The 56,293-nt window shown below is 70.4% G+C and carries 50 protein-coding genes (2 of these 50 only partly in view); 29 read left to right on the top strand and 21 right to left on the bottom strand.

The genetic code is table 11. The features are described from left to right. The 3 genes from GXW71_RS03615 to GXW71_RS03605 form a co-directional block, all read right to left on the bottom strand. Positions 1–670, bottom strand: the 5' end (the start) of a protein-coding gene (locus tag GXW71_RS03615; RefSeq protein ID WP_211851024.1) for an amidohydrolase family protein. It extends 773 nt beyond the left edge of the window; only the first 670 of its 1,443 coding nucleotides appear in the window; its start codon is at positions 668–670; the stop codon falls past the left edge of the window. A gap of 80 nt (positions 671–750) precedes the next feature. After that, positions 751–4,530, bottom strand: coding sequence for a translocation/assembly module TamB domain-containing protein (locus tag GXW71_RS03610; RefSeq protein WP_211851023.1), 3,780 nt, complete (start codon positions 4,528–4,530; stop codon positions 751–753). A gap of 1 nt (position 4,531) precedes the next feature. Then, positions 4,532–6,334 carry an autotransporter assembly complex protein TamA gene (locus GXW71_RS03605; RefSeq protein ID WP_211851022.1) on the bottom strand — a complete coding sequence of 601 codons (1,803 nt, stop codon included), beginning with the start codon at positions 6,332–6,334 and terminating at the stop codon, positions 4,532–4,534. A gap of 110 nt (positions 6,335–6,444) precedes the next feature. Here GXW71_RS03605 and GXW71_RS03600 point away from each other — a divergent pair, with 110 nt between their 5' ends. The 5 genes from GXW71_RS03600 to GXW71_RS03580 all read left to right on the top strand — a co-directional run bounded on the left by GXW71_RS03600 (position 6,445) and on the right by GXW71_RS03580 (position 11,764). Continuing rightward, a complete protein-coding gene (locus GXW71_RS03600; protein ID WP_211851021.1) occupies positions 6,445–7,602 on the top strand; it encodes an amidohydrolase in 1,158 nt (385 codons plus the stop codon). A gap of 47 nt (positions 7,603–7,649) precedes the next feature. After that, complete coding sequence (locus tag GXW71_RS03595; RefSeq protein WP_367617239.1) at positions 7,650–8,984, top strand: FAD-dependent oxidoreductase; 1,335 nt, start codon at positions 7,650–7,652, stop codon at positions 8,982–8,984. A 65-nt stretch (positions 8,985–9,049) separates the two neighbouring features. Next, positions 9,050–9,943, top strand: a complete 894-nt coding sequence (locus tag GXW71_RS03590; protein WP_211851019.1) for a hypothetical protein — start codon at positions 9,050–9,052, stop codon at positions 9,941–9,943. A gap of 442 nt (positions 9,944–10,385) precedes the next feature. Then, complete coding sequence (locus GXW71_RS03585; RefSeq protein WP_211851018.1) at positions 10,386–11,399, top strand: Vgb family protein; 1,014 nt, start codon at positions 10,386–10,388, stop codon at positions 11,397–11,399. Then, entirely contained in the window at positions 11,396–11,764 is a 369-nt protein-coding gene (locus GXW71_RS03580; RefSeq protein WP_211851017.1) for a c-type cytochrome, read from the top strand. The genes GXW71_RS03585 and GXW71_RS03580 overlap by 4 nt, the downstream gene beginning before the upstream one ends. Before the next feature lie 60 nt (positions 11,765–11,824). Here the strand turns inward: GXW71_RS03580 and GXW71_RS03575 are convergent, their stop codons facing one another. Together GXW71_RS03575 and GXW71_RS03570 are read right to left on the bottom strand one after the other, a co-directional pair. Next, a complete protein-coding gene (locus GXW71_RS03575; protein WP_211851016.1) occupies positions 11,825–12,376 on the bottom strand; it encodes a thermonuclease family protein in 552 nt (183 codons plus the stop codon). Positions 12,377–12,468: 92 nt separating this feature from the next. Continuing rightward, positions 12,469–13,422 (bottom strand): alpha/beta hydrolase, encoded by a 954-nt coding sequence (locus GXW71_RS03570; RefSeq protein WP_211851015.1) that lies wholly within the window; start codon positions 13,420–13,422, stop codon positions 12,469–12,471. 97 nt (positions 13,423–13,519) lie between these two features. Here GXW71_RS03570 and GXW71_RS03565 point away from each other — a divergent pair, with 97 nt between their 5' ends. Beyond that, complete coding sequence (locus GXW71_RS03565) at positions 13,520–16,165, top strand: bifunctional acetate--CoA ligase family protein/GNAT family N-acetyltransferase (protein ID WP_211851014.1); 2,646 nt, start codon at positions 13,520–13,522, stop codon at positions 16,163–16,165. A gap of 3 nt (positions 16,166–16,168) precedes the next feature. Here GXW71_RS03565 and GXW71_RS03560 read toward each other — a convergent pair whose 3' ends face one another. From GXW71_RS03560 to otnI, 4 genes are all read right to left on the bottom strand, one after another. Beyond that, positions 16,169–17,044 carry a helix-turn-helix domain-containing protein gene (locus GXW71_RS03560; RefSeq protein ID WP_211851013.1) on the bottom strand — a complete coding sequence of 292 codons (876 nt, stop codon included), beginning with the start codon at positions 17,042–17,044 and terminating at the stop codon, positions 16,169–16,171. A 145-nt stretch (positions 17,045–17,189) separates the two neighbouring features. Then, entirely contained in the window at positions 17,190–18,077 is an 888-nt protein-coding gene (locus GXW71_RS03555; protein ID WP_246526241.1) for a 2-hydroxy-3-oxopropionate reductase, read from the bottom strand. A gap of 29 nt (positions 18,078–18,106) precedes the next feature. Beyond that, complete coding sequence (locus GXW71_RS03550) at positions 18,107–18,760, bottom strand: isochorismatase family protein (protein WP_211851012.1); 654 nt, start codon at positions 18,758–18,760, stop codon at positions 18,107–18,109. A gap of 8 nt (positions 18,761–18,768) precedes the next feature. After that, a complete protein-coding gene (gene otnI, locus GXW71_RS03545) occupies positions 18,769–19,548 on the bottom strand; it encodes a 2-oxo-tetronate isomerase (RefSeq protein ID WP_211851011.1) in 780 nt (259 codons plus the stop codon). Positions 19,549–19,620: 72 nt separating this feature from the next. Here otnI and GXW71_RS03540 point away from each other — a divergent pair, with 72 nt between their 5' ends. The 7 genes from GXW71_RS03540 to GXW71_RS03510 all read left to right on the top strand — a co-directional run bounded on the left by GXW71_RS03540 (position 19,621) and on the right by GXW71_RS03510 (position 26,433). Next, on the top strand, positions 19,621–19,758 hold the full coding sequence (locus GXW71_RS03540) for a hypothetical protein (protein WP_211851010.1): 138 nt from the start codon (positions 19,621–19,623) through the stop codon (positions 19,756–19,758). After that, positions 19,758–20,861 carry an AI-2E family transporter gene (locus GXW71_RS03535; RefSeq protein WP_211851009.1) on the top strand — a complete coding sequence of 368 codons (1,104 nt, stop codon included), beginning with the start codon at positions 19,758–19,760 and terminating at the stop codon, positions 20,859–20,861. Before GXW71_RS03540 ends, GXW71_RS03535 begins: the two co-directional genes overlap by 1 nt. Positions 20,862–20,937: 76 nt before the next feature. Beyond that, positions 20,938–22,521 carry an ABC transporter substrate-binding protein gene (locus GXW71_RS03530; protein ID WP_211851008.1) on the top strand — a complete coding sequence of 528 codons (1,584 nt, stop codon included), beginning with the start codon at positions 20,938–20,940 and terminating at the stop codon, positions 22,519–22,521. Between the two features lie 16 nt (positions 22,522–22,537). Continuing rightward, on the top strand, positions 22,538–23,521 hold the full coding sequence (locus GXW71_RS03525; protein ID WP_211851007.1) for an ABC transporter permease: 984 nt from the start codon (positions 22,538–22,540) through the stop codon (positions 23,519–23,521). Positions 23,522–23,524: 3 nt separating this feature from the next. After that, complete coding sequence (locus GXW71_RS03520; protein WP_211851006.1) at positions 23,525–24,439, top strand: ABC transporter permease; 915 nt, start codon at positions 23,525–23,527, stop codon at positions 24,437–24,439. A 25-nt stretch (positions 24,440–24,464) separates the two neighbouring features. Continuing rightward, the gene (locus tag GXW71_RS03515) at positions 24,465–25,445 is read left to right on the top strand and encodes an ABC transporter ATP-binding protein (protein ID WP_211851005.1); all 981 of its coding nucleotides are present in this window, start codon (positions 24,465–24,467) and stop codon (positions 25,443–25,445) included. Then, positions 25,438–26,433 (top strand): ABC transporter ATP-binding protein, encoded by a 996-nt coding sequence (locus GXW71_RS03510; protein ID WP_211851004.1) that lies wholly within the window; start codon positions 25,438–25,440, stop codon positions 26,431–26,433. Before GXW71_RS03515 ends, GXW71_RS03510 begins: the two co-directional genes overlap by 8 nt. 219 nt (positions 26,434–26,652) lie before the next feature. Here GXW71_RS03510 and ggt read toward each other — a convergent pair whose 3' ends face one another. After that, entirely contained in the window at positions 26,653–28,341 is a 1,689-nt protein-coding gene (gene ggt / locus GXW71_RS03505; protein ID WP_211851003.1) for a gamma-glutamyltransferase, read from the bottom strand. Between ggt and GXW71_RS03500 the strand changes: the two genes are divergently transcribed. Together GXW71_RS03500 and GXW71_RS03495 are read left to right on the top strand one after the other, a co-directional pair. After that, positions 28,340–28,768 (top strand): YraN family protein, encoded by a 429-nt coding sequence (locus GXW71_RS03500; RefSeq protein ID WP_246526240.1) that lies wholly within the window; start codon positions 28,340–28,342, stop codon positions 28,766–28,768. The two genes, ggt and GXW71_RS03500, sit on opposite strands and share 2 nt — an antisense overlap. Beyond that, complete coding sequence (locus GXW71_RS03495) at positions 28,769–29,002, top strand: DUF1289 domain-containing protein (RefSeq protein WP_211851002.1); 234 nt, start codon at positions 28,769–28,771, stop codon at positions 29,000–29,002. It begins immediately after the preceding gene. 62 nt (positions 29,003–29,064) lie between these two features. On the opposite strand, the gene GXW71_RS03490 is transcribed toward GXW71_RS03495, so the two are convergent. After that, positions 29,065–30,579, bottom strand: coding sequence for a YifB family Mg chelatase-like AAA ATPase (locus tag GXW71_RS03490; protein ID WP_211851001.1), 1,515 nt, complete (start codon positions 30,577–30,579; stop codon positions 29,065–29,067). Between the two features lie 198 nt (positions 30,580–30,777). Between GXW71_RS03490 and GXW71_RS03485 the strand changes: the two genes are divergently transcribed. After that, a complete protein-coding gene (locus GXW71_RS03485; protein WP_211851000.1) occupies positions 30,778–30,981 on the top strand; it encodes a dodecin family protein in 204 nt (67 codons plus the stop codon). 61 nt (positions 30,982–31,042) lie between these two features. Here the strand turns inward: GXW71_RS03485 and GXW71_RS03480 are convergent, their stop codons facing one another. From GXW71_RS03480 to GXW71_RS03470, 3 genes are all read right to left on the bottom strand, one after another. Further along, positions 31,043–33,430, bottom strand: coding sequence for a bifunctional diguanylate cyclase/phosphodiesterase (locus GXW71_RS03480; RefSeq protein WP_211850999.1), 2,388 nt, complete (start codon positions 33,428–33,430; stop codon positions 31,043–31,045). Positions 33,431–33,580: 150 nt separating this feature from the next. After that, on the bottom strand, positions 33,581–34,588 hold the full coding sequence (locus GXW71_RS03475) for a dipeptidase (protein ID WP_211850998.1): 1,008 nt from the start codon (positions 34,586–34,588) through the stop codon (positions 33,581–33,583). Further along, positions 34,585–35,625 (bottom strand): histone deacetylase family protein, encoded by a 1,041-nt coding sequence (locus GXW71_RS03470; RefSeq protein ID WP_211850997.1) that lies wholly within the window; start codon positions 35,623–35,625, stop codon positions 34,585–34,587. The genes GXW71_RS03475 and GXW71_RS03470 overlap by 4 nt, the downstream gene beginning before the upstream one ends. Before the next feature lie 151 nt (positions 35,626–35,776). Here GXW71_RS03470 and GXW71_RS03465 point away from each other — a divergent pair, with 151 nt between their 5' ends. Genes GXW71_RS03465 through GXW71_RS03450 form a run of 4 tightly spaced genes read left to right on the top strand, consistent with a single transcriptional unit; the run spans position 35,777 to position 41,083 of the window. Further along, entirely contained in the window at positions 35,777–37,081 is a 1,305-nt protein-coding gene (locus GXW71_RS03465; RefSeq protein ID WP_246526239.1) for an ArgE/DapE family deacylase, read from the top strand. Then, positions 37,078–38,325, top strand: coding sequence for a Zn-dependent hydrolase (locus GXW71_RS03460; RefSeq protein ID WP_211850996.1), 1,248 nt, complete (start codon positions 37,078–37,080; stop codon positions 38,323–38,325). Before GXW71_RS03465 ends, GXW71_RS03460 begins: the two co-directional genes overlap by 4 nt. Further along, positions 38,322–39,566 (top strand): Zn-dependent hydrolase, encoded by a 1,245-nt coding sequence (locus tag GXW71_RS03455; protein ID WP_211850995.1) that lies wholly within the window; start codon positions 38,322–38,324, stop codon positions 39,564–39,566. Before GXW71_RS03460 ends, GXW71_RS03455 begins: the two co-directional genes overlap by 4 nt. Then, positions 39,563–41,083 (top strand): M81 family metallopeptidase, encoded by a 1,521-nt coding sequence (locus GXW71_RS03450; RefSeq protein WP_211850994.1) that lies wholly within the window; start codon positions 39,563–39,565, stop codon positions 41,081–41,083. The genes GXW71_RS03455 and GXW71_RS03450 overlap by 4 nt, the downstream gene beginning before the upstream one ends. Before the next feature lie 9 nt (positions 41,084–41,092). Here the strand turns inward: GXW71_RS03450 and GXW71_RS03445 are convergent, their stop codons facing one another. Next, the gene (locus GXW71_RS03445) at positions 41,093–41,815 is read right to left on the bottom strand and encodes a DUF1028 domain-containing protein (protein WP_211850993.1); all 723 of its coding nucleotides are present in this window, start codon (positions 41,813–41,815) and stop codon (positions 41,093–41,095) included. 73 nt (positions 41,816–41,888) lie between these two features. Between GXW71_RS03445 and GXW71_RS03440 the strand changes: the two genes are divergently transcribed. Beyond that, the gene (locus GXW71_RS03440; RefSeq protein ID WP_246526238.1) at positions 41,889–42,878 is read left to right on the top strand and encodes a Bug family tripartite tricarboxylate transporter substrate binding protein; all 990 of its coding nucleotides are present in this window, start codon (positions 41,889–41,891) and stop codon (positions 42,876–42,878) included. A 195-nt stretch (positions 42,879–43,073) separates the two neighbouring features. Here the strand turns inward: GXW71_RS03440 and GXW71_RS03435 are convergent, their stop codons facing one another. Genes GXW71_RS03435 through GXW71_RS03425 form a run of 3 tightly spaced genes read right to left on the bottom strand, consistent with a single transcriptional unit; the run spans position 43,074 to position 45,653 of the window. Further along, complete coding sequence (locus GXW71_RS03435) at positions 43,074–43,793, bottom strand: haloacid dehalogenase type II (RefSeq protein ID WP_211850992.1); 720 nt, start codon at positions 43,791–43,793, stop codon at positions 43,074–43,076. Positions 43,794–43,798: 5 nt separating this feature from the next. Continuing rightward, on the bottom strand, positions 43,799–44,671 hold the full coding sequence (locus GXW71_RS03430) for an isocitrate lyase/PEP mutase family protein (RefSeq protein WP_211850991.1): 873 nt from the start codon (positions 44,669–44,671) through the stop codon (positions 43,799–43,801). A 19-nt stretch (positions 44,672–44,690) separates the two neighbouring features. Further along, on the bottom strand, positions 44,691–45,653 hold the full coding sequence (locus tag GXW71_RS03425) for a Bug family tripartite tricarboxylate transporter substrate binding protein (RefSeq protein WP_211850990.1): 963 nt from the start codon (positions 45,651–45,653) through the stop codon (positions 44,691–44,693). 275 nt (positions 45,654–45,928) lie between these two features. On the opposite strand from GXW71_RS03425, the gene GXW71_RS03420 reads away from it, so the two are divergent. Further along, complete coding sequence (locus GXW71_RS03420) at positions 45,929–46,309, top strand: nuclear transport factor 2 family protein (RefSeq protein ID WP_211850989.1); 381 nt, start codon at positions 45,929–45,931, stop codon at positions 46,307–46,309. Positions 46,310–46,373: 64 nt separating this feature from the next. Here the strand turns inward: GXW71_RS03420 and galE are convergent, their stop codons facing one another. Then, positions 46,374–47,363 (bottom strand): UDP-glucose 4-epimerase GalE, encoded by a 990-nt coding sequence (gene galE / locus GXW71_RS03415; protein ID WP_211850988.1) that lies wholly within the window; start codon positions 47,361–47,363, stop codon positions 46,374–46,376. 206 nt (positions 47,364–47,569) lie between these two features. On the opposite strand from galE, the gene GXW71_RS03410 reads away from it, so the two are divergent. After that, complete coding sequence (locus GXW71_RS03410; RefSeq protein WP_211850987.1) at positions 47,570–49,168, top strand: ABC transporter substrate-binding protein; 1,599 nt, start codon at positions 47,570–47,572, stop codon at positions 49,166–49,168. 55 nt (positions 49,169–49,223) lie between these two features. Continuing rightward, the gene (gene mepA, locus GXW71_RS03405) at positions 49,224–50,033 is read left to right on the top strand and encodes a penicillin-insensitive murein endopeptidase (RefSeq protein WP_367617241.1); all 810 of its coding nucleotides are present in this window, start codon (positions 49,224–49,226) and stop codon (positions 50,031–50,033) included. A 21-nt stretch (positions 50,034–50,054) separates the two neighbouring features. Here mepA and GXW71_RS03400 read toward each other — a convergent pair whose 3' ends face one another. After that, complete coding sequence (locus tag GXW71_RS03400; RefSeq protein ID WP_211850985.1) at positions 50,055–50,723, bottom strand: DNA-3-methyladenine glycosylase family protein; 669 nt, start codon at positions 50,721–50,723, stop codon at positions 50,055–50,057. 201 nt (positions 50,724–50,924) lie between these two features. Between GXW71_RS03400 and GXW71_RS03395 the strand changes: the two genes are divergently transcribed. The 5 genes from GXW71_RS03395 (at position 50,925) to GXW71_RS03375 (ending at position 55,701) form a co-directional block, all read left to right on the top strand. Then, positions 50,925–51,653 (top strand): response regulator, encoded by a 729-nt coding sequence (locus GXW71_RS03395; RefSeq protein WP_211850984.1) that lies wholly within the window; start codon positions 50,925–50,927, stop codon positions 51,651–51,653. Then, entirely contained in the window at positions 51,650–53,101 is a 1,452-nt protein-coding gene (locus GXW71_RS03390; protein ID WP_211850983.1) for an ATP-binding protein, read from the top strand. Before GXW71_RS03395 ends, GXW71_RS03390 begins: the two co-directional genes overlap by 4 nt. Positions 53,102–53,263: 162 nt before the next feature. After that, positions 53,264–53,821, top strand: coding sequence for a LemA family protein (locus GXW71_RS03385; protein WP_211850982.1), 558 nt, complete (start codon positions 53,264–53,266; stop codon positions 53,819–53,821). Between the two features lie 25 nt (positions 53,822–53,846). After that, entirely contained in the window at positions 53,847–55,043 is a 1,197-nt protein-coding gene (locus GXW71_RS03380; RefSeq protein ID WP_211850981.1) for a M48 family metallopeptidase, read from the top strand. A 109-nt stretch (positions 55,044–55,152) separates the two neighbouring features. Continuing rightward, complete coding sequence (locus tag GXW71_RS03375; protein ID WP_211850980.1) at positions 55,153–55,701, top strand: DUF5675 family protein; 549 nt, start codon at positions 55,153–55,155, stop codon at positions 55,699–55,701. Between the two features lie 56 nt (positions 55,702–55,757). Here GXW71_RS03375 and GXW71_RS03370 read toward each other — a convergent pair whose 3' ends face one another. After that, a protein-coding gene (locus GXW71_RS03370) for a DUF882 domain-containing protein (RefSeq protein WP_211850979.1) crosses the window boundary here: on the bottom strand, positions 55,758–56,293 show its 3' portion. It continues 142 nt past the right edge of the window; the window shows 536 of its 678 coding nt (coding positions 143–678); its start codon lies off the right edge, out of view — the gene reads right to left on this strand; it ends in the stop codon at positions 55,758–55,760.

Below are 56,293 nucleotides of genomic sequence, written 5' to 3'. Positions count from 1 at the left end.
CCAGCGCGATGGAATCGCGCAGCAGATCCTCCTCCACCGTATCGATCTGCGCGGGAAAGACGATGCCCGAGAGCCGGCCGGAAAGATCGCGCTCCGCCTCGTCCATGATCGCCTGCGCCGCCTGGAAGCCGCGCCTGCCGGCCGCCGGATCCCAGTGCCATTCGACGGTCTGCGGCGCGCTCATGCCCCAGCGCGCGGAGGCATAGCCCGGCCCGACCCAGACCCGCAGCCCGCTCTCCCGCATCACATCCATCCAGCCCTCGAAGGGGGCGGAGAGATCGACCACGCTGGTGACGCCGGCCGACATCAGCTCGGCATAGGCGAGGCGCATCGCCGCGTCGCGCCCTGCCGCATCCAACCGCATGGACTGGCTGCGTTCGAAGAGGCCGGTCATCTGCTGCTCGGGGACGCCGTGATCCTCGCGCACCCCACGGAAGCCGGGCTCCGTCGTCGGATGGGTATGGACGTTCACGAGGCCCGGCATCAGCAGCATGCCGGCACCGTCGATCACCGCTGCGTCGCCCCGCGCCATCGGGTCATGCGGCCCGATCGCCACGATCGCGCCGTCCCGGATCAGCATGTCGACGCCGCGCGCATAGGCATGTCGCTGCGCCGCAGCATCCCACAGCACCACCCAGTCGGCATTCCGGATCAGCGTTGCGCCCGCCATCGCAGCCTCCCCCCGTCGCTCGAGGAGATGATGCTGCGCTCAGGAGCCTGTCCGGGAAAGGCTCCTATCGGGCGCCTACCTTAATACTCGAACTCGTAGCCGAGCCCGATCCGGTCGCCGGCCTGGGTGTTGCCGCCGGTGGCGCCCTCCAGCCGCAGGCGCGGCAGCAGGTCGATCTGGACGCCGATCCGCGGGGTTCCGCCTTCGGTGCCCTGGGTCACGCCGAGATAGACGCCATCGGCCACATAGCGCCCAGCCTCGAGCGTCGGCGCGCCGCTGCCGCCACTCTGCTGCTGCTGGCTCCGCTCGGCCTCGCCGACGCCCAGCCGATCCAACGCGAGGGTACGGCGGATGCGCTCGAAGAAGCCGCCGGCGGTCGGCGTGTTCACACCCGCCGCGCCGGCGACCACCTGCGCGAGCTGCGCGAGCTGGAAAGGCGAGAGCTCCCGTGCCGTGCGGTCGAACAGGATACGCGCCAGCACCTCGTCCTGCGGCAGTTCCGGGTTCGAGGAGAAGGCGATGCGCGGCGCTTCCGGCCGGCCCGTCACCGTGATCTGCGCCTGCACCTCGCGCGCCCGCACGGCAGCCAGGAAATCGAGCGAGGGCACCAGCGTGCCGGAATCGAAGGTGACGTTGCCGCGGGTGAAGTTGAAGCGTCGATCGAAGAAGGTGAGCTCGCCGCGCCGCACACTCAGCGCGCCTTCGACCTGCGGCGCCGCGGCGGTGCCCCGCACCCGGAGATCGCCGCCGAACTCCGCATCGATGCCCTGGCCGCGGATGAAGACGCCACGCGGCGCCGCGATGTCGATCGCCAGCGCGATCTCCAGCCCGCCCTGGTCGGCGCCGGGTGGTGGTGCCGGGCGCTGCCGCGGGGCGCCGCGGCCACGCTCGCGCACATTCGGGATGGTACGTACGCTGGCCGGCATGCGCTCCGGGATCCGGATCTCGGCGCGGGATATGGCGACGCGGCCGGCGGCGCGGAGCGCCTCGGTCGCGCGGCCCTCCACCGTCACATCGGCATCCATCTGCACCGAATAGGCGTCGGATTGCACCGGCCGCGCGCCGCGGGCGGTGACGGTGACCTGGGTCGGCATGCCCGGTGCGCCCGCATCGACGTTGCCCGCGACGGTGATCTCGCCATTGCCCGGCGTGCGCGCCCGGAAACTCTCCAGCACCACCCGGTTGCCCTCGGCCCGGATCAAGGCCGTCATGCCGGTGAAGGTGGCGCCGAACTCCGTGTTGCGGAACTGGCCCTCGCTCAGCCGCACCGTGCCGCTGGCGCGCGGCGCGGCGACCGTGCCTTCGGCGCGAAGGTCGATCGCCAGCCGGCCGCGCGCCTGATTGGCGCTGCCGGCGAGAAAGGGGGCGGAGATCGCTGCCACGTCACCCTGCCCGGTGACCGTCGCCTGGATCGGCGCATTGCCGCCGAAGCCCTGCGGCGCGCGCGCATCGAGGTTCAGGCGGATCGCATTGCCCGCCCGCGCCTCCGCCGTCGCGCGCAGGCTCGCGAGCCGCGGCAACTCGGCCTCAATATGGATATCGAGCGGGGGCACGCTGCGGAAGGCGGCGTCGGTGTTGCGCAGCCCGCGCGCATCCAGCACGACCCGTGCATCCGGCGTCGCGGCGGCGCCGGTCAACCGCGCCACCGCCTCGATCCGCCCATCGACCGGCAGGCCCATGCCCTGGGCGAGGGCAGCCAGTGGCAGCCCGGTCAGCCGCGCCTCGACCGCGGTCTGGGCTGGTCCATGACGGCCGCTCACCTCCAGCCGGCCGCCACGTCCGGGCGCCAGGGCGAGGCTCTCGATGACCACCACGCCATCCGGTGCGAGCAGGATCCGCGCCGGAGCGGCAAGGGCGATGGTCTCGCCGGCGCCGCGCGCGCGAAGCTCCGGCAGGGTGATCCGCCGCCCATCTGGCCCATTCGTGATCCGCGCCTGGCCTGTGGCGCCGTTCTCGCCGCTGCGAATATCGAGCGCGATCTGCGCATCCTCCGGCGTGCCGCGCGCCGTGACCCGCCCTGCGACGGGCGTCGCGCCAAAGCGGAAGCCCGGGATATCCAGTGTCGCGTCGAAGCCCTGCAGCGCGTCGGTGCGGGTCAGCCGCGCAGCAAGCCGGGCACTACCCGAGAGCGGCTGTCCCGCGAGCGGCGTGAAGGGCGCGGCATCCGGCACATCGAGGCGCGCCTCACCTTCGAAGATCGTGGTGGCGGGATCGAAGACGCCGCTCGCCGTCAGCCGTGCGGGACCGAAGCCGGCCTCGGCGCGGGCCAGGCGCATGGCGTTGCCTTCGGGATTGCCTTCGACGTCGAGCGTCACCGGCAGCCCGGCATAGCGCGCGGCGAGCCGCGCCCGCCCGCGCGGGGCGGAGAGCGGGGTCGCGACCTGGGCCGTCAGCTCCAGCCCCTCCACCGCCTGCGCGCCGAAGGCGAGCCGCGCCGCGCGTGCGGTCAATGCGATGGCAGGGTCCGCCATCGCGCCGGTCACCCGCAAGCCTGCCTCCAGCCCGCCCTGGCTGCCGGGCAGGATGCGCGCGACGTCCGGCGCCACCGTGTCGACGCGGAGATCCAGCGGGTCGACCACCCGGCCGGAGGCGGTGATGCGGATCGCGGCGCCTTCCAGGACCAGGCTCTCGACCCGCTCCACGCCCTGGGTCGCCAGCGTCAAGCGCGGCGCCGCCCCGAGCGCCGCGGCCAATTGCTCGGGCGCAATCCGCAGCGCCTCCGGCGTGACCTCCAGCCGCAGGGAAGGTCCGGCGGCCGGGCCCTCCACCGCGAATTGCGCGCGGATCGCATCCCAGCCGAAGCCCTCCGGCACCAGAGCGCCGAAGCGCCCGCTCTCACGGAGTGCCAGCGTGCCATTCGCGGTGACGACGCCCGCCGCGCTCATCCCCCCGCGCGCCTCCACCTCGGCCGCTGGCGCCGAGACCGTGGCACGACGCAAGGTCATCGCGCCGTCGGCGGCACGCTCCGCATCCAGCGCGAACTGTACCGGCGTCGCCAATGGCGCGGTATCCGGGGGCAGCAGCGGCGCCGCGCTGGCATGGCCCTGCAGCACCAGCGCCGCCGCACCATCCGTGCCCGCCCGCACGGTGCCGTTCGCCTCGAAGGCGATCTCCGTGCCGATGCGCGCCTCCAGCGACAGCGCCGCGCCGCTCGCCGGACCATCGAGGTTCACCCGCGCCGAGAAGGCGTCGCCCTGCCGCCCGAGCAGCGTCGCCACCACGCCCCCCGGCGGCTCCTGCGCGTCGAGGTTCAGCACAAGCCGCTCCGCGCGTGGGTCGAGGTCGGCACGCAGCGTGAGCCGCCCGGGCGCATCCTGGCGCTCAATGTCGAGGCGCGCGACCGCACGGTCATTGCTGATCGTGGCGGCACCCGTGATCGCGGCGCGGAGCGCAACGCCTGCCAGCGTCTCGCCGAGCTCCAGCGCGCCGACCTCCAGCGTATCCAGCCGGATCGAGACCGGCAGTTGCGGCAGGCCACCGCTGCCACCGCTCTCCACCGGCTGCTCCGGCGCCGGCTCGCCGGCCGGCGCCCGCGCCACCGCGATGCGGGCGGCCGCGATGCGGGTGACATGCAGCTCCCGCCGCAGCAGCGCCATGAAATCGACCGCGATCTCGGCCTGCTCCAGCTCCAGCCACACGCCTTCGCCATCGGCCATCGACAGCTTCGCGACCGAGAGGCGGCCGGGCAGGGGGCCTTGCAGCCCTTCGATCACCAGGCCCGGCACATTCTCCTGTGCCAGGCGCTCGATCGTCGCGCGCCCGCCGGCGGTATTGGCCCAGAACAGCCCACCCACCACGCCAAGCACAGCGAGGACCAGCACCACCAGGAGCGTCCCGAAGATCCAGCGCAGTGCCCGCATCTCAGAAGGCCTGCCCGATGCCGACATAGAGCGCGTAGCCGCCTTCGCCACGGATGCGGGAGAGCGGCATCGCCACATCGATGCGGATCGGCCCGATCGCCGTGGCATAGCGGATGCCGAGGCCGACACCGGTCCGCACGTCGGAGAAGCTCGGCGTCGCGCTGTCGCCGACGCTGCCCGCATCCACGAAGGCCACCATGCCGAGATTGCCGCTGATCCGCTGCCGGAGCTCGATGCTGCCCTCGACCAGGCTGGCGCCGCCGAGCGGCCGGTTGCGGGAATCGCGTGGCCCGATCGCCTGATAGGTATAGCCGCGTACGGAGCCGCCGCCGCCGGCATAGAAGCGCTTGTCGAGCGTGATGTCGTCGCGGGCGGCGCCGAAGGCGGACCCCACCGCTGCCCGCAAGGCCAGCACGGTGCCGCCATTGCCGCTCAGGTCGAAATAGGTGCTGCCATTGGCGAGCACCCGGGTGAAGCTGCTGCCTTCGCCGAGCGCCAGATAGGGCGTCGCGGTCACCGAGGCCCGCCAGCCGCTGCGCGGGTCGAGCAGGCTGGTCGTGTAGTCCCAGCGGGCGCCGACGGTGAAGCCGAGCAGGGTGAAGGGCGTCATGTCGCCGTCGCGTCCGATCTCGCCGGTCTCGAAGGACGGCCCGGCCTGGCCGACCAAATGCGGGCCGAGCCGACGCTCGAACAACGTCGACGCGATGATCGCGTTGCGATCATAGGCATCCAGTCGCTCGCGGACGGCCGCGAGGGTCGTCACGCTCTGGATGTCGCGCTGCAGCACCTCGGGCGTGCGGAGCGTTGCGGAGAGGCGATAGGTCGCGTCGTCGACGCCGCCGGCCTCGCCGAGCCGGGCGATCTCCCCCTCGATCCGCAGCCTCTCGGCGGCTCCGAAGATGTTGCGATGCTCCCAATAGAGCTTCACGGTCGGGCCGTAATTGGTTTCATAGGCCAGGCTGGCGCCGAACAGGCGGAGCGGCCGTTCCACCACCTCGAAGGTTATCGGCAGCCGCCCTTCGGCATCGAGCGCCGTCGCCTCCCGCGCTCGCACCGTGGAGAAGGGGCCGAGGGCCGAGATCGCGCTGCGCGCGCTCTCGACCCGGGCCGGGCCGTAGGTCTCGCCCGCGAGGCGGCGTCCCGCGACGCGCTCCAGCAGGCCGGTATCGACCGTCTCGGCCCCGGTCACGGCAGGTGCTGCGAAATGGGCGAGAGGCCCGGATTCCAGGACGAAGGTGACGTCCATGGTCCGTCGGTCATGGTCCACCATCACGTCGCGCGAGACCACCCGGGCCAGCGGATAGCCGGCATCGCGTAGCCGGCCCCGCAAGCTCTCCCCGGCATCTAGCACCGGCGCTGCGCGGGCCGGATCGCCCGCCGCCAGTCCGAAGGGCGTCGCCGTGGCGATATCGGCGCCGCCTCCCTGAACCTGGATCCGGCCGAGCGTGTAGCGCGGCCCCGGTGTCAGGGTGATCATCACCGGGACTTCGCCGCTGCTCTGCTCGACCCGCTCCGGCAGGGTTGGCGAGTCCGGGGTCTCGCCCAGCAGGGTGATGCGCGCGGTGCCGGCCCAGTAGCCTTCCGACCGCAGCGCCATGATCATCCGTTCCGCATCCGCCTCGGCGCGCGCGACCAGGCCGAAGGCGCCGGTGGGCGAGCTCTCCCGCAGGCGCTCGAGCTGGGAGACGGCGCGCGCGGCTGTGTCGAGCGCCTCGTCGCCGCTCGGCGCGAACTCCACGCGATAGGGAATATCGCGCGGCGCTTCCTGCCCCCGTCCGGTGCCGGTGAGAAGGGCAAGGCACACGAGAAGAATCTGAAGTCGGCCCCGGACCATTTCCCATTCATCCCCGAAGCGAGGCCCGGCGGCCACCCCACCTCTTGGTGAACAGAGGGCATGCGCAGTAAGACGGGGGCATGGAACCTTCGCTTGTCGACAACCTGACCACCTGGCGCCGCCATTTGCACGCCAATCCCGGCCTGACCCTGCATGAGGGCGAGACCGCCGCCTTCGTCGTGCAGAAACTCAAGGAACTGGGCGTCACCGAGATCGCGGAAGGGGTCGGCGGCCACGGCGTCGTCGCGACGCTGCGGCGCGGCGGCACCGGCGGCAACCGCGCGGTTGGGTTGCGCGGTGACATGGACGCGCTGCCGATCCAGGAAGTCGTCGAGGACCTGCCCTGGCATTCCCGCACGCCCGGCGTGATGCATGCCTGCGGCCATGACGGCCACACCACGGCGCTGCTTGGTGCCGCCGCCCTGCTGCAGGCCGATCCCGACTGGTCCGGCACCGTGCATCTGGTCTTCCAGCCCGCCGAAGAAGGCGGCCGCGGTGCGGAATCGATGATCCGCGAAGGTCTGTTCCAGCGCTTCCCGATGGAGCGCATCTTCGGCTGGCACAATTGGCCAGGGCTCGAAGCCGGCACCATCGCGGTGCATGACGGCCCGGTGATGGCCGCTGGCGCCCGCTTCGCCATCCGCTTCGAAGGCCATGCCGGTCATGCTGCGCTGCCGCATCTAACCCGCGACCCCGTGATCGCCGCCGGCCACGCCATCACCGCCGCGCAGTCGATCGTGGCGCGGGAGCTCGACCCGATCTCCGGCGGCGTCGTCTCCATCACCATCATGGAAGCCGGCGAGGCCCAGAATCAGATCCCCGCCAGCGCCACCCTCAAGGGCACCGCCCGCTGGCTGCGCGAGGAGGATGGTGTCGTGATCGAGGCCGCGCTCCGCCGCATCGCGGACGGGATCGGCGCCACCTTCGGCGTCACCAGCAGCCTGGAGTTCCGTCGTGGCGTCCCGGTCACCGTCAACCACGCCGCCGAGCGCGACCTGGCAGCCGCCGCCGCGGCCGCGGGCGGCGCGGTGCGCCGGGACCTGCCGCCGGCGATGACGGGGGAGGACTTCTCCTGGTTCCTGCGCGAGGTGCCGGGGGCCTTCGTCTGGATCGGCAATGGCCCGGCCGAAGGCGGGCGCGAACTGCACAATCCGCATTACGACTTCAACGATGCCATCCTGCCCCGCGCCTCCGGCTTCCTGGCCGAGGTTGCGAAGCGCGCCCTCGCCGGAGGATGACGTTAGGGCGCGACCTGGAGCTGCTCCAGGAACCCGCGCCAAGCTGGGTGCCGGAGACTACGGCGCCGGACGGCAGCATCGCGCAGGACGTCGTCATCATTGGCGCCGGCATGGCCGGCCTCGCCGCCGGGCTGGCGCTGACCCGCAACGGCGTCTCCCGCACCCTGCTGATCGACCGGGCGCGGGAGGGGCAGGAAGGTCCTTGGGAGAGCTTCGCGCGCATGCCGACGCTGCGCAGCCCGAAGCAGCTCGCGGGCCCCGCGCTCGGCCTGCCCGGGCTCACCTTCCGCGCCTGGTTCGAGGCGCGGCACGGCACTGCCGCCTGGGACGCGCTCGGGAAGATCCCGCGCGGGCTCTGGATGGATTATCTGCGCTGGTACCGCGCCGAGGCCAGGCTCGATATCCGCAGCGGCATCTCAGTCGCCGCCATCACGCCGCAGGGCGCGCTGTTCCGCCTGGCGCTGTCCGACGGCCCGTCGATCTTCGCACGCCACGTCGTGATGGCGACGGGGCGCGACGGCTTCGGCGCGCCGCAGATCCCGGCCGGCTTCCGCCCGGAATGGCGCGGCAGCCTCTTCGCCCATAGCGCCGATGCGATCGACTTCGCTGATCTCGCCGGGAAGCAGGTCGCGGTGATCGGCGGCGGCGCCTCCGCCTTCGACAATGCCGGCACGGCGCTGGAAGCCGACTGCGGCCCGCTCACCATGCTGCTGCGCCGCCCGGCGCTGCCGCGCGTCAATGCCTCCAAGGCGCTGGATCACCGCGGCGTCGTCCATGGCTGGGCCGCGCTGCCCGATGCCGATCGCTGGCGCCTGATGCTGACCTTGGAGCGCCGCCAGACGCCGCCCCCGCGCGAGAGCGTGCTGCGCGTTGCCCGCCATCCGCGGGCCCGGCTGCTGACCGGCGCGGCGGTCACGGGCGTGACGCGGGACGGGGGCCGGCTGATCCTCGAGACCCCGCGCGGCGCGGTCGCCGCCGACTTCACCATCCTCGGCACCGGCTTCGCCCAGGATGTGGCGTTGCGGCCGGAGCTCGCGCCGATGGCGAACGCGATCCGGCTGTGGCGCGATGCCTATGCGCCGCCGCCAGGCGAGGAGAATGCGGGCCTCGCGGCCTCGCCCTATCTCGATGGGGCCTTCGCCTGCACCGGCGCCGCGCCCTATCTCGCCCGTCTGCACATCTTCAACTACGCGGCGACGCTCTCGCTCGGGAAGCTCTCCGGCGACATCCCGGCGATCGGGCATGGTGCGGAGCGGCTGGCGCGCGGCATCTGCGCCCGGCTCTTCACGGCGGATGTCGCGACCCACACGGCGCGGCTCGATGCCTTCGAGGAGCCGGAGCTGCTCGGCGATGAATGGCCGATGAAGGATGCCGGCATCTAAGCTCCAATGCTTGCCTCTACATGGCGGGCATTGCAGAAGCGTTCCGGGGCTTCCGGTGCAGGTGCATGGCTTCTCGCTTCCAGGATCGCGTGGCGGATTCGGGCCTTTTTCTCGTGCTGGTGATCGTCATCAACAGCCTGCTGGGCCCCTGGCCACCGGCACCGTCGCAACTGATCGCAGGCTTCACTCTGGCGATGCTGCCGCATGTCGCCGTGACCGCTTGGGATGGTCGCCTCGGCCCCTGGCGCCGGACGACCTGGCTGCTCCTGATCCTGGCCTGGGTTCTGTCGGAACTCACTGTCTTCATCGGCTACATCCTGCCCTGGGGGCAGATCGGTCTCTGGCTGGCGAACCTGGCCGAGGAGCGGCCCGGGCCCGGCAAGGTGCTGCAGGCCGTGCTCGACAGCCCGGGTGCCGCGCTGCTGCCGCCGCTGCTCCTGTTGGTGCTTCTCGGCCTTGATCTCGCTTCCATGCATGGCCCGCGGTGGCGGGCGCGCCCCATGCGGCAACTGGCCGTCTTCCTTGTCGCGGCGGCTGCCGCGGCGATCCTGCTTGGCTTGGCGCTCGGCATGCTTCTGCTGGCGCCTGTCGCGGATGCGGCGGCGCAACCCCTTGACCTCTACCCCGTGCTGCCGCCCTGGCATGTCTGGCCCTTCATCGCGCTGCTGCGCGCCGTTCCCGACAAGCTCATCGGCGTGCTCCTGGTCTTCGCCGTGCTGCTTGCTCCGATGGCATGGCCGTGGCTGCGGGCTGAGAGGCTCCGTGGCGCCTGGGCGCGGCACATCTGGCCCTGGCTCTGCCTGGCTTTCATCGCTGCCTGGATCGGCCTCGGCTATCTCGGCGGCCAGGCACCAATCGGCGCCGCGCTTTGGGCGCCCTTGCCGCTGGCGGCCTTCCATCTGGCGTTCTTCCTGCTGCTGCCCTGGCTGCTCGGCCGCAATGCCGATCGCGGTGCTTAGGGCAGATCCCGTTCAGGGAATCACCCGCACGGGTGAAGATGCCTGCTAGACGAAGGGCTGAATCGGTGACAGCGGCAATGCGGAGCGAAGCCGATCTAGTGCCGCCATTCGACCTTGCCGGGGTCGAATGGCGGGTTGATCCCGCGCGGGCGGCGCCTGGGCTGCTCCGAGCCGGCAGCGACCGGCACGTCGCGCTCTCTTCCATCCGGACCGTGATCGCCGGCCCCGGGAGATCACACCAGGTCTGCTGACCCCCGCCCTCGCCCTGAGAACGCTTGCCTGGAAACCTCCAGGCCATGGCAAATCCCGCGTCGCCAGGTGCCGGCAAGGCAAGGTCCGCCCTGACTCGTGAGGGCGGAAGGCTGACCTGCCCCTTGCGGCGGATGCGGCGGCACCGCACTTCCTTCCGCAACAAGCCTAAATCAAGACCGGGGAGAAGCTCATGCAACGTCGCGATCTTCTGGCACTCAGCGCCGCCACGCTCGCCGCGCCCGCCCTGCTGCGCGCGCCGCGGGCCGAAGCCCAGGCGGCAGCGCCGCCCGGCTACCGCGTGACCTATTTCGATGCGACGACGCCGGGCAGCGGCCGCGTCGGCTCCCGCGACGTCACCGCGGCCGGCGATGGGAGCTTCTGGTTCTGCGGCCAGCGCAACGGCACCCTGAACCGGCTCGACCCGCGCGACGGGACGGTGACGCCCGTGCGCCTAGGCAGCGGCTCCGCCCCGCATGGCGTGATCCGCGGGCCGGATGGCGGGCTCTGGGTGACCGATGGCGGCCAGAACGCCATCGTCCGGGTCGATCCACGCGACCGTCGCGTGCAGGTCTGGCGGCTGCCGGATGCCTTCGCGAACGCCAATCTCAACACCGGCGTCTTCGATCCGCGAGGCACCTACTGGTTCACCGGCCAGAACGGCGTCTATGGCCGCTTCACCCCGGCGAGCGAGCAGCTGGAGGTGTGGGAGGCGCCGCGCGGCCGCGGCCCTTACGGCATCACCCGGACCCCGCAGGGGACGATCTGGTATGTCTCGCTCGCCGGCAACCACCTGGCGCAGATCGAGGATCTCGGCAGCGCCCGGGTCCGCATCGTGGAGCCGCCGACGCCGAACCAGGGCGCGCGCCGTGTCTGGTCGGACAGCCAGGGCCGGCTTTGGATCAGCGAATGGAACAGCGGCAACGTCTCCATGCATGATCCGCGCGACGGGTCCTGGCGCGCCTGGCGCCTGCCCGGGGACCGGCCGCGCTGCTATTCGGTCTGGGTCGATCCCTCCGACAAGGTGTGGCTCACGGATTTTCCGGCCAACGCCATTGTCCGCTTCGATCCGGCGGATCAGAGCTTCCTGTCCTTCCCCTCGGACCGGCCGGGCGCGAATGTGCGTCAGATGGACGGCATCGCGGGCGAGGCCTGGGGCGGGGAGAGCGGCACCGACCGGATCGTGCGGATCCAGTACGGGCTGTGAGGGCTGCGGCGGCGCTGCTCGTCCTGCTGCCCGGGCTGGCAATGGGGCAGGAGGGGCGGGCGGTGTTCGAAGCGCGTTGCGCCTCCTGCCACGCGATGGAGGCGGGCGCGCCGCCGGGACCGGGACCGAACCTCGCTGGGCTCGCGGGACGGCGGGTCGGCGGCGATCAGGCGTTCGGCTACTCGCCGGCACTGGAAGCGGCTCGTGCGGAAGGCCGGACCTGGGACAGCGCGCTGCTGGAACGCTTCCTCTCTGATCCCGACGCGATGTTCCCCGGTCTCTGGATGGGCGAGAATGGGCTGCGCGAGGCAGGCGATCGGGCAGCCGTGGCGCGTTTCCTGACCGGGCCGACCGCGCCGCGCTGAAGCAGCGATGGAAGCATGGCGGCCGGCTGCGCCCTGGTGCGGCGCAGCGTATAGGCAACCTCAGGGGTTCGCCCTTCGCCAAGTCGAGGGCTCCGTGAAGCTGCCGCGCCAGATCCCGCGACGGGCACCGCGCGCCCGCTCCTCCTGCGCCACGTAGTCGGTGCCGTAGCGGCGATAGGCCATCGCCCAGCCGCGCTCGACCATCTCCGCGCCGATGTCGAGACCATCGCGCCGGCGGCAACGGACGACCGAGCGGCCATAGGCATCCCGGTCGAGCTGGTCACAGGAGAGCTCCTGCCCGGCGACGAGGCGAGCAAGCTCGGTGCGCGCCTGTTCGCCGCAGGCGTAGCTGCCGCCGGCGGCCTGGCATTGCTGCGCCGTCTCGGGTGCATCGATGCCATGCAGCCGGTAGCGTCCGCCTGGCCCGTCGAGCGTGTCGCCGTCGATGGCGTGGAAGCGCCGCCAGGGGCCGCTAGCAGCATCGCGTGCCGGCGTCCCGATGACGCCACCCGGCAGGATCGAACTCAGCCGATCCAGCGATGGAAAGCGCCAAGGGCCGTCGAGGTTGAAGATGATCAGCAGCAGGCCGAGCGCAGCTGATATCCAGGCCATGTGGAAGGTCAGCCGTCGCCGGGAGAACGGCCGCCCGGGCCGGGCTGCCGGCGCGCGATAGGGTGTCTTTCGCCTCTGCCGGCCCGGATAGCTCAGCCGAAGCGTTCCCGCAGCCAGGCCGCCGCATCCGCGACCGCGGCATCCGCGGCCGGCACATGGCCCAGCGCGCGGAGGAAGCCATGGATCGTACCCGGGAAGACCCGGCTGGCCACCGGCACGCCGGCCTCCCGCAGCTTCGCGATGAAGGCGTGGTTCTCGCCCGCGAGCACGTCGAGCTCGGCGATATGCACCAGAACCGGCGGCAACCCGCTGAGATCGGCGCGCAACGGTGCGGCGAAGGGGCTGACCCGCAGCGATGCGTCCGGGCAGTAGCAGTCCCAATAGAACCGCATCTTTGCCTGGGTCAGGGTGTAGCCCTCGGCGAATTCGCGGTAGCCCGGCGTGTCGGTCGCGCTGTCCAGCACGCCGTAGTGGATCAGCAGCCCCGCCAAGCGGATGTCCGGGTCGGTCTCCCGCAGCAGCAGCGCGACGGCGGCGGCCAGGTTGCCGCCGGCGCTGTCCCCGCCCACCACGATGCGCGCGGGATCGAAGCCCCAGGACGCGGCATTGCGGGCCACCTGCCGCACCACCTCGGCGCATTCCTCCAGCGCCTGCGGAAAGCGCGCCTCCGGCGACAGCGCGTAATCCGGGCCGATCACCGCGCAGCCGGCGCCGGCAGCGTAGCTCCGCATCAGCCGGTCATGGGTGTCGATGCTGCTCCAGACCCAGCCACCGCCATGCAGATAGACGAGAAGCGGCAGCGCCTGGCCCTCCACCGGCCGATGCAGGCGGCATTGCAGCCGCCGCCCGCGGACCATCAGCCAGCGATCGGCGCTTTCCGCCATCACCGGCCCACCTTCCGCGAGCGGCGTGTTCAACGCTTCCGTGATCGCACGACCGGGGCCGAGCGGCAGGCTCAGCGTGATCGGCGGAAAGGCGCGGCCGCGCTCCTCCATCATCTGCTGGAAGGCCAGCATTTCGGGGTTCCAGCGCGGATCCTGGGCCATCGGCATCTCCTGTTCCGGCTGTATTGGGCCCGGTCACGCACGGCCCGGCAAGGGTGTGCGGTTGAAAGCGTCACCCGCCCCGTCGCACCCTGCGGCCATGGCCAGCCCCGACATGCTCGCGCTCAGCCGCCGCCCGGGCTTCCGCGACGCCGCGCTGCTCCGCCCGGAAAGCGTCGCCCTGATCGCCGACCCGGCGCTCGACATCACGGGCCTGCTGGCACGCAACCTCGTGGCCGGGGGCTTCGCGGGTCGTCTGTTGGCCGTCGGCATCGAGGCGGCGGGCTTCGAGCGCGCCGCCGACATCGCGGCGCTGCCGATCGCGCCTGATCTCGTCATCCTCTGCCTGCCGCCGGAGCGGCAGGCAGAGGCGATGGCGGCACTTGCGGCGCGGGGCTGTTTCGCCGCCGTGCTGCCCGGCGCCGCGCCCGACCTCGCGGCGATCTCGGCCGCGACCGGCGTCCAGGCGCTGGGGCAGGGGAGCTTCGGCATCGCCATCCCCGCGATCGGGCTCAACGCCACGCTCTCGCACATCCCGCCGCGACCCGGCCGGCTGGCGCTCGTCACCCAGTCGGCGGCGCTGGCCCGGGCGGTGCTGGACTGGGCGGAGGCCGAGGCGGTCGGCTTCAGCCACGTCGTCGGCATCGGCGGCAATGCCGGCATCGGCTTCGCGTTGGTGCTCGATTGGCTGGCGCGGGACGCCGCGACGGGTGCGGTACTGCTCGACCTCCGGCGGATCAAGAACCGCCGCCTCTTCGTCTCGGCGGCGCGGGCCGCGGCGCGGATGCGGCCGGTGGTGGCGCTCCGCGCGGGCGGCCGCCTCGATGACGCCAGCGGCATCAGCGACCAGGTGATGGAGGCGGCGCTGCGCCGCGCCGGCGTGCTGCGCGTCGCCGGGCTGGAGGCCATGCTCTCCGCGGCCGAGACCCTGGCCCGCGTGCGCCTGTCCACGCGCGTCACCGCCGATACCCCGGGCGACAGGATCGCCATTGTCACCAACGGTACCGGCCTCGGGCAGCTCGCCGCCGATGCGGTGATCGCCGGTGGCGGACGACTGGCACAGTTCTCACCCGAATCGCTGGCGGCACTGGCTATATCGCTGCCGCCCCGCAGCAGCGGCCGCAACCCGATCAACCTCGGCCCGCTCGCCGGCACCCATCTGGGCGAAGCGGCGGCGATGCTGGCGGCGCTGCCGGCGGTCGACACCGTGATCGCGCTGCACGCCCCGGTGCCGGACGAGCGGCCGGAGACCGTGCGCGACACGCTGATCGCCGCCGCCCGCGCCACGCGCGGCGCACCGGTGCTCGTCGGCTGGGCCGGGGAGGCGACCGGACGCGCCCAGCGCGCTGCACTCGCCGAGGCAGGCGTCGCGGTCTTCCCGACGCCGGAAGCCGCGGTGCGCGGCGCGTTGCACCTCGCCGCCGACCGCGCGGCCCGCGCCGCCGCCGCCGAGTTGCCACCGGCCGACGTGCTGGACCTCGCGCCCGACCGTGCGACGGTACGCCGTATCATCGCGACGCTTCGCGCCGAGGGCCGCCGCGCCATGCTGGAGGATGAGGCGCTGTCGGTGATCGCCGCCTATGGCCTGCCGACGGTGCCCTGCCGGGCTGCCATGGGTCCTGAGGAGGCGGCAGTGGCGGCGTCCATGCTCGGCTTCCCGGTCGTGTTGAAGGCGCGCTCGCCCGATCTGCCGCGCAAGACCGAGATCGGCGGCGTGGTGCTCGGCCTGCAGGCGCCGGAGGCGGTGCGCATGGCGGCAGAGGCGATGGCGGCGCGGATCGCGGAGCATCGCCCGGGCGCACGGCATATGGGTTTCCTGGTCCAGCGGCAGGCGGCGCGCGCGCACGAGCTGCGGCTGCGCCTCGGCGACGACGCCATGTTCGGGCCCTGGATCGGCTTCGGCCGCGGCGGCACCGCCGCCGACATCGATCCCGACGAAGGCTTCGACCTGCCGCCGCTCAATCTCGCGCTCGCCGCCGCGCTGATCGCCCGCACCCGGGCCGCGCGGCTGCTGCACGGCTATCGCGACCACCCCGTGGCGAATCGCAGCGCCATCGCCGACGCTCTTGTGCGCCTGTCCCAGATCGCCGTGGACTTCCCCGAGATCGCGACGCTGTCGATCAATCCGCTGGTCGCGGACGCCGACGGCGTGCTGGCGCTGGACGCGACGCTGGTGCTGCGGCCGAAGGGCATGCGCGCGCATCTCGCGATCCCTCCCTACCCGGCGGCGCTGGCGGAGACATGGAACGCGAAGGATGGCGGCCCGCTGCTGATCCGCCCGATCCGGCCGGAGGATGCGACGGCGCTCGGCGAGATGTTCCGCGAGCTGGCGCCCGAGGATGTGCGGTTCCGCTTCTTCTCGGCACTGAAGGAATTGCCGCCCGCGATGACCGCGCGCCTGACCCAGATCGACTATGACCGCGAGATGGCCTTCGCCGCCGTGCGTCGGGAGGCCGGTCGGCATGACCGCATCCTCGGCGTCGCACGGCTGATCCGGGAACCGGGCGGCGAGAGCGGCGAATTCTCGGTTGCCGTCGTACCGCCGATGAAAGGCCAGGGACTGGCGCGGCGGCTGATGGCGCGCATCCTCGACTGGGGGCGCAGCCAGGGCATGCGCCATGCGGCGGGCCAGGTGCTAACCGACAACCAGCCGATGCTCGGCTTCGTGCGGGCGCTCGGCTTCTCCATTCACCGCGTGCCGGAAGACGACAGCGTGGTCGAGGCCCGCAAGAATCTCAGAGAGTAAGTGTCAGAGCGGCGTCTCGCGCAGGATCGCGCGCAGCCGCTCGGCTGCCGCGGGGCCCTTCAGTGAATCGCGCCAAGTGCTCTCGGTCACCCTCTGATGGATGGAGACCGCGTCCTCGCCGGCCGTGATCATCGCGACGCCGGTGCCGCCCGGAGGGGCGGCATCGGGTGAGAAGGGGCCGGTCACCACATGCGACCGCTCCCGCCCGCGCAGCAGCAGGAAGGGCGAGGAAGGCTCGGGGCCGGCGATCAGCCCGACCTGCACGCCGATCGGGCCGCTCTCCATCAGGTTGGCGAGCTGCTCGACCTCCATGCGGGCCGCGTGGCGGCACCGGAGCGAAACGCGCTCCGACAGACGGTGCCCGCCGCAAAGACCTTCCGCCAGCAGGCGCCGCAGCGCCCCTTCGCCCAGCAGCACGGTCAATGTGGGGCGGCGCTGCGCGTGCAGCCGCCGCCGCGCCTGGATCAGCCCCAGGAGCTGGTCGGCAGCGGCGCGGGCCTGGGCACGTTCGCCGCCGGCCTCCGCCATCTCCGCCCAGGCTTCGGCGATCGCGCCCTCGAGCCCGTCCGTCGCGACCTGCAGGCAGAGCGCGCCGCCCAGGACCATGATCTGGTCGGCCTGCTCTTCCGCCTGGCGCAGCCGTTCCTGAAAACCGGCCGGCCGGGCGAAATATTCGACACCGATCCCAAGCAGCGACAGCGGCGAGATCTTGAGGAGCTCCGCCAGACGCCGGATGGTGTCGAGCTTGATGACCTCGCCCTTCTCGTACCGATAGAGCGCGGCACGCGACACGCCGAGGCGGGCCGCGATCTCCTCGGCCCGCAGCCCCGATTCCAGCCGGTAGCTCCTTAGCTGCTGGCCGATGTCCGCAAACTTCATGCTCATCCTCGGGTCCCGACGGGCAACGACTCCCCGTCAGCGCGTTGATTGCGCCGAGACGGGTCTAAGGACCAGTCCCTTCTCCGTAAATTTGCGTGAATTTGAGCCACGATGCAACGGAATGTTTATAATGTCTCGGATTGGGTCACGCGTCGGGCGCGACCTTATGCGCCGCCAGAGTCTCCAGCGCTTTCACCATCGCCGAATGGTCCCAATCCGCCCCACCCGCCGCGGCACAGGCGGAAAAGAGTTGCTGGGCATTGGCGGTGGCGGGCAATGCCAGCCCGAGTTCGCGTCCGGATTGCAACGCCAGGTTGAGATCCTTCTGATGCAGCCGGATTCGGAAGCCTGGCGCGAAGGTCCGCTTGATCATCCGCTCGCCATGGACTTCGAGGATTCGGGACGTCGCCAGCCCGCCCATGAGCGCCTGTCGCACCTTGGCCGGATCCGCACCTGCCTTGGCAGCGAAGACCAGGCCTTCGGCCACCGCCTCGATAGTGAGCGCCACGATGATCTGGTTGGCGACCTTGCAGGTCTGGCCGGCGCCGTTCTCCTCACCCACCAGGGTGATGTTCTTCCCCATGAGCTCGAAAAGCGGCTTGGCGCGCTCGAAGGCGGCGGAGCTGCCGCCCACCATGATGGTCAGGCTCGCCTGCTTGGCGCCGACCTCGCCGCCGGAGACCGGCGCGTCGAGGTAGTCGCCGCCCTTCGCCTTGATCTTCTCGGCGAAGCCCTTGGTCGCGGTCGGGCTGATCGAGGACATGTCGATCACCAGCGTGCCCGGCTTCAGCCCCTCCGCGACGCCCTTGGCACCGAACAGCACCGCTTCGACATCGGGGGTGTCGGGCACCATCAGGATGACCACCTCCGCGGCCGCCGCGACTGCTGCCGCATCCGCCACGGCGGTCACGCCGGCGCGGTCCTCGGCGGTCAGCGACTTGCGCTCGGGCACGATGATCTCATGGCCGGCGGTGCGCAGGTGGCCCGCCATGGGGCGGCCCATGATGCCGAGGCCGATGAATCCGATCTTCATATCGCGTTGTCCTTGGGTTGATGGATAGATCAGGTGGGCAGCAGCGCCGCGCTTCCGATGAAGCGGACGCCGAGCGATTCGAGGCGCCGGCGGCTTTCGTCCAGCGCCGCATCGGCGCCGAGGCGGCTGCAGGCATCCTCGACCACGAAGGTGTCGAAGCCGAGCTCCGCCGCATCGGCGGCCGAATAGTCGATGCAATAGGGGCGGGTGATGCCGGTGATGAAGAGCCGCGTGACGCCCACCGCGCGCAGCCATTCCGCGAGGCCGGTGCCGGTCGCGCGATCGTTCTCGCGGAAGCCGCTGTAGCTGTCGATGCTGCGCCGATAGCCCTTGCGCAGCACCAGCACGACCTTGGCTTGATCGAGTGCCGGATGCACGGCAGCGCCCGGCGTCGCCCGCACGCCGTGATCCGGCCACAGCGTCTGGGCGCCGTAAGGCAGTGCCACCTCCTCATAGGGGCGCTTGCCCGGATGCTGGGACGCGAAGCTCAGATGCGCCGGGTCGTGCCAATCCTGGGTGACGACGGCGCGCGCGATCGGGCCGGCCAGGATGCGGTTGACGACAGGGATCACCGCTTCCGCCCCTGGCACCGGCAATTCGTCCGGGCAGAGCTCCATGAAGGTCGGCTGCGGATCGACGATCAGCAGCAGATCCCGCACAGGGTCGAGGGCAAAGCGCTGCATGCCGATGTCTACCCCTTGTAGGGCGCGAACCAGCCGAGACCGGCCACCGTGTCGCCGGCCGGGCGATACTCGCAGCCGATCCAGCCGCGGAAGCCAAGCGCATCGATCGTCCGGAACACGAAGGGCCAGTTCACCTCGCCGGTGCCGGGCTCGTTGCGGCCGGGATTGTCGGCGACCTGCATATGCGCGATCAGCGGCAGGTGCTTCTCGACCCGCTTCACGACATCGCCCTCGGTGATCTGGCAGTGGTAGAGGTCGAACTGCATGCCGAGGCGTTCCGGCCCGATGGCGTTGATGATCGCCGCCGCCTGGTCGGTGGTGTTGAGGAAGAAGCCGGGGATGTCGCGATGGTTGATCGGCTCGATCACCGGCTTCACGCCGGCCTTCGCGCATTCCTCGGCGGCCCAGGCGAGGTTCGCGGCATAGGTCCCGGTCAGGGTGTCGCGCGCCACCCCCTGCGGCGCCAGGCCGGCCATCACATGCAGCCGCGGGCAGGAGAGGGCGGCGGCGTAGTCCAGCGCGCGGTGAATGGCATCGCGGAACTCCGCCTGGCGGCCGGGCAGGGCGGCAATGCCGCGCTCGCCGCGGCCCCAGTCGCCGGGGGGCGCGTTGAACAGCACCTGGGCGAGGCCATGGTCCTTCAACCGGACGGCGATCTCGGCGGCCGGGTGTTCATAGGGAAAGAGGAATTCCACCGCCTCGAATCCCGCCTGCCGTGCCGCGGCGAAACGGTCGAGAAAAGGCAGCTCATTGAACATCATCGACAGGTTCGCAGCGAAGCGCGGCATGGTCTCTCCTCCTCCCCCGGGGGTGGGGAGGAAGCTAGAGCAGATCGCCGCGGGGCGGAAACGCCCGGCGGCATGAATCCGCTCGCGTCGGGGAATCGCGACGCCGATGGCCTGCCGCCGGCGCCGCCGAGCGGGTTCCGGATTGGTTTTCCGTTGCGGGCGATCACGCCACCGGGCAAGGGTGACAAATCATCTCCACAGGAAGGCTGATGCCCACCGACGCCCTGAGACCCGCCCGACTGATCGGGATCGTCGCACTCGCGGCACTGGCCATCGGATGCTTCCTCGTCCTCAAGCCCTTCATCTCCGCCCTGCTCTGGGCGGCGATCCTCGCCTATACGACCTGGCCGCTCTGCCGCCTGTTGCGGGAACGCCTGCGGTTCTCGCCCGGCTGGGCCGCCGGGGTGATGGTGACCGTCGAGTTCCTCCTCGTCGGCTTGCCGCTGGTGCTGGCCGCGCCGACCGGGCGCGACGATATCGAAGGCCTGCGCAGCACCATCGAGCGGCTGATCACCGAGGGCATCCCGAATTTCGGCACCTGGGCCACCAGCCTGCCGCTGGTCGGCGGCTATATCTCCGGGCTGATCGGCAGCGTCGAGCTCGACCTCTCGGGCGTCGTCGACCTGGCGCGGCCCTATGCCGGGACGCTGGCGCAATTGGCACTTGCGGCCCTGCTGTCCTTGCTCTCCGGGCTCGCGGAGCTGCTGGTCGCCATCGTGCTGGCCTTCTTCTTCTACCGCGACGGACCGGCGATTGCGGAACGCATGGAAGCGCTGGTGGTGCGGATCGGCGGCGCCGACGCGGTCCGGCTGATCGCGCTGGTCGCCAACGTCACCAAGGGCGTGGTCTGGGGGCTGATCGGGACCGCGGTCGCACAAGGCATCATGACCGGCCTTGGCCTCTGGATCGCGGGCGTGCCGCAGCCGGTGCTGCTCGGCATCGTGGCCGGCGCCATCTCCATCCTGCCGGTGGGGGCGCCGATCGTCTGGATCCCGGCGACGATCTGGCTCTTCGTGCAGGGATCCACGGGCTGGGGCATCTTCATGGGGCTCTATGGCGCGCTCGGCATATCCTCGATCGACAACGTCATCCGGCCAATGATGATCAGCCGCGGCGCCGACCTGCCGCTGCTGCTGACCCTGATCGGCGCGCTCGGCGGCGTCTTCGCCTTCGGGTTCCTCGGCCTGTTCCTGGGGCCCGTGGTGCTGGCCGTCGGCTATACCTTGGCGCTGGAATTCGCCACGGGCCGCAAGGCGTCGCTGGACGGGCAATTGCCGGTGGACGAGCCCGAGGTGGTCGAGGAGCCGCGCTGAAACGCTTCCCCCGCGCCGGGGCGGCTTGCTATGGGCTAAGATGAAGACGATCGCGATAAGGCGACGGGGGGCGGGGATGAGGAAGTGGGCTCTGGCGGCCGCGATGGCCGCCCTGTTCGGCATGGGCGCTGCCGAGGCGCGCACGGTGCGCTGGGCTGCGTCCGGCGATCCCAACACCATGGATCCCCACAGCCAGAATGTCGGCACCGTCACCATGGTGCTGCAGCAGATCTACGACGCTCTGATCGCCCGCAACCCGCAGCTCGGCCTCGCCCCAGGCCTCGCGACCCGCTGGGAGCAGCAGGAACCCAATCGCTGGCGCTTCTGGCTGCGGGACGGCGTGCGCTTCCATGAGGGCGAGGCCTTCACCGCCGACGATGTCGTCTTCTCCATCACCCGCGCCCTGGCGCCCACCTCCAATTTCGGCATCTTCGTCGACACCATCGAGCGCGCGGAGCAGGTCGAGCCGCTGGTCGTCGACATCATCACCAAGACGCCGGACCCGATCCTGCCGAACAAGCTCGCCTCGATCTTCATGATGTCGCGGAGCTGGTCGGAGCGGAACAACGCGCCGCGGCCGCAGAACACCCGTGCGCGGGAAGAGATCTTCACCGTCCGCAACACCAACGGCACCGGCGCCTTCCGCCTGCAGTCGCGGGAAGCCGATGTGCGCACCGTGCTGGCGCGCAACGCCGATTGGTGGGGCTGGCGGGAGGAGGATAGCCGGGAGGCGAATGTCACTGAGATCGTCTTCCGCCCGATCGGCTCCGATGCCACGCGCATCGCGGCACTGCTCTCGGGCGAGGTAGACTTCGTGCTGGACCCGCCGCTCCAGGACCTGACCCGGCTGCGCGCCGCGCAGGGCATTCGCGTCCTGGAAGGGCCGGAGGTGCGGAGCCTCTACCTCGTCTTCGACACCCATCGCGACGAGCTGCTTTACAGCGACGTGCGCGGACGCAACCCGTTCCGCGACCTGCGCGTGCGGCAGGCGCTGTATCACGCGGTCGACATCCAGGCGATCCACCGCACCACCATGCGCGGCCAGTCCGTTCCGACAGGCACGCTGTTCCCGCCGCAGGTGAACGGCTATGTGCAGGCCGAGGATGTGCGGCTGCCCCATGACCAGGCCCGGGCGCGCGCGCTGCTGACCGAGGCGGGCTACCCGAACGGTTTCCAGATCACGCTCGACTGCTCCAACAACCGCTACATCAACGATGAGCAGATCTGCCAGGCGATCGCCGCGATGTGGGCCCGGGTCGGCGTGCGCACCCAGCTCAACGCGATGCCGCTGGCGCCCTTCTTTGCCAAGATCCAGCGCGAAGATACCAGCGTCTACATGCTGGGCTGGGGCGTGCCGACGCTCGACGCGCTCTATTCCTTCCAGTCGCTCCTGGCGACGCGGAACGGCGCCCAGGGCGACGGCATCTGGAACTACGGCCGCTATTCCAACCCGCAGATGGATGCGCTGATCCAGCGCATGAAGACCGAGACCGGTGAGGCGCGGCAGGCCGCGGTCACCGAGGCGCTGCGCCTCTACCGCACCGACGTGCCGCATATCCCACTGCATCACCAGATGATCCCCTGGGCGCTGCGGGCGCATATCCAGATGCCGCACATGGCGAACAACCAGCCCTTCTTCCGTTGGGCACGGGTGAATTGATGGCGGGATCGCGCTGATGTTCGCCTTCGTCATCAGCCGCATCCTGCAATCCATCCCCGTGCTGCTGGCCGTTGCGCTGATCAGCTTCGCGATGTTCGCCTATGTCGGCGATCCCATCGCCATCATGCTGGGACAGGACTTCACTGAGGCGCAGCGCGCCGCCCTCGTCGCCGATCTCGGCCTCGACCAGCCCTTCTGGGTGCAGTTCACCCGCTTCGCGCTGCATGCCGCCCAGGGCGAGTTCGGCCTCTCCTACCGCCTGTCGCGGCCGGTCGCCGACCTGATCGCCGAACGTGCCCCGGCGACCTTGGAGCTCGCCTTCTGCGCCGCGGCGGTGGCGTTGGCGATCGGCGTGCCGATGGGTGTCTATACCGGGCTCTACCGCCATTCCTGGCTGAGCCGCGCCTTCCTCACCTTCAGCCTGATCGGCGTCTCCCTGCCGACCTTCCTGATCGGCATCCTGCTGATCCTGGTCTTCTCGGTCTGGCTCGGCTGGCTGCCGAGCTTCGGGCGCGGCGACACCGTGACCATCGGCTGGTGGAGCACGGGGCTGCTGACCTGGTCCGGCATCAAGGCGCTGATCCTGCCCTCGGTCACGCTCGGCCTGTTCCAGCTCACGCTCATCATGCGGCTGGTGCGGGCGGAGATGCTGGAGGTCCTGCGCACCGACTACATCAAGTTCGCCCGCGCCCGCGGCCTGACCAACCGGGCCGTGCATTTCGGGCATGCGCTGAAGAACACGCTGGTGCCGGTCATCACCGTGGTCGGGCTGCAGCTCGGCGCCATCATCGCCTTCGCCATCGTGACCGAAACCGTCTTCCAATGGCCGGGGATGGGCCTGCTCTTCATCCAGAGCGTCGGCTCCGCCGACATCCCGGTGATGGCGGCCTATCTGCTGCTGATCGCCTGCCTCTTCGTCGTGATCAACCTCATCGTCGACCTTCTCTACTACGCCGTCGACCCACGCCTGCGGACGGGCCGCGGCCGCGGAGGGCACTGAACCATGTCCGGTGCCATCGCCCGCTTCCGCGATTCCGATCTCTGGTGGTCCTTCAAGCGCTCCCCCGTCACCATCCTCTCCGCGGTCGTCGCGCTGATCTGCGTGGGCGGCGCGCTGCTGGCGCCATTCATCGCGCCGCACGATCCCTTCGACCTCGCCTCGCTCAACCTCGGCGATGCCTTCAAGCCTCCGGCCTGGGACGAAATGGGCGATGCGATCTATCCACTCGGCACCGACGACCAGGGGCGGGACGTGCTGTCGGCCATCCTCTACGGCGCCCGCATCTCGCTGCTGGTGGGATTCTGCGCGACCGCCTTCGCGACGATCTTCGGCGTCTCGCTCGGTCTGCTCGCCGGCTATATCGGCGGCGCGGTCGATTCCGTGCTGATGCGGATCGCGGATATCCAGCTCACCTTTCCCTCGATCCTGGTCGCGCTGCTGGTGGATGGCGTGGTCCGCGCCGCGGTGCCGCGGGAGGTGCATGACCAGATCGCGCTCTTCGTCGTGGTCTTCGCGATCGGCATCAGCGAATGGCCGAAATTCGCCCGCACCGTACGCGGCTCCACCCTGGTCGAGCGCAACAAGGAATATGTGCTGGCGGCACGGGTGATCGGTGTACCCAGCCTGCGCATCATGGCAAGCCACGTGCTGCCGAACGTGCTCGGCCCCGTGCTGGTGATCGCGACCCTCAATCTCGGCCTCGCGATCCTGGCGGAGGCGACGCTCTCCTTCCTCGGCGTCGGCGTGCCGCCGACCCAGCCCTCGCTCGGCACTCTCATCCGTATCGGCAACGATTTCCTGTTCAGCGGCGAATGGTGGATCGCGATCTTCCCAGGCCTGTCGCTGGTCGCGATGGTCCTCTCGGTCAACCTGCTGGGCGACTGGCTGCGTGACGCCCTGAACCCGAAGCTGCGATGACCGCACTATTCCGAGGCAGGCGCTGATGCCGAACCCGATCCTCGAAGTCCGCGACCTGCGCGTCGAATTCCCGACGCGGCGCGGCACGCTGGTAGCGCTCGACAGCGTCTCCTTCGCGATCCAGCCCGGCGAGGTGCTCGGCGTCGTCGGCGAATCCGGCGCCGGGAAGTCGATGACCGGGGCGGCGATCATCGGATTGCTGGAACCGCCCGGCCGCATCGCCGGCGGTCAGATTCTGCTCGAAGGTCGCCGCATCGACAATCTCCGCTACGAGCAGATGCGGCGCATCCGCGGGCGGGAGATCGGCGCCATCTTCCAGGACCCGCTGACCACGCTGAACCCGCTCTACACCGTGGGCGACCAGCTCGCGGAGACGATGCTCACGCATCTTCCGATCAGGCCGGCGGAAGCGAAGCGCCGCGCCATCGAATGGCTGGAGCTGGTCGGCATCCCCGCCGCCGCGCAACGCGTGGACAGCTACCCGCATGAATTCTCCGGCGGCATGCGCCAGCGCGTGGTCATCGCGCTTGCCCTCTGCGCCGAGCCGAAGCTGATCGTCGCGGATGAGCCGACCACCGCGCTCGACGTCTCGATCCAGGCGCAGATCATCGCGCTGCTGAAACGCCTCGCGCGGGAGAAGGGCACCGCGATGATGCTCGTCACCCACGACATGGGCGTGATCGCGGAAACCGCCGACCGCGTCGCCGTCATGTATGCTGGCCGCATCGCCGAGATCGGCCCTGTCAGGGACGTGGTGAAGGCACCACGGCATCCCTATACGGCAGGCCTGATGGCCTCGATCCCGCCGCTCGACCGGCGGGTCGAGCGGCTGGCGCAGATCGACGGCGCCATGCCGCGCCTTTCCGCCATCCCACAGGGCTGCGCCTATCATCCCCGCTGCCCGAAGGTCTTCTCCCGCTGCGCGGTGGACCGGCCGGAGCTGATGGATGCCGGCACCACCGACGCTGCCTGCTGGCTGCATTACAAGAGCCCGGCCCATGCCTGACGCCGCCGTCTTCGTCGAGGCACAGGACCTCGTCCGTCATTTCGACGTCTCCCGCCCCATCCTCCAGCGCCTGGCGGTGCGGGAAGGCAAGCGCATCCTGCGCGCGGTCGACGGCATCTCCTTCACGATCCCGAAGGGCACCACCCTGTCGCTGGTCGGCGAAAGCGGCTGTGGCAAATCGACCGTCGCCCGCATGATGGTCGGTCTCTACGGCACCACCTCCGGCCACGTGCTGTTCGATGGCCGGGACCTGAAGCAGGCCCGCGCCGCCTCCGACCAGCGGCGCCGCCTGCAGATGATCTTCCAGGACCCTTATGCCAGCCTGAACCCACGCTGGCGCGTCGCCGACATCGTGGCCGAGCCGATCCGCGCCTTCGGCCTCGCCCAGGGCCGCGATGCCGTGCTGGCGCGGGTCGCCGAGCTGCTCACCCAGGTCGGCCTGTCACCGCTGGACGGTCAGAAATTCCCGCACGAATTCAGCGGCGGCCAGCGCCAGCGCATCTCGATCGCGCGCGCGCTCTCCTCCAACCCCGAATTCCTGGTCTGCGACGAGCCCACCTCCGCGCTCGATGTCTCGGTGCAGGCGCAGATCCTCAACCTGATGAAGGACCTGCAGCGGCGGCTCGGGCTGACCTACCTCTTCATCAGCCACAACCTCGCCGTCGTCCGCCAGGTGAGCGACCGCATCGGCGTCATGTATCTCGGCCGCCTGGTGGAGCTCGCCCCCGCCGAGACGCTCTTCACCATCCCACGCCACCCCTATACGCGCGCATTGATGGAAGCGATCCCCGACCTCGAGATGACCGGCCGCACCCGCATCCCGGTCGGCGGCGAAGTGCCCAGCCCGATCACCCCACCGCCCGGCTGCGCCTTCCACCCCCGCTGCCCACTCGCCAATGACCGCTGCCGCCGCGAACGCCCCGAGCTGCTCGCCGCGGAGGCGACGATGGTCGCCTGCCACGCGGTGCAGGAAGGGCGGGCGGGGTGAGGGTGCACCTGGGGAAGGCTCTGCCTTCCCCAGACCCCATCCGGCAGGAGCCTAGGGCCCCTGCACCCCGATCATTTTGACGCCCTGATTGCCAAGGGGGCCGCCCCGAAGTGGGCGGCCCCCTTGGCAATCAGGGCACCAAGTGAAGCAGGTCCAGGAGGCTCCAGCCTCCTGGCGGGTGAGGTTCGGAGAGGGCAGAGCCCTCTCCGAGGATGCACCTCAATCCCCGATCGCCACACCCTCCCGCCGGCGGTCGGCGCCGCCATCGATCACCACGGCGCTGCCGTCGCGGCGGATGCGGATGGCTTGCAGGCCGGAGGTGAGGGGTCGGACCTGGACGCGGTGGCCCAGGGCTTCCAAGGCCGGTGCCAGGGCGGCGGCGGGGGTATCGGCTTCGAGCTCCACGGTGCTGCCGAGGGTCAGGACGTGAGGCTGGTCGATCGCGGCCTGGGGGGAGAGGCCCCAGTCCAGCATGCCGACCAGGGTCTGCGCGACATAGCCGATGATACGGGCGCCGCCGGGGGAGCCGGCGATGAAGGCGAGTTGGCCGTCCTCATCGAAGACCATGCTGGGCGACATGGAGGAGCGGGGGCGCTTGCCGGGGGCGACGGCGTTGGCGACCGGCCGGCCATTGATCTCGGGCCGGAAGCTGAAATCGGTCAGCTCGTTGTTGAGCAGGAAGCCACGCACCATGACCTGGGCACCGAACACCGCCTCGATCGTGGTGGTCATGGAAACGGCATTGCCATTGCCGTCGATGATCGAGAGGTGGCTGGTGCCGTATTCCGGCTGCGGATCTTGCGGTGCGAAGCGCGTCTCGCGCCAGGGTGGGTTGCCGGCACGCGGTGCGGCCATGGCGCGCAGCGGGTCGATGAGCTGGGCGCGCGCGGTCAGATAGGCTCCGTCGACCAGACCACGCGTCGGTACCGAAACCTGGTCGGGATCCGCGGCATAGGTGTTGCGGTCGGCGAAGGCGAGGCGCCCGGCTTCGGTCAGGAGGTGCGCGGCGTCGAGGCCGCCGGAAGGGAGCTGTGGCAGGTTGAAATGCGCGAGCAGCCCGAGGATCTGTGCGACCGCGATGCCGCCGGAGGAAGGCGGAGGAAAGCCGCAGACGCGGCGGCGGCGGTAGGGCGCGCAGACCGGCTCGCGCACCCGCGGCTGATAGGCGGCGAGGTCGTCGATGGTCATCAGGCCGGGATTGGTCGGGTGGCCGCGCACGATGCCGGCGATCTCGGCGGCGATGGCGCCGCGATGCAGCGCCGCGGCACCCTGGGCGGCGATGGCGCGCAGCGTCGCGGCCAGGGCCGGGTTGCGCAGCCGGTGTCCGGCCGGCCAGGGCTGGCCGCCGGGGTCGAAGAAATAGGCGCGGGCGGCCGGATCCTCGCGCAGCCGGGTGCCGTCGCGCGCCAGCTCCTGTGCCAGGCGGGGCGAGATCGGGAAGCCCTCCTCGGAAAGCCGGATCGCGGGCTCGAAGAGGCGGGCCCAGGGCAGGCGGCCATGCGCGCGATGCGCGGCCTCCAGCACCGCGACGGTGCCGGGCACGCCGACGGCGCGGCCGCCGACCACGGCATCCGCGAAACCCATCGGCTCCCCGTTGCGGAGAAACAGGGCGCCGGTCGCCGCGGCTGGTGCCGCTTCCCGCCCGTCATAGGCGGCGAGGCGCCGCGTGCTGGAATCCCAGTGCAGGATCAGGGAGCCGCCGCCAATGCCGCTCGCCTGCGGCTCGACCAGGGTCAGCACCATCTGCACGGCGATGGCGGCATCGATGGCGCTGCCGCCCTCGCGCAGCATCGCGAGGCCCGCCTCCGCGGCCAATGGATGGGCGGCCGCCACCATATGCCGCTCCGCCAATGTCTGCGCCTGTGCCGGCAAAGCGAGCAACAGCAGCAGCACAAGCAGACGGCGCATGGCGGATCTCCGGCTGTTCCGGCATCGTCATCGCATGATCGGGGCCGATCCGAAACCCGCCCGCCGTCGGCGCGGCAGCATCGCCAGCGCCCGCGGCCTGGATGCCGAGGCGATTGCCGCGACCTGGCTGGAGGGCCAGGGCTGGGCAGTGCTGGCGCGCCGCGCCCGGACTCCGGCCGGGGAGATCGATCTGGTGGCCGAGCAGGGCGGGCTGCTCGCCTTCATCGAGGTGAAGGCGCGCCCCTCCTTCCGGGACGCCGCCTTCGCCCTGGGTGCACGGCAGCGCGTGCGGCTGCTGGCGGCGGCGGAGATCTGGCTGGCGAGGCACCCCGGCCATGGCACGGCGGGAATGCGCTTCGACGTCATCCTGGTCGCCGCCGATGGCAGCGTTGAGCGCATCGCGGATGCCTTCCGGCTGGGCGACTAGTTGCGTGCACCCCATATCGCCGCGATGCGAAGCCCGTGCATCGACATCTGCCAATACGACGAGGACACCGGCTGGTGCCTCGGCTGCGGCATGCGGAAGAAGGACAAGAAGGCCTGGAAGAAGGACCGGGACCGGCGGCCGGAGATATCGGCCGCCTTGCCCGGGCGGCTGGCGGCGTTGATTGCCGCCGGACATCGGGTCGGCGAGAACGCGAAGCGGAAGAAGAAGGACTAGAACAGATCGTCGAAGGGCGGAATCGCCCGGAGACGTGAATCTGCTCGTCAGAACAAAAGGCTCTAGCCGCCGCGCCCCGGGATGCGGTGGCGATAGGCGAGGGCCTCCGCGACATGCTCGCGGCCGATGGCGTTGCTGCCGGCCAGGTCGGCGATGCTGCGCGCGACCCTGAGCGTGCGCACATGGCCGCGGCTGGAGAGCATGAGCTTGGTCGCCGCCATCTCCATCAGCGCCGCGGCATCGGCGTCGAGGCTGTCCTGCAGAGGGCGGAATTCGGCTTCGGCGTTGCTGGCCGGCCCATCCTCGCCCCAGCGTGCCCGGGCGCGGTCCCGTGCCGCGGCGATACGGGCGGCGACGGCGGCGCTCGGCTCGCCGGGCGGGGCGTGGATCAGCTCGGCGGGTGGCATCGGTGCCACCTCGATGGACATGTCCATGCGGTCGAGCAGCGGGCCGGAGAGCTTGGCCTGGTAGTCCTCCGCGCAGCGCGGGGCGCGCGAGCAGGCGCGGCGCGCATCCGCGAGATAGCCGCAGCGGCAGGGATTCATCGCGGCGATGAGCTGGAAGCGCGCCGGATAGCTGACGCGCGCATTGGCGCGGCTGATCGTGACCTGGCTGGTCTCCATCGGTTGGCGCAGCGCTTCCAGCGCCGGCCGCGGGAATTCCGGCAACTCGTCGAGAAACAGCACGCCGCGATGCGCCAGGCTGATCTCGCCGGGCTTGGTCCGCACGCCGCCGCCGACCAGCGCCGCCTGGCTCGCCGAGTGGTGCGGGTCACGATAGGGCGGGCGCTGCACGAGGTGCCCGCCATCCAGCATCCCGGCGACGCTGTGGACCATGCTGACCTCCAGCGCCTCGGCCGGCGTCAGGTCCGGCAGCAGGCCGGGGATGCGGGCGGCGAGCATGGATTTCCCGGCACCGGGGGGACCGGTCATCAGGAGGTTGTGGCCGCCGGCCGCCGCGATCTCGATCGCCCGCTTGGCGCTTTCCTGTCCGCGCACCTCGGACAGGCAAGGCCCGCGCCCCGCCTCGCGCGCCGTCACGGGCGGTGCCGGCGGCGTCAGGAGCTGCGTGCCGCGCATGTGGTTCATCAGGGATTGCAGGTCGGGCGCGGCCAGTACCGAGATGCGCCCGGCCCAGGCGGCTTCCGGCCCCTGCGCCGCCGGGCAGATCAGCCCGAGGTCGCGGGCCGAGGCGCTGATCGCCGCCGGCAGCACGCCCGCCACGGGGTGGATGCCGCCATCGAGGGCGAGTTCGCCGAGCGCCGCATAATCCACCATCTCGTCGCGCGGCAGCACGTCCATCGCGGTCAGCAGCGCGAGCGCGATCGGCAGGTCGAAATGGCTGCCCTCCTTGACCAGGTCGGCGGGTGCCAGGTTCACGAGCACCCGTTTCGGCGGCAGCGACAGCCCGAGGCCGATCAGGGCGGCGCGGACCCGTTCCCGGCTCTCCGCGACCGCCTTGTCGGCAAGACCGACCAGCAGGAAGGCCGGCAGCCCCGACGCGATCTGCACCTGCACCTCGACCGGCACGGCATCGATGCCGGAGAAGGCGAAGGTGGCGACGCGGGCGAGGGACATGCGGCCCGTATTAGGACATTTCGCTTCCGATCGCGCAATCGCGGCTGAACCTCGGCGGCTCGCCCTTTCCCCGGCTCCTCCCGCCGGCCGCCTTGCCTGGGGGGATTGTGTGGAAGGATTCGTTCACCTCGGCAGGTGACGCGGACCTATGGTCTGGAGGCCGGCCAGCCCGAGCCGGCGCATTGGAGGGAGGCCAACATGGCTGTCGCAAGCGTGTCGAAGATCACGGCGGCATCATCCGAGGGCTTCGATGCCGCTGTACGTGAAGGCTTGGAGCGCGCCAGCAAGACCTTGCGCGGGATCACTGGGCTGCATGTCCTCGAGCAGAAGGCCAGTGTGAGCGATGGGAGGATCTCCGAGTACCGCGTCACGATGGAGGTCACGTTCATCCTCGAAGGCTGAGGACGCGGCGAAGCGGGCGACGGGCGGGTGACCCGCCTGTCGCCTGCGCGTGAAGGGGTTGTCAGGCCGCTTCCACCGAACGCGCGGGATGCACCTCCGCGCTGAATGCCGCCATCGGCATCGGCCTGGAGATGAAGTAGCCCTGGACCTCGTCGCAGGCCTGCGCATTCAAGGCTGCGAGCTGCGCCTGCGTCTCCACGCCTTCAGCCACGACCGGCAGGCCCAGGCCCTGGCCGAGCCCGATCACCGCGCGCACGATGGCCGCGGCCGAGTCGCTCTTCTCGATCTCGCTGACGAAGGAGCGATCGATCTTGATCCGGTCGAAGGTGAAGGACCGCAGGGTGCTGAGCGAGGAGAAGCCGGTGCCGAAATCGTCGATCGCCACGCTGACGCCGAGCGCCTTTGCCCGTGTCAGTGTGTCCAGTGCCCGATCGGTATCCTCGATGAAGAGGCTCTCGGTCACCTCGAGCTCCAGCCGCTCCGGCACCAGGCCGGTCGCGAGCAAGGTCTCCCGCAGCAGGACATCGAACCCGTCCTGCTGGATCTGGGCGACCGAGATGTTCACCGCGACCCTGAGCGGCGCCTCCCAGCTCGCGGCCTCGGCACAGGCGGTGCGCAGCACCCAGGCGCCGATCGGGATGATCATCCCGGTCGCCTCGGCAACCGGGATGAACTCCGTGGGAGAGACGTCTCCCCGCACCGGGTGACGCCAGCGCAGCAGCGCCTCGAAGCCGCGGATCATGCCGCTCTGCGCATCGGCCTGCGGCTGCCAATGCAGCGCGAACTGACCCTGCTCCAGCGCATGGACCAGGTCGCGTTCGAGCTCGCGCCGGCGCCGCGCCTCCTCATCCATCTCCGGGTGGAAGAATGCGAAGGATCCGCGGCCGCTCTGCTTCACCCGATAGAGGGCGAGGTCGGCGTTGGTGAGCAGCACCTCCGGCTCGGTGGAATCCTGGGGGAACATCGCGAGGCCGAGGGAGGCGGCCATCCTGATCTGCTGCCCGTCGACATCGATCGGCGCATCGAAGGCCGCGAGAATGCGGCGCGCCAGGGCCTCGGCATCCGCGATGCCGCCCACCCCGCGCTGGAGGATGACGAATTCATCGCCGCCGATGCGGGCGACGGTGTCGACCGCGCGCACGGTTGCAAGCAACCGGCGCCCCGCTTCGCGCAGCACCTCGTCGCCGGTGGCATGGCCGAACATGTCGTTGACCGATTTGAAGCGGTCGAGGTCCATGCAGAACACCGCCAGATTCTCGCCGCTCCGCCGGCCGCTCATGGCGGCGTCCTGCAGCCGCTCCTGCAGCACCGTCCGGTTCGCGAGGCCGGTGAGCGGATCATGATGCGCCAGGTAGATGATGCGGGCTTCCGCGTGCAGCCGCTCCCGCAGATCGCGGATCGCCACCACCTGGCGCGGCCCGTCGGCGGTATCGATATCGGCGAAGGTCAGCTCCACGGGCAGCGTCTCGGACGCCCCCCGCAGCGTCGCGCGGCGGACCCCTGTGCCGCCGGCGTCCGCTGCGGTGGTTGCTGCCCCTTCTGCCGTATCGACGAGATCATTCACCAACCGCCCGATCAACTGGTCGCGCCGGTATCCGCTGAGCGCGGTCACGCGCGAGTTCACCTCGCTGATCCGACCATCCAGCGTGCAGAGCACCAGGCCCTCGAAGCTGGCATCCGCCAGGCTGCGCAACCGAAGCCCTTCGAAGCGCTGCGCATCCAGCTTCAGCCGGGCCTCGAGAACCACGACGATGAGAATGGCGAGGAGCACGGCCGCCGCGACCACGGCAATGAGCAGGGCGAGCACCCCCCGGTCGAGAAGGGCGGTGTCCGTCACGATCGCCGGATCGGGGGCGACCGTGACCGCGCCCATGCCGGTGAAGTGCAGGACCACGACCCCGAGCGCCAGTGTCAGCGCCTGGGGCAGCCTGCGCGTCACCCGGTCCGGAGGGGCTGCGAAGCCGAGGGCGAAGACCAGGGAGCTGAGCAAGATCGAGGCAAAGGTAAGGTTCGCCTCATACAGCAGGTATCCCGGCAGCCGGACCGCGGCCATGCCCATGTAGTGCATGCCGCCGAGCCCGAGCCCCAGGGCGATACCGGCGCTGCAGCGCATGAGGGTGGTCCGGGCTTTCGCCCAGATCCCGAGCGCAAGCAGCGCGCCGGCAATGCCAATGAGTGCCGAGAGCAGTGTCAGTCCGCGCTCGAATGCCAACGGGAGGCCCGGATCATAGGCAAGGATGGCGATGAAATGCGTGGCCCATATCCCGCCGCCGAGAATGGCCGCGGCCGGCAGCAGCCGCCTGGCCTTCCAGCCCCGATCCTGCTCCGCGCCCGAACGGGCACGCATGAGGCCGATCGCCGCGACGATGCCAAGCAGGCATACCAAGACGGCGAGGGCGAGAAGCCCGCGGTCATGTTCGTTGGTGAGGCAACTGAGCACTCGCTGCATCGCGCATCCGATCGGAAAGCCGATAGCCTGCCATGTCGGGATTATGCGGAAGTAAATGCGCGCCCTCGTTGAGAAAGGCAGCCCGATCTCCGCCCCTGGTGCCGTGGGCTGCTTCCCCGGCTTTCTCCTGGGGACGCCGGGCTGCGGGCGTCAGCTGGCCGCCTCCTCCGCCGCCCGCATGAGGCGCAGGAAGTTGCCGGACCAGAGCAGCCCGACCGCCGCGGCGTCATAGCCGCGCCGGACCAGCTCTGTGGTCAGCGCGGCGCTTTCGGCAGCATTCGCCCAGCCAAGGACGCCGCCGCCGCCGTCGAAATCCGAGGACAGCCCGACATGCTGAATGCCGATCCGCTTCACGGCATGGTCCACGTGATCCGCGATGTCGCTGACATGGGCGACGGTCGGCCTGCCCTTCTCCCCCTCCCGCAGGAAGGAGGCCACGGCAGTGATCTGGGCGAGGCCGCCGGTGGCGCGCAGCGCGTCAAGCTGCTCGTCATCCACATTGCGTGGATGCGCGCGCAGCGCCGCGCAGCAGGTATGGGTCGCGACCACCGGCACGCGGGACGCCGCGACCGCGTCCAGCATGGCTTTCTTGGAGACATGCGAGACATCGACCAGCAGCCCGAGCCGGTTCATCTCCGCCACCGCCTGGCGGCCGAGCGGCGAGAGGCCGCCATGCTCCTCCGGCGGATCGCCGAGGTCAGGACGCGGGATGGCGCTGTCCGCGAGCGCGTTGTGGCCGTTGTGGGTCAAGGTGACGTAGATCGCCCCCAGCTCCCGCCAGAGCGCGAGGCGAGAAAGGTCGCGGCCCATGGCATAGCCATTCTCGACCGCCGCGATCACCATCTGCGCGCCGGCCGCATCCGCCGCCGCGATCGCGGCGGCGCTGGCGCAGAAGCGGCGCATTACCCCGTCGGCGCGGCCGCGGATGTGGCGCAGCATGGCCTCGGCGCGGACGGCCGCGGCGGCATGGCTGGCATCGTCGCGGCGGCCCTGCGGCACATAGGCGATGAAGACCACGCCCTTCAGCCCGCCCCGCGCCATCTTCGGGAAGTCGACGCAGCGGTCGGTCTCCTGCGTCGCATCCGGCGGGTCGGGCCAGCGGATGTCGACATGGGTGTCGAGGGTCAGGGTCGCGGCGTGAATGGCCTCGGTGCTCACCGCGTCGCCTCCTGGAAGCCCGTGAGAAAGCGCGTCAGCAGGGCACCGAGATGATCCACCGCGTAGCCGCCTTCCTGGATGATCGCGGACGGCAGGCGCAGCGCGCCGGCGGCGGCGCCCGCCCGCGCAAAGCCGTCATCCGAGACGGAGAGCGCATTCAGCGGCTCATGCACCGAAGCGTCGAAGCCGAGGCTCAGCACCAGCGCGTCGGGCGCGAAGGCGTGGATGCGGGCAATGCCGGTGGCGATCGCCTCCAGCCATGGCGCATCGGCGCTGCCGATGGCGAGCGGCAGGTTCAGGTTGAACCCATCGCCGGCGCCGGTGCCGCGCTCCTCGGCATGGCCGACATACCAGGGGTAGTAGTGGTTCGGGTCGCCATGGATGGAGACGGTCAGCACGTCGCCCCGGTCCCAGAAGATGCCCTGGGTGCCGTTGCCGTGGTGGCTGTCGATGTCGAGCACCGCGACGCGCGCAGCACCGGCGCGCTTCAGCGCCTCGACCGCGATCGCCGCGTTGTTCAGGTAGCAATGCCCGCCGGCCCGCGCCGCATAGGCGTGATGCCCGGGTGGGCGGCAGAGCGCATAGGCCGCGCGCCCCGCCGCTGCCTCCGCCGCCGCGGCCAGCGCACAGGCGGCGGCGTCCAGGCTCGCCGACCAGGTGCCCGGGCCGATCGGGCAGGCAGTATCCGCCGTGTACCAGCCGATCTGCGAAACCAGGCCGGCCCCGGCGCGCGCGCCTTGGGCCAGCATCTCCGGCGATGGATGGATGTTGGCAACCGCTTCCGGTCCGGCCTGCGGCATGGCGGACCAGAGGGCATGCACGGATTCGAGAAAGGCGAGATAGGCCGCATCATGCACGGCCGCGATCGGATGCAGCGGCGCGGGCGGCGGCACCTCCGGCGCCAGCCGCATCGCGTGCAGCGCCGCGAGCAGGGCCTCGGCGCGCGCCGGCACCTCGAAATTCGGCCGCACCTGGCCGCGCATGAGGAAGAAGCCTGGCGCATGGCGTGCATGGCCGGGGGCATGGAAGGTCTTCATCACGGAAGGCTAGAGCAGATCGCCGGAGGGTGGAAACGTCCGGAGGCGTGAATCTGGTCGTAGGCAAAAAAGGGGGGCAGCGGGCCGCCTTGTCCATGCAGGGGGTGGCGTCTAGCCTGACCGCATCGCATCACATCACAAAGGCCGCAGCATGTCTGACGCCCCGATCCCGCTCGACCCCGGCGCCCGTCGCGCCATCCTCGATGCGGTGGCGGCGCTGGAACAGGAGAGCGTGGAGACCCTGGCGCGGCTGGTGCGCTGCCCGTCGACCCTCGGCCATGAGCAATCCGCGCTGGAGGAGATGGCCCGGATCTACGCGGAGCTCGGCCTGACGCCGAAGCGCGTGCCGACGGTGCCGGCGGAGCTCGCATCCCATCCCGGCTTCTCGCCGCCATTGGTACCCTATGAGGGGCGCGACAACGTCGTCGCCGTCCATACGCCGCGGGAAGCGCGGGGACGCAGCCTGGCGCTGCAGGGCCATGTCGATGTCGTGCCGGAAGGCGCCGCCGACATTTGGGTGACGCCGCCTTTTGAACCCTCGATCCGCGACGGTCGCATGTATGGGCGCGGCGCCGGCGACATGAAGGCCGGCATCGTCAGCTACTGCATGGCTTTCAAGGCGCTGGCCCTGGCCGGGCTGCAGCCCGCCGCCACCGTGCAGATGCAGAGCGTGATCGAGGAGGAATGCACCGGCAACGGCGCGCTCGCCGCCATGCTGGCGCTGCCGCGGACGGATGCGGTCATCATCCCGGAGCCAGGCCCCGGCCTGCCGGCGATGTATTCGGCGGAGGTCGGCGTGGTCTGGGCCTGGGTCACGGTGACGGGGCGCCCGACCCATGTCCGCGACATGCAGGCCGGCGTGAACGCCATCGAGGCCGCGACCGCGATCGCCGCGCGCTTCAAGGACTACGAGCGCGAGATGAACAAGGCCGAGCGCGTGCATGCCAGCTTCCGCGGCGTGAACCATCCAGTGAACGTGAATTTCGGCACCATCGAGGGCGGCGAGTGGAACAGCTCGGTGCCGACGCGCGCGCGCATCGGCATGCGGGTCGGCGTGATGATGGGCTACACGGCCGCGCAGACCAAGGCCGACATCGAACGGCTGGTCGCCGAGGCGGCGCAGGACGAACGCCTGCGCGGCGCCAAGGTGGCGCTGGAGTTCAAGGGTTTCATGGCCGATCCCTGCGTCTTCGACATGCAGAGCCCGATCGCGCTGCTGGCCAGGCGCAGCTATGCCGAGGTCGCCGGCGCCGAGCTCCGCGACTACCCGGCGACGGGGCTGACCGACGGGCGTTTCTTCACCCTCTACCAGGATACGCCGGTCGCCTGCTTCGGCCCCGACGCGCAGGAGATCCACGGCATCGACGAAAGCGTCGGCCTCGCCTCCATGCACGACATCACGGCGTCCATCGCCCTCTGCATCGCGGAATGGTGCGGGGTGGAGAAACGCGCATGAGCACCAACCTGCCGCTGTCCGGCGCCCGGCTCTGGGACAGCCTGATGGAGTATGCCGCGATCGGCGGCACGCCGAAGGGCGGCTGCAACCGCCAGACGCTGACCGATCTGGATGGCGAGGCGCGAACCCTGCTGCAGCGCCAGGCGGAAGCGGCGGGCGCGACACTGACCCTCGACCGCGTCGGCAACATGCTGCTGACCCGGCCGGGGCGGAATCCGGCGCGGCCGGTGGTCGCAATCGGCAGCCATCTCGACACCCAGCCTACCGGCGGCAAGTTCGACGGCGTGCTCGGCGTGCTCGCCGGCCTCGAGATCCTGCGCGCGATGCAGGATGCGGGCATCGAGACCGAGGCGCCGGTCATGCTCATCAACTGGACCAACGAGGAAGGCGCCCGCTTCTCGCCGCCCATGATGGGCAGCGGTGCGGCCATGGGTCTCTTCACCGAAGCGGAGGTCCTGGCCAAGACCGATCCGTCGGGCGCGATCTTCGGGGAGGAGCTGCGCCGCATCGGCTGGCAAGGCGATGCCGACCCCGCCGCGCTGCGCGGCCTCGGCGCCTATTTCGAGCTGCATATCGAACAAGGGCCGGTGCTGGAGAAGGAAGGGCTCGAGATCGGCGTCGTGACGCATGCGGTGGCGCAGCGCTGGTACGACGTGACGATCGAGGGCGAGGAGAGCCATGGCGGCGGCCTGATGGCCTATCGCCATGACGCCATGGCCGGCGCCGCGCCGCTGATCGCGGCCGTGGAGGAGCTGGCGCTGGCCTCCGGCGAGCAGGGGCGCGGCACGGTCGGGCGCATTCAAGTCTATCCCGACAGCCGCAACATCTGCCCATCCCGCGTCTGGTTCAGCATCGACACCCGGCATGGCGACCCCGCGAAGCTCGACTGGATCCGGGACGAGTTGCAGGCCCGTGGCACCAGGCTCGCGGCGGAGCGCGGGCTGCGCATAGCGATCGAGGAGTTCTGGCATTCACCTGAGACGCCCTTCGATCCCGCGCTGGTGCAGCGGCTGGAGGATGCAGCCAAGCGCCTTGGCCACCCGTACAGACGGATGCCGACCGGCATCGGCCATGACGCCGTCTATTGTGCCCGCACGGTGCCGGCGGCGATGATCTTCTGCCCCTGTCATGGCGGCATCAGCCACAACGAGGCGGAGAGCATCACGCCGGCCTGGGCGGAAGCCGGGCTGCGCGTGCTGGCCGATGCGGTGCTGGCGACGGCCGGTGTGGCGCCGCCGCGTTGAGCAATATCCCGCTCGATCCGCAGCGCCTCTGGGACAGCCTGATGGAGATGGCGCGGATCGGCGCCACGCCGGAGGGCGGCAACAACCGGCCGGCGCTGTCCACGCTCGATGGCAAGGCGCGTGCCTTGCTGGCGCGCTGGGGGCAGGCGATCGGGCTCACGGTCGGCGTCGACCGGCTCGGCAACATGGCGCTGCGGCGGGAGGGCAGGGAGCCCGGCCTGCCGCCGGTGCTGGTCGGCAACCACCTTGACACCCAGCCGACCGGCGGCAGGTTCGACGGGCCCTATGGCGTGCTCGCCGGGCTCGAGATCCTGCGCGCGTTGCAGGAGGCCGGCACCGTCACTCGCGCGCCGATTGTGCTGGTGAACTGGACCAATGAGGAAGGCAGCCGCTTCACGCCGCCGATGCTCGGCGCCGCCGGCGCCATGGGCGTGATCCCGGAAGCGGAGGTGCTGACGAAGCCCGCGACCGATGACGGCACACTCTACGCCGATGCGCTGGCCGCGATCGGCTGGGCCGGCGATGCCGATCCCGCTGCCCTGCGCAATGCTGCCGCCTATTTCGAGGCGCATATCGAACAGGGGCCGGTGCTGGAAGCCGAAGGGCTCGATGTCGGCATCGTCGTCGGCGGCTTCGCGGCGGAACGCGGGATGGTGACGGTGACCGGTCGCGAATCCCATGCGGGGGCGACACCGATGGGCATGCGACGTGACGCGATGCTGGGCGCCGCGGAGATGGTGGCGCTGGCCGAGGCCGCCCTGCCGGCGCATGGGCCGGATGGGCGCCTGACCATCAGCCGCTTCGCCATCGTGCCGGGTGCCGATGGCGTCGTGCCGGGCGGCGCACGCTTCGTCCTCGATCTCCGTCATCCGTCGCGCGCCACGATCGACGCGCTGCTGGCGGAGGTGGACGCGGGCTTCGCCGCTACCGCCGCACGGCGCGGCCTTTCTGTCGCGCGGGAGCCCTTCTGGTCCTTCCCCGGGCTCCGCTTCGACGCGACGCTCTGCGGGCGGCTGCGCGATGCGGCGTTGCGGCTCGGCATCCCGCATCGCGACATGCTCTCGGGCGCCGGGCACGACGCCTACCATGCGGCAGCGTGCATGCCGGCCGCGATGCTCTTCATTCCCTGCCATGGCGGCCTCAGCCATGACCCGCGCGAATCCATCTCCCCCGAATGGTCGGAGAAGGGGTTGCGCGTGCTGGCCGATGCCGTGATCGCCACAGCCCAGGTATCCGCATGACCCGTATCGCCATCGGCGGCTTCCAGCACGAGAGCCATTCCTTCGCGCCATTGCCGACCGGCTGGCCGCAATTCCTCCAACCCGGCGGCTTCCCCCGCCTGCAACGCAGCGCGACGCTGCTCGACGCGCTGCGCCCGACCAGCCTGCCCGCATCCGGCGCCATCGCCGAAGCTGAGGCCGCCGGCGCCACCATCGCACCGCTGATTTGGTGCATGGCCAATCCCGCCGGCCCGGTGACCCCAGACGCCTTCGAGCGCATCGCCGCGCTGATGGTGGCGGCGCTCTCGGATGCGCTGGAGGAAGGGCCGCTCGACGGTGTCTTCCTGGAGCTGCACGGCGCCATGGTTGCGGTCGATTTCCCGGATGCGGAAGGCGAGCTGCTGCGCCGGGTCCGCGCCGTCGTCGGACCGGATGTCCCGATCGCCGCCAGCCTCGATCCCCATGCCAACAAGACCGCTGCCATGGTGGCGCTATCGGATGTGCTGGTGCCCTACCGCACCTACCCGCATGTCGACCAGAAGCAGACCGGCGCGCTCGCGACGCGGCTGCTGCTCGACATGATCCGCACCGGCCGGCGGCCCGTGAAGCTGTTCCGGGAACTCGACTTCTGGACCCCATTGCCCGGCCAATGCACCATGGTCGCGCCGATGGCCGATGTGATGGCGGAACGTGCGCGGCTCGCGGAGACGATGCCTGGAATCATCGAGCTCGGATTCTGCTTCGGCTTCCCCTATGCGGATTTCGCCGGCTGCGGCATGGCGATCGCGACCTATGCCGAGACCGAGGCGCAGGCCGCCGAGGCGACGGAAGCGCTGGCGCGCTTCATCGCCGCGAAAGAAGCGGAGTTCGCCAAGGGCGCCATCCCCGCCGCCGATGGCGTCGCCGAAGCGAAGCGCATCGCCGCCGGTGCGGCGAAGCCCGTGGTGCTGGCGGACACCCAGGACAATCCTGGCGGCGGCGGGCATGGCGACACCATCGGCCTGCTCGCCGAGCTCATCGCGCAGGACGCGCAAGGCGCGGTGCTGGGTCTGATCAATGACCAGGAAAGCGCGGCGGCCTGCCACGCGGCCGGGGTAGGCGCGACGCTTTCGCTCAGCCTCGGCGGCAAGAGCGACGGCGCGCCGCTGCCGGTGACGGCGGTGGTGGAGCGGCTGACCGATGGGCGCTTCACCCTGACCGGGCCGATGGGGAAGGGGAACCCCGCCGATCTCGGTCCCGCGGCCTTGATCCGCGTCTCCTCCGGCGTCCGCGTCATCGTCGTGTCGCGCAAGATGCAGGCGCTCGACCAGGCGCTCTTTACCCATATCGGCGTCGAGCCTTCGGCGCAGAAGATCCTGGCGCTGAAGTCGAGCGTGCATTTCCGCGCCCATTTCCAGCCGATCGCGGAGCAGGTGCTGGTGGTCGCGGCGCCGGGGCCGGTGGTCGCCGACCCCGCAATCCTGCCCTTCACCAGGCTCCGCGACGGGCTGCGGCTGCGCCCGGGCGACAATCGCCGCACCGCCGGCGGGCGGCTGTAAGGCTATCCGTCACCCGCGGCGGAAGCGAAGATCGAGGCCGCGGGCACGCCAGGCGGCCTCGAAGACATCGAGGTCGATCTGTCCGGCCGGGTCCGCCTTGCGCGGCGCGATGGCAAGGCGCGGCACGGCATCGCGCGCCCAAATTCCGTACAGGCGCCGCAGCTCCCCGAGTGGCGCCGCGTGGTCGTCCACACGCAGGTTGATGTCCGGGAAATCCTCGGTGGTGGTCAGCACCAAGGCCGCGGACTGGCGGCCCCGCCTGTCGCCGCCGGCCGCTTCTCCAGCCTCCATCGCGAGCAGCAGGCGCTCTGCCAGCGGCTGGCCCGCGGCGGCCGCGAAGGCTTCCGCCGTCGCCGCGATGACAGCAGGGCCGGCCAGCATGTTGCCGGCGAAGCTCGCATGCTTCCCACCGACGTCGCCGCACCATTCGACGCAATTCCCGCCGGTCCAGGCGGCACTGCGGCCGTGGCGGTCGACCGCATGGAGCTGGCGCAGGCCGCGGCCTTCGTCGCCGGCAAGTGCGCTGCGGATCGCCTGCTCCGGCGACAGGCCGCGCGCCATCGCGTCCAGCACGGCGGGGCCGAGATAGCGGTTGGTGATGGATTGCGTGGAGACGGCGCCGACGCCGGACCGCACGTAAGGGCAACTCGCGCCCACGGCGAAGGCGCAGGTGGCGACCGCCACCGCGAAGGCACCGGTTTCTGGATCATGGGCGCAGATCGACCAGGTCATGGGCAGCCTCCTTCCTGTTGCGCGGCGGTCGCCGGCCGCCTCTTATGGTGGCAAGAAAAGGGGAGGACCAGGAATGACGGAGACGCTCACGCTCTCGCGCCGCGCAATGGCCGCGATCGCGCTCGCCACGGGGCTGCCGCGCGCGGCGCAGGCGCAGGCGGCCTGGCCGGATCGCCCGGTGCGCCTGGTGGTGCCCTTCGGTGCCGGCGGCGCCATCGACACCCTGTCGCGGACGGTCGCCAACCTCTTCGCCCAGCATGCTCATGGCCAGTCGCTGGTGGTCGAGAACCGCGGCGGCGCCGGCGGTTCCATCGCCGGGCAGGCGGTCGCAACCTCCCGTCCCGACGGCGCCACGCTGATGATGGCCGATCTGGGCGCGAACGCCATCGGCAAGGAGTTGCAGCCGACCCTCGGCTACGAGCCGATGCGATCCTTCACGTCGATCTGCCATCTGGTGAACCTGCCGATCGTGCTGATCGCCAAGGCGGACCTGCCAGCCGACGACCTGGCCGGCGTGATCGCCCTGGCGAAGTCACGGCGGGAGCCGATGATCTACGCCCATCCCGGTATCGGCCATGCCAGCCATCTGGGGCAGGAGCTGCTGCTGCGCGCGGCCGGCATCCGGATGACGCCGGTGCCCTACCGCAGCGGTGCGGAGGTGCTGCGCAGCGTCATCCAGGGCGAGACCGAAACCGCCTTCCCGACGGTCTCGACCGCGCTGCCCTTCATCCGGGACAACCGGGTGAAGGCGATCGCGGTGGGCTCGGCGGCGGCGGTGCCCCTGCTGCCGGGCGTCGCGCCGGTTGCCAGCCTCTACCCCGGCTTCGAGGCCAATGTCTGGCACGGCATCATGGCACCCGCCGGGCTGCCGGCGGAGATCACCGTCGCTGCCAACCGCATCTTCAACGCCATCGTCGCCATGCCGGAATTCCGGCGCCAGGTGGAGAGCACCCAGGCTGCCCAGGTGGTGGGCGGCACGCCCGAGGCTTTCGCCCGCTTCATCCAGGCGGAATACGACCGCTGGATACCGCTGATCCGGGAGGGCGGGATCCGTGCCGACTGAAGTCAGCGGGCCGGTTTTCAACCGGCCCGAGGCCGCGAATGCGGCCCGCCGGCAGTCCGGCGTCACGCCGGAGGCGTGCTATTCGCACGACGCCAAGCCGCGCGGATGCGCGGCGCGTCACGCCGGAGGCGTGCCTTTGGCACGACGCGTCTGAGGGGGCATTGATCGAGCTTCGATCAATGCCGCTGATATGACTCAGCAGCCAAGCTTCGACGCGAGGTCGGTGAAGCTCTCCGCCACCACATCCCAATCCGCTTCTGCACGCAGGTCGGTCTTCTGGTTCGGGCCGTGCTCGGTCGGACGCGGCACGAAGCCGGTGCGGAGCCCGCATTGGCGCGCCGCCGCCAGGTCATTGTTGTGGGCCGCGATCAGCGCGACCTCCTCCGGCCGCATCGCCAGCACCTCGGCGGTGCGGAGATAGGCCTCCGGCTGCGGCTTGAAGGCCTGCGAGACCTCCGATCCCAGGATCGCATCCCAGGGGATGCCGGCCCGCTTCGCCACATTCGCCATCAGTACGATGTTGCCGTTGGAGAGTGGCGCGATGAAGAACCTGGTCTTCAGCCGCGTCAGCCCCGCGACGGTGTCCGGCCAGGGATCGAGCCGGTGCCAGGCGCGGTTCAGATCGTCGATCTCCGCCTCCGACAGCTTCGATGGGTCGACGCCATGCTCCGGCAGCACCTTCAGCAGGTTCTCCCGATGCAGCACATCGAGGCGCGTGAAGGGCCGACGCCCGCTCCGGACCTCCGTCATCGCCGGCTGGTACTGCTTCCGCCAGGCATCGGCGAAGGCGAAGCCATCCGACTGGACGCCATGCTTCGCGAAGAACTCGCTCGCCTGACGCGCCACGCTGGTCCGCCAGTCGACGACCGTGCCGAAGACGTCGAAGACCAGCGCTTTCACCCCGTCCATTGCCATCACAGTCACTCCTTCATCGCCCAACGCTTTTCGAAGTCCCAGACATCCGGGAAGCCCATCAGCTCGCAGATGCGCTTGAAGCCGTAGCTCTCCTGCTCCGGCAGCGCGTTGGAATCACCGTGCTGCTTCAGATGCGCATAGGCGCGCTCCAGCGCCGCGGCGGCGGCGAGAAAGCCGACCGCGGGATAGATCGCGATCGCGTAGCCGATCTCCTTCAAGCGCGCCGCGGAGAGGATCGGTGTCCGCCCGCCCTCGACATTGTTGGCCAGCAGCGGATAGCGGCCGAGGCGGCGGCCGATCTCCACCATTTCGGCCTCGCTCTCCGGGCTTTCGATGAAGATGATGTCAGCGCCGGCATCGGCTAACATCTGCCCGCGCCGGATCGCTTCCTCGAGCCCGAGCCCGGTGCGCGCATCGGTGCGCGCGACGATCAGGAAATCCCGGCTCCGGCGCGCCTCCGCCGCAACCCGGATCTTCAGCACCATCTCGTCGGCGGGAACGACGCGACGGCCAGGGGTATGGCCGCATTTCTTCGGCACTTCCTGATCCTCGATCTGAATGCCGGTGATGCCCGCCGCTTCATAGCCGCGCACCGTCTCGCGCACGTTGAGCAGCCCGCCATAGCCTGTATCGGCATCGGCGATCAGCGGTGTCGCGCAGCCCTGCGCGACGCGGCCCATACGCGCGACCATGTCGGTATAGGTCGCGATGCCGGCATCGGCGACACCGAGCGCCGAGGCCACGGTGCCGAAGCCGGTGCCGTAGAGGCAGTCGAAACCCATCCCGTCCGCGACCTTCGCCGAGATCATGTCGAAGACGCCGGGGGAGACGATGAAGCGCTTCGCCTCGAAGGCGGCGCGCAGTTTCGGGTCGGCCATCGGATGCGTTCCTTGCGTGTCAGTTCTGGCGCTGGATGGTGCCGGCGGCGGCCGCCGCGGCCCAGAGGCGATCCTCGCGCTCCATCTGCGCGCGCAGTGCGGTGCCGTCGCGGAGGTCCGGCTCGATGCCGAGCGCGGTGAAGCGTTGGCGCAACGCGGGGTCGGCGAAGGCGCCCGCGACCGCGCCATGGATACGTGCGGTCAACGCATCGGACATGCCCTTGGGCCCGAGCAGCGCCACCCAGCCCGCCAGCTCGAATTCCGGGATGCCGGCCTCGGCGATGGTCGGCACATCCGGGAAGAAGGGCGTGCGCGTCGCGGTCGAGGCAGCGAGCACGCGCACCCGTCCGGTCTGGATATGCGGCATTGCGCTCGCGGTACTGGTCCAGCCGGTCGGCAGGTGGCCGGCAACGATGTCATTCATGAGCTGCCCGCCGCTGCGGTACTGGATGTCGGGCATCTGCGCATTGGCCCGGCGCGCGACCTCCTGCCCGATGAAGCTCGAGAGCGCTTCGGTCGACCCGGTGCCAACCGCAGCCGGGTTGCGCCGCGCATGATCGATCATCGCGCGGAAATCCGCGAAGGGCTGGGTGACGCCTGCGACCAACACCATGGTGTTCCGCGTCAGCATCGCGATCGGCGTGACGTCGCGGATCGGATCATAGGGGATCGATGCCAGGTGGTATCGGTTCATCACATGGGTGGAGACCACCGCCAATAACGTGTGTCCGTCGGGCTCGGCGCGGACCACCACCTCGGTGCCGATGACGCCGGCAGCACCCGCCCGGTTCTCGACCACCACCGGCTGCGGCAGGCTGCCGCGCAGCGCCTCGCCGATCGCACGCGCCAGGATGTCGGTGCCGCCGCCGGCGGCATAAGGCACCACGATGCGCACCGGGCGCGACGGCCAAGGCGCCTGCGCATGGACCGGCCATGACAGCAGGGCAGGGACGGCGAGCATCGTGCGACGCAGCATGCGCATGGAACGTTCCTTACCCGGGGAGCCTGTCTGAGAATGGCGCGGGTCGTTCCGGCGGTTCTTTTCTGCCCTTGCCGCGCCGGCCTCCTTGCCGATGCAACCAGCATCGGCTGCGTCGACCGACACGCCAAGGACGAAAAATCCCTCGCCGACCCTCCGCCGCGCCATTCTCAGACAGGCTCCAGGTCTGTCTTTTCCTCATCCATGCCCCGCGCCGGGGTCGCTGTAAACGGGGGCCCGTCTCTGCCAGGATGCCCGTCACCCCCGGAGACACGACCATGGCCAACAGCGATCTCGCCGCCATCGAGGCGGTGCTGCACACCTATTTCGACGGCCTGCACGAAGGCGATACCGAGAAGCTCGCGGCCTCCTTCCACGCCTGTTCGCATCTCTATTCGGCGGAGGATGGCGGGCTGCTCGACCAGCCCCGCGCCACCTGGTTCGACCGCGTGCGCAACCGCCCGGCGCCGAGCAAGGCCGGGCTCGCGCGGCACGACCAGATCCTGTTCATCGACCAGAGCGGGCCGGATACGGCGATCGCGAAGGTGGCCTGCGCGATCCCGCCGCGCTTCTTCACGGACTATCTCAGCCTGCTGAAGACAGCGGAGGGCTGGAAGATCGTCAGCAAGATCTTCCGGACGGAAATGCGGGAAGGCTGAACCGAGCCATATTGCATCGCGTGATTCGCGGTTTTCGGCGATTCCGCCTCAACCGATCACGCTCTTATCCTGCATAGCCGCGCGGGTGCGCCTGCCGCCAGGCGAAGGCGGTCTGCACCATGGCGTCGAGGTCGCCGAAACGCGGTGCCCAGCCGGTGTCGCGCCGCAGCCGGTCGCTGGCTGCGACCAGCACCGCCGGATCGCCGCCGCGGCGCGGGCCGACCGCGTGCGGCACCGGGCGTCCGGCGACGCGCGCGACGGAATCCAGCACCGCCTTCACCGAATGCCCGCTGCCGCTGCCGATATTGTAGGTGAGGCGCGGCACCTCGCCGAGCCGGTCGAGCACGCGCAGATGCGCGTCGGCCAGGTCCGTCACATGCACATAGTCGCGGATGCAGGTGCCGTCCGGTGTCGGGTAGTCGTCACCGAACACAGTCAGCGGCGGCCTGAGCCCGAGCACCGCGTCGATCGCCAGCGGGATCAGATGCGTCTCCGGCGTGTGGTCTTCGCCGAGCCGCCCCTCAGGATCGGCGCCGGCGGCGTTGAAGTAGCGCAGCGCCGCGAAGCGCAACCCGTGGATGCGATGCGCCCAGTCCAAGGCGCGTTCGATCATCAGCTTGCTCTCGCCATAGGGTGAGCCCGGGGCGATGGAGCAATCCTCGTCGATCGGGATGCGCTCGGGCTCGCCGAACAGGTTGGCGGTGGAGGACAGCACGAAGCGCAGGCAACCGGCGCGGATCGCTTCCTCGGCCAGGATCAGCGCATTGCCGAGATTGGCACCGATATGCGGCAACGGGTTCGCCATGCTCTCGCCCACCAGCGACCGTGCCGCGAAATGCAGCACCGCGTCGAAAGGCGCGCCGGCGAAGGCCGCAGCCACCTGGGCCCGGTTGGAAAGGGAGGCCTCGATCAGCGCGACATCGGCCGGCACCGCGGCGCGATGGCCCTGGCTGAGGTCATCGAGGACCACGACCTCGGCGCCGCGCCCGACCAGCGCCAGCACGATATGGCTGCCGACATAGCCGGCGCCGCCGGTGACGAGATAGCGTGGCATCAGGCCCTCTGGGTTCGGTGCGGACCCTCAGGCTCGACGGAGAGGGTCGGATCGGCAAGGTGCTTTCGGCGCCGCTGACGCGGTTGGCATCGGCGATGGTAGCGCGGCCGCCTCAACCCCTGGCATTCGGTTTGCATCCAAACCCGGCGTTGACCGCCTTTCACCATTCCAGCATCGTTTCACGATTCAGGATCAGGAGGCTCTCCATGCGCCGCCGCAGCCTTGTCGCCTCCGGTGCGACAGCCCTCCTGGGATCGGCGCTCGGCCGGCCGCGACTGGCCGCAGCACAGGGGGCGCCGGGGCGGCGCATCCTGCGCTTCGTCCCGCAGGCGGACTTGGCGCTGCTCGATCCCATCCACAGCGTCGCCTTCGTCTCCCGCAACCACGCCCTCATGGTCTACGACACTCTCTATGGCTGGGATTCCAATCTCCGCGCCCAGCCGCAGATGGTCGAGGGCCATCGCGTGGAGCAGGACGGGAAGCTCTGGCTGCTCCGCCTGCGCGAGGGCCTGAGATTCCATGACGGGGAACCGGTGCGCGCGCAGGATTGCGTGGCCAGCATCAAGCGCTGGGGCCAGCGCGACGGCTTCGGCCAGGCCCTGATGGCCGCGACGGACGAAGTCGATGCGGCCGATGACCGCACCATCCGCTTCCGCCTGAAGAAGCCGTTTCCGCTGCTGCCCGATGCACTGGCCAAGGTGGGCACGCATGTCGCCGTCATGATGCCGGAGCGCCACGCCTCCCTGCCGTCGAGCCAGCCGGTGCCGGAGATGATCGGCAGCGGCCCCTTTCGCTATGTGGCGGAAGAGCGCCTCGCCGGGGCGCGCAATGTCTATGCGAAGAACGAAGCCTATGTGCCGCGCAGCGAGCCGGCCTCCTACCTCTCCGGCGGCAAGGTGGTGCATTTCGACCGCGTCGAATGGCTGACCCTGCCCGATGCCGCGACCGCCAGCGCCGCCCTGCAGCGCGGCGAGGTGGATTGGTGGGAATTGCCGGCGGTGGATGTGGTGCCGCAGCTCCGGCGCGCGCGGGGGCTGAAGGTGGAGGCGCTGGATCCGCAGGGCGCCGTGGGCTTCTTTCGACCGAACAGCTTGCATCCGCCCTTCGACAATCCCGCGATCCGCCGCGTGATCATGCGCTCCGTCAACCAGCGCGACTTCATGATCGCCGCGGCGGGCGAGGATCAGCGCAATTGGCACGTGCCCTATGGCTTCTTCCTGCCCGGCAGTGCGATGGCGAGCGAGGAAGGCTTCGACATCCTGCGCAACCCGCTCGATGCCGCCGCGGCGCGGCGCGAGCTGGAAGCGGCGGGCTACAAGGGCGAGAAGGTGACCTTCCTCGCGGCGACCGACTTCCCGGTGATCAACGCCATGTCCGAAGTGGCGGGCGACCTGATGCGGCGGATCGGCATCAACCTGGATTATGTCGCGGCCGACTGGGGCAGCGTGGTGCGCCGCATCCTGAACCAGGATCCACCGGACCGCGGCGGCTGGAACGCGACAGTGAGCTGGACCGCCGGCAGTGCCCAGGCGAACCCGGCGGGCAACCTCCTGATCCGCGGCCACGGCCGCAACGCCATCTTCGGCTGGCCGACCAGCCCTGATCTGGAAGCCCAGCGCAATGCGTGGTTCGACGCGCCGGATGATGCGACGCGCGCGGCGCTGGGGCGGCAGATGCAGCGCCAGGCCTTCCAGGACGTGCCCTACGTCCCGCTCGGCCAGTTCTTCCAGCCGACCGCCTATCGCGCGGATCTGGACGGCATGCTGAAGGGGATCGCACTGTTCTACGGCATCAGGCGAGTCTGACGGCGCCCGGGCTCCGCGCGGACCGCGGCCCGGCGAGGAGGCGTGGTTGAGCAGGGTGGTTGGGTTGCTGCTGGCGCTGCTGGCCTCGGTGCCGGCGGCGGCGCAGCCGGCGGCGAGCTGGGCGGCGCTGCAGACGCCGGTGCCGGGCGCGCCGCGGATCATCGGATCGACCGGCCTCGGCTGCATCGCGGGTGCCGTGGCATTGCCGACCGAAGGGCCGGGCTGGCAGGCGGTCCGTCTCTCGCGCAACCGCAACTGGGGGCATCCGGTCACCATTGAGGCGGTGCGCGGCCTCGCGGCGCGCGCTCGCACCGCAGGCCTGCCGGATCTCTGGATCGGGGATCTCTCGCAGCCGCGGGGCGGGCCGATGCCCTTTGGCCATGCGAGCCATCAGGCCGGGCTCGATGTCGATGTCTGGCTCGACCTCGCCCCGAAGCCGCTGCTGCCGCCAGCGCAGCGCGAGCAGATCCGCGAGACCTCGCTGGTGCTGCCGGATGAGAGCGATGTGGACCCGGCGCGTTTCACCGAAGGTCACGCACGGCTCATCCGCATGGCGGCGGAGCTGCCGGGGCTGGACCGCGTCCTGGTGAACCACGGCATCAAGCGCGGGCTCTGCCGGATGCATGGGGGTGAGGCCTGGCTGCGCCGGGTGCGGCCCTGGCGCGGCCATGACAGCCACATGCATATCCGGATGCGCTGCCCGCCGGGGCAGGGCGAATGCCGCGACATCGCCCCGCCGCCGCCCGGCGATGGCTGCGACGCAAGCCTGGCCTGGTGGCTGAGCGAGGAAGCGCGCCACCCGCCACGCCGTCCGCCAAGCCCGCCACCGGTGATGCCGGCGGCGTGCACGGCGCTGGCGCGGTGAGGGTGTAGACCGCGAGGGCGCCTACCCCTCCCCAGCCTCGCGCCCCGTGACATGCCGCCAGTGATGCCAAAGCAGCCGCGCGGCGAGGGACCGCCAGGGCTTCCACTCCTCCGCGAGCGCCACCAGCGCCTTGGGCGAAGGCCGCACGTCCAAGCCGCGCAGCGAGGCGAGAGCGGCAGCGAGCGCCACGTCGCCGGGCGGGAAGACATCCGGCCGCTGCAGCCCGAACAGCAGGTGCACCGATGCGCTCCAGGGACCGAGGCCCGGGATGCATGCGATCGCAGCGATCGCCTCCGCATCCGGCAGCAGCGCCACCGCATCGAGGTCCAGGGCGCCGCTGGTGCAGGCGGCGGCGAGGGCCCGGACATGCGCGACCTTGGGGCGGGAGAGGCCGGCGCCGCGCAGGGCATCCTCCTCCAGCAGCAGCAGGCCGGCCGGGGTCAGCGCGCCGGGCAGCGCCGAGAAGCGGGCCCAGATCGCGCCCGCAGCCTGGTTCGAGATCATCTGGGCGCAGATGGTGCGCAGCAGGCCGGCGAAGCCGGGATCGCGCCGGCGCCAGGGCAGGGGGCCGGCGGCGGGGCGGATGCGCGCGAGGTCCGGATGCCGCGCCTCCAGGGCGATCAGCCCGGCCTCGGCCCAATCGGGAAGGAGGAGGGGGGCGGCGGGGAGCCCTGAGGGGGAGTTCGGCATCCCCGCCGCTATAGTCCGCCGGTCGCCGCTAGGGGATAGGGGGACGGCGCCGGTGGTGAAATGCAGATGGCGTGCCTTGAGGGCCACACCAAGGCTTCCTCGCGTACCTGTTGGCAACGGAACGCTACGCAGCCGGCCTCTGCAACAGGCGGATACAACCTACCCCGTGTAACCCGCCGCCGGCGCGCTATTGTAACAGCCATGGACGCCACACCGCATATCCTCGTTGTCGACGACGATCGCGAGATCCGCGATCTGCTGTCGAAATTCCTTGAACGCCAGGGCATGCGCGTCTCCGCCGCGCGCGACGCGCGGGAAGCGCGCCGGCTCTGGCCGCTCGGGCGTTATCACCTTGTCGTGCTCGACCTGATGCTGCCGGGCGAGCCTGGGCTCGACTTCGCGCGATGGCTCCGCCAGCAATCCGATGTCCCGATCGTGATGCTGACCGCCATGGGCGAGGAGACCGACCGGATCATCGGGCTGGAGCTCGGCGCCGACGACTACGTGCCGAAACCCTTCAACCCGCGGGAGCTGCATGCGCGCATCCGCGCCGTGCTGCGCCGGGCGCCGGGGGGCGGCGAAGGCAACGCCAAGGAGCCGCCGGCACGCGCCATCACCTTCGCCGGCTGGACGCTGGAGCCGGCGCGGCGCCGCCTGCTCAACCCGGACGGCGCCGAGGTCGCGCTGACCGGCGGCGAATACGAGCTGCTGCTGGTGCTGGTCGACCGGCCGAACCGGGTGCTGACCCGCGACATGCTGATGGACCTGCTCCACAACCGCCAGGCCGGGCCCTTCGATCGCGCGATCGACGTCGCCGTCTCCCGCCTCAGGCGCAAGCTGGAGGATGATGGCCGCAACCCCTCGGTCATCAAGACGGTGCGCGGCGGCGGCTATGTGCTCGCCGCCGATGTCGAGAAGCAGGGCGCATGAAGCTTCGCCTGGCGCCGCAATCGCTCGGCGGACGTACGGCCCTGGTGCTGATCCTGGCTTTGATGGCGGTGCAGACGGCGGGGCTCGGCATCCATGCCCTCGACCGGGTCGACCTGCAGCGCTACGCGCAGGCACGGGAGATCGTGTCCCGCAGCTTCGGCGTCTGGCGCACCGCGGTGCTGTCGCCGCCCTTCGCGCGCGGCCGCATGGTGGCGGAGCTCGACCTTCCGGACGGGATGACGGCGGAAATCTCCGACCAGCCCGTGGTGCGACCGGGCATGCCGCCGCCGCCGCTCAGCGCGATGCGGCTGTTCCGGCTGGAGCAGATGGTCGTCGCCGCCGGTCCACCGCCGCCGCGTTACCGCGAGGAGCCGCCACCGCCGCCGCCACGCCACCGCGAGGAACCGCGGGAGCGGATGCTGATGGGCGAGGCGCCGTCCCGCCTGGCGCGGGCGCTGGAGCGTCTGCGCCCGCGGGAGGTGCTGGTCGCAGCCAATGGCCCCTTCGGTTTCCTGGCATCGCTGCAGACGCCGGATGGCGACTGGCTCAACCTGCGCGCCGAGTTGCCGCCTCCGCGGCCCTGGCATTCGGAGACCTTCCTCGCGGCCTTCCTGGTGATGACGGTCGCCGCCATCGCGCTGATCCTCTGGGCCGTGGCGCGGCTGACCAAGCCGGCCCGGGTGCTGGCGGAAGCGGCGGAGCGGCTCGGGCGCGACGTGAACGCGCCGCCGCTGGATGAGAAGGGGCCGTCCGAGATCGCGACTGCCGCGCATGCCTTCAACACCATGGCCGGGCGTATTCGCCGCTTCGTCGCCGACCGCACGCAGATGCTGGCGGCGATCGGGCACGACCTCAGGACGCCGATCACCCGCCTCAGGCTACGCGCCGAGTTCCTGGACGACGACGAGCAGCGGCGGAAGATGCTCTCCGACCTCGACGAGATGGAGGCGATGATCGCGGCGACGCTCGCCTTCGCCCGCGACGAGGCTGCGCATGAACCGGCGGCCGCCGTCGACCTCGCGGCACTCTGCCGCACCGTCGCCGATGAGGCGACCGACTCGCATCCCGACATTGCCGAGCGGATCGATTATCAAGGGCCGGAGCGGCTGGTGCTGCGGGCAAGACCGGTGGCGCTGAAGCGGGCGCTCGTCAACCTGGTCCGCAACGCCCTGAACTACGGCGGCGCGGCGCGCCTGTCCCTGTCCCAGCCACAGGGCGGCATGGTGCGGCTGACGATCGAGGATGACGGGCCGGGCATTCCCGAGAACGAGATGGAAAACGTCTTCCAGCCGTTCCGGCGCCTGGAGACCAGCCGCAACCGGGAAACCGGGGGCACCGGCCTCGGGCTGCCGATCGCGCGCAACATCCTCCGCGCCCATGGCGGCGACGTGGTGCTGCGCAACCGGGCCGGGGTGGGGCTGACGGCAGTGGTGACGCTGCCGGCCTGACCCCGGCGGCAGCCGGGGCCAGTGCGCGATGTTACTTTTCCGATCCGGAATTCTGCGCTCTTACCTCCGGCGCTTGGGGTTTTCCTCCCAATCAGCACTCTGTCACGCGCCGCGGCGAATCCCTAGAATGCAGCGCCCGCGCAACGAAAGGCTGCTTCCCTCATGGAATGGATTTTCCTTGGCGTCATCGTCCTCCTGCTGCTCTGGCTGGTCGTCACCTACAACCGGCTGGTTGCGATGCGGCAGACGACCAACCAGGCCTGGTCCGATGTCGACGTGCAGCTCAAGCTTCGCCATGACCTGATCCCGAACCTCGTCGAGACCGTGAAGGGCTATGCCGCGCATGAGCGGCAGACGCTGGAAGCGGTGATCGCCGCCCGCAATGCCGCCGCCACCGCGAGTGGGCCGCAGCAGCAGGCGGTCGCGGAGAACCAGCTCAGCGGCGCGCTGCGCCAGCTCTTCGCGCTGTCGGAGGCCTATCCGGACCTCAAGGCGAACGAGAATTTCATGGGCCTGCAGCGCGAGCTGAGCGACATCGAGAACAAGATCGCGGCGGCGCGGCGCTTCTACAACAACGCCGTCAGCGAGTATAACGCGATGCGCGAGAGCGTGCCGGCGGTGTTCTTCGCAGGCAGCCTCGGCTTCCGTGAGCGCGCCTTCTTCGAGCTCGACGAGGCCGAGAAGGCGGCGGTGAAGACGACGCCGCAGGTCAAATTCTGACTGAACGGGTCCATCGGAGGACGCGATGCAGAGCTACGGCCTCCGCACCCATATCTGGAACAACCAGTGGAAATCCGGGCTGCTGTTGCTCGGGTTTCCCTTCCTCCTGGCGCTGATGGCCTTCGGGCTGGCGCTGATCTTCAACGACGACCCGCGCGGCCTCCCCTTCGCGATCCGCGCCGCGCTGCGCCACTTCCCCTGGTATTTCGGAGTGGCGCTCGCCGGCGCCGGCATCTGGTTCCTGATCGCCTGGAAGGCCAACCAGGTGATCGTGGACATGATCACCGGCGCGCATCCGGTGACGCGGGAGCAGGAACCGGAGCTCTGGAACCTGCTCGAGAATCTCTGCATCTCGCGCGGCATCACCATGCCGCGGCTCTCGATCATTGAAACCGCGGAGCGCAACGCCTTCGCCTCCGGCCTGTCGCTGCACAAGGGTTCGGTGACGGTGACGCGTGGGCTCATGAATGCGCTGACGCCGGCCGAGCTGCGCGCGGTGCTGGCGCATGAGCTGACCCATATCCGGAATGGCGATTCGCGGCTGGCGATCATCGCCATGGTCTTCGCCGGCGTCATCTCCCTGGTCGTCGAGCTGCTGTTCCGCAACTGGCGGATCGGGCGCTCCTCCGATCGCCGCGGCAATGGGGCTGCAATCGCGATCGGCGTGGCACTGGTCTTCATCGCCTATGCCTTCGCCTTCGTCCTGCGCTACGCCCTGTCGCGGAACCGGGAATACCTGGCCGATGCCGGTGCGGTGGAGCTCACCCAGGATGCGGACGCGATGATCTCGGCGCTGCGCCGGATCGAAGGCCGCAGCGCCATGCCGGAGATGCCAGGGCAGGTGCGGGCGATGTTCCTGGACGATCCGCCGGCGAAGAGCTGGTTCTCGGGGCTGACGGCGACGCATCCCTCGATCGACGCGCGGGTGTCGGCGCTGGTGCGCCAGGCGGGCGGGCGTGATCCGGGACCACTGCCCGACCTCGAGCCGGAAGCCCCGGCCGAGCCGCCGCCCTGGAGCGGGGAAGGGTCGTCCCAGCCATCCCCATCGCCCTGGGGTCAAGGCGGCACGCAGCCAGCGGGAGGCTCGGCTGGAGGCGCTGGCAGCCCCTGGGGAACCGCACCATTGCCGACGCCCGTACCGGCCCCCCTGCCTGGCCAGACCGGCCCGGCAGCCGCCCCCTGGTGGCAAGGACCGGCCAGAGGCGGCGGACGCCAGGGTTAGACGTCAGTCCCGAGGAAGCTGCCGTACCTCATGGGGCACGACACGCAGCCGTGAATCGCCAAGGATATATCATTTCGATATCGGTACTATGTCCAGTGACGAGGCAGCCATGAAACTCACCCTGACCCGCTTCATCGAAATCGAGGATGCCACCATCGGCACCTTGGCAGTCGACGGCGTGTTCCAGTGCTTCACGCTCGAGGATGTCGAGCGCCTGGAGAAAATCAAGGCGGTGACCGCCATCCCGACCGGCGACTACCAGGTGCAGCTCACCGAGAGCCCGCGCTTCTCCGACAAATACGAGGCGAAGGGGCTGGGCCGTCTGGTGCCGCTGCTGATCGGCGTGCCCCGCTACAAGGGCGTGCGCATCCACGTCGGCAACAAGGCGACGCATTCGGAAGGCTGCATCCTGGTCGGCAACTGGGACAAGACCGCGAAGAAGGCGGCGATCACCGGTTCGACCGCAGCCTACAAGAGCCTCCAGGCGCGGCTTTCGAAGGCGAAGGACGAGATCCGCATCAAGATCGTCAGCCAGACCGGCAAGTTCGAACAGAAGGTCTCGCATCCCAGCCCCTTCCTGTTCCGGGGCATGTTCGGCGGCACCAACATGTGCACCATGCAACCGGTCGAGCCGGGCTGGAGCCCCTTCGGCCGCTGACCCTGCCGGGCGGGGCATCTCCTCGCCCACGGCTCTTTCCGCCCGAGGCGGATCCGCTACCAGCGGCGGGCGGGGCCGCAATCCAGGTGGACGAAGCCGTCGCGGCGGTAGAGGCCGACGCCGCCGGTCTGCAGCTCGGCCGCCAGGCGCGCCATCTGCAGCGGATTGCGGTCGGCCAGCCGGACATCGGCCGCCATGCCCGACATGTGCAGCGACACGCGGGAGACGCGGCGGGAGCGCCGGGCACCCGCGGCGTTGGTCTCGGGCGCGCGATAGCCGCTGATCACGTCGAAATGGTCTTCGCTCTGCATATGCGTAGCGATCGTGTGCAGCACGTCAAAGAGGCGCGGATCCATCGGTGTGACCTCATCGCGCGAAGGATCACGGAAGACCTGGTTTAGCTTCGACAGCGCTTCCCGGTCATAGCGGCCATCGCGCCAGTAGACCCCAGCAAAGCTCTCGCCGGTCTGGACGCGGCGGATGCGGACGACGCGGGGTGCGCCGCTGGCGCCGGCCGGCGTGCGCGGCGCGCCGGCTGCGCCGGACGGATCGGGCGGCGGGGCATCGGTCGTGCCGGCGGTCTGCGGCGGCG

Origin of the sequence: Plastoroseomonas hellenica, from assembly GCF_018129085.1 — a bacterium.
GTDB classification, from domain to species: Bacteria; Pseudomonadota; Alphaproteobacteria; order Acetobacterales; family Acetobacteraceae; genus Plastoroseomonas; species Plastoroseomonas hellenica.
Note: the sequence above shows the minus strand (reverse complement) of the source record. Positions and strands in the feature narration are given on the sequence as shown.

What these genes read in the sequence shown, in the direction of transcription:
- GXW71_RS03610 (WP_211851023.1), bottom strand. Translation starts at nt 4,530, where the DNA reads ATGCGGGCACTGCGCTGGATCTTCGGGACGCTCCTGGTGGTGCTGGTC.
- GXW71_RS03600 (WP_211851021.1), top strand. Translation starts at nt 6,445, where the DNA reads ATGGAACCTTCGCTTGTCGACAACCTGACCACCTGGCGCCGCCATTTG.
- GXW71_RS03590 (WP_211851019.1), top strand. Translation starts at nt 9,050, where the DNA reads ATGGCTTCTCGCTTCCAGGATCGCGTGGCGGATTCGGGCCTTTTTCTC.
- GXW71_RS03585 (WP_211851018.1), top strand. Translation starts at nt 10,386, where the DNA reads ATGCAACGTCGCGATCTTCTGGCACTCAGCGCCGCCACGCTCGCCGCG.
- GXW71_RS03575 (WP_211851016.1), bottom strand. Translation starts at nt 12,376, where the DNA reads ATGGCCTGGATATCAGCTGCGCTCGGCCTGCTGCTGATCATCTTCAAC.
- GXW71_RS03570 (WP_211851015.1), bottom strand. Translation starts at nt 13,422, where the DNA reads ATGGCCCAGGATCCGCGCTGGAACCCCGAAATGCTGGCCTTCCAGCAG.
- GXW71_RS03565 (WP_211851014.1), top strand. Translation starts at nt 13,520, where the DNA reads ATGGCCAGCCCCGACATGCTCGCGCTCAGCCGCCGCCCGGGCTTCCGC.
- GXW71_RS03560 (WP_211851013.1), bottom strand. Translation starts at nt 17,044, where the DNA reads ATGAAGTTTGCGGACATCGGCCAGCAGCTAAGGAGCTACCGGCTGGAA.
- GXW71_RS03555 (WP_246526241.1), bottom strand. Translation starts at nt 18,077, where the DNA reads ATGAAGATCGGATTCATCGGCCTCGGCATCATGGGCCGCCCCATGGCG.
- GXW71_RS03550 (WP_211851012.1), bottom strand. Translation starts at nt 18,760, where the DNA reads ATGCAGCGCTTTGCCCTCGACCCTGTGCGGGATCTGCTGCTGATCGTC.
- otnI (WP_211851011.1), bottom strand. Translation starts at nt 19,548, where the DNA reads ATGCCGCGCTTCGCTGCGAACCTGTCGATGATGTTCAATGAGCTGCCT.
- GXW71_RS03540 (WP_211851010.1), top strand. Translation starts at nt 19,621, where the DNA reads ATGAATCCGCTCGCGTCGGGGAATCGCGACGCCGATGGCCTGCCGCCG.
- GXW71_RS03535 (WP_211851009.1), top strand. Translation starts at nt 19,758, where the DNA reads ATGCCCACCGACGCCCTGAGACCCGCCCGACTGATCGGGATCGTCGCA.
- GXW71_RS03530 (WP_211851008.1), top strand. Translation starts at nt 20,938, where the DNA reads ATGAGGAAGTGGGCTCTGGCGGCCGCGATGGCCGCCCTGTTCGGCATG.
- GXW71_RS03525 (WP_211851007.1), top strand. Translation starts at nt 22,538, where the DNA reads ATGTTCGCCTTCGTCATCAGCCGCATCCTGCAATCCATCCCCGTGCTG.
- GXW71_RS03520 (WP_211851006.1), top strand. Translation starts at nt 23,525, where the DNA reads ATGTCCGGTGCCATCGCCCGCTTCCGCGATTCCGATCTCTGGTGGTCC.
- GXW71_RS03515 (WP_211851005.1), top strand. Translation starts at nt 24,465, where the DNA reads ATGCCGAACCCGATCCTCGAAGTCCGCGACCTGCGCGTCGAATTCCCG.
- GXW71_RS03510 (WP_211851004.1), top strand. Translation starts at nt 25,438, where the DNA reads ATGCCTGACGCCGCCGTCTTCGTCGAGGCACAGGACCTCGTCCGTCAT.
- GXW71_RS03500 (WP_246526240.1), top strand. Translation starts at nt 28,340, where the DNA reads ATGGCGGATCTCCGGCTGTTCCGGCATCGTCATCGCATGATCGGGGCC.
- ggt (WP_211851003.1), bottom strand. Translation starts at nt 28,341, where the DNA reads ATGCGCCGTCTGCTTGTGCTGCTGCTGTTGCTCGCTTTGCCGGCACAG.
- GXW71_RS03490 (WP_211851001.1), bottom strand. Translation starts at nt 30,579, where the DNA reads ATGTCCCTCGCCCGCGTCGCCACCTTCGCCTTCTCCGGCATCGATGCC.
- GXW71_RS03485 (WP_211851000.1), top strand. Translation starts at nt 30,778, where the DNA reads ATGGCTGTCGCAAGCGTGTCGAAGATCACGGCGGCATCATCCGAGGGC.
- GXW71_RS03480 (WP_211850999.1), bottom strand. Translation starts at nt 33,430, where the DNA reads ATGCAGCGAGTGCTCAGTTGCCTCACCAACGAACATGACCGCGGGCTT.
- GXW71_RS03470 (WP_211850997.1), bottom strand. Translation starts at nt 35,625, where the DNA reads ATGAAGACCTTCCATGCCCCCGGCCATGCACGCCATGCGCCAGGCTTC.
- GXW71_RS03465 (WP_246526239.1), top strand. Translation starts at nt 35,777, where the DNA reads ATGTCTGACGCCCCGATCCCGCTCGACCCCGGCGCCCGTCGCGCCATC.
- GXW71_RS03460 (WP_211850996.1), top strand. Translation starts at nt 37,078, where the DNA reads ATGAGCACCAACCTGCCGCTGTCCGGCGCCCGGCTCTGGGACAGCCTG.
- GXW71_RS03450 (WP_211850994.1), top strand. Translation starts at nt 39,563, where the DNA reads ATGACCCGTATCGCCATCGGCGGCTTCCAGCACGAGAGCCATTCCTTC.
- GXW71_RS03445 (WP_211850993.1), bottom strand. Translation starts at nt 41,815, where the DNA reads ATGACCTGGTCGATCTGCGCCCATGATCCAGAAACCGGTGCCTTCGCG.
- GXW71_RS03440 (WP_246526238.1), top strand. Translation starts at nt 41,889, where the DNA reads ATGACGGAGACGCTCACGCTCTCGCGCCGCGCAATGGCCGCGATCGCG.
- GXW71_RS03435 (WP_211850992.1), bottom strand. Translation starts at nt 43,793, where the DNA reads ATGGCAATGGACGGGGTGAAAGCGCTGGTCTTCGACGTCTTCGGCACG.
- GXW71_RS03430 (WP_211850991.1), bottom strand. Translation starts at nt 44,671, where the DNA reads ATGGCCGACCCGAAACTGCGCGCCGCCTTCGAGGCGAAGCGCTTCATC.
- GXW71_RS03425 (WP_211850990.1), bottom strand. Translation starts at nt 45,653, where the DNA reads ATGCGCATGCTGCGTCGCACGATGCTCGCCGTCCCTGCCCTGCTGTCA.
- GXW71_RS03420 (WP_211850989.1), top strand. Translation starts at nt 45,929, where the DNA reads ATGGCCAACAGCGATCTCGCCGCCATCGAGGCGGTGCTGCACACCTAT.
- galE (WP_211850988.1), bottom strand. Translation starts at nt 47,363, where the DNA reads ATGCCACGCTATCTCGTCACCGGCGGCGCCGGCTATGTCGGCAGCCAT.
- GXW71_RS03410 (WP_211850987.1), top strand. Translation starts at nt 47,570, where the DNA reads ATGCGCCGCCGCAGCCTTGTCGCCTCCGGTGCGACAGCCCTCCTGGGA.
- GXW71_RS03400 (WP_211850985.1), bottom strand. Translation starts at nt 50,723, where the DNA reads ATGCCGAACTCCCCCTCAGGGCTCCCCGCCGCCCCCCTCCTCCTTCCC.
- GXW71_RS03395 (WP_211850984.1), top strand. Translation starts at nt 50,925, where the DNA reads ATGGACGCCACACCGCATATCCTCGTTGTCGACGACGATCGCGAGATC.
- GXW71_RS03390 (WP_211850983.1), top strand. Translation starts at nt 51,650, where the DNA reads ATGAAGCTTCGCCTGGCGCCGCAATCGCTCGGCGGACGTACGGCCCTG.
- GXW71_RS03385 (WP_211850982.1), top strand. Translation starts at nt 53,264, where the DNA reads ATGGAATGGATTTTCCTTGGCGTCATCGTCCTCCTGCTGCTCTGGCTG.
- GXW71_RS03380 (WP_211850981.1), top strand. Translation starts at nt 53,847, where the DNA reads ATGCAGAGCTACGGCCTCCGCACCCATATCTGGAACAACCAGTGGAAA.
- GXW71_RS03375 (WP_211850980.1), top strand. Translation starts at nt 55,153, where the DNA reads ATGAAACTCACCCTGACCCGCTTCATCGAAATCGAGGATGCCACCATC.